A 56,802-nucleotide genomic window follows, 5' to 3' on the forward strand; every position below is an offset into this window, starting at 1 on the left:
TTCGACGTCGAGCCGGCTGCCGCCCCAGCGGCCGCAGCCCTGGGCGCGTCCGAGGAGCGTGTCACCGCCCAGACTGGCGACGCCCTCAGCGAGGCCGACATCTATATTGCCTACGGCCGTTTCAACCAGGCTGCCGAGCTTCTGCAGAACGCCATCAACGACGAGCCGCATCGCGCGGACCTGCGCCTGAAGCTGATGGAGGTCTACGCCGAACTCGGTGATCGCGACGGTTTCGCCCGTCAGGAAGGCGAGCTGCGTGAAATCGGCGGTGCCCAGGCTGACGTGGACCTGCTCAAGTCCCGCTACCCGGCCATGGCCGCCGTGGCGGCCGCGGGTGCAGGCTTTGCCGCTGCCTCGGTTGCAGACGACCTGGACAGCTTCAGCCTCGACGACCTGACCCTGGACGAGCCGGCTGCTCCGGCCCAGAAGCCGCAGGATCTGGACGATGCCTTCGACCTCAGCCTCGACGACGAACTGGATGCCACGCCGGCCGCCCGTGCCCCGGTCGAAGAGCCCCTGCCCAGCCTCGACGATCTGGATCTGGATGCCGATCTGAACCTCGACCTACCGGCTTCCAGCCCCGCCACCGCTGACGACGACCTCGGCTTCGACCTGGAACTCGACAGCAAGCCCCTTGCCGAGGACAACCTTTCTCTGGGTGACGACCTGGCCGATTTCAGCCTGGACCTGGACGAAGGCGCCAAGCCCTCGGCTGCTGCGGAAGACGACTTCCTGCTGAGCCTGGACGACGACTTGCCGGCCGCCGAGCCCGCCAAGCTCGAGACCAGTGACTTCGACCTGCCTTCCGACTTCGACCTGTCCATGCCCGAAGAGCCGGCGCACGCCGAGCCGCAGGCAGACAGCTTCGCCGCCAAGCTGGACGAAGTCACCGCCGAACTGGACCAGCTCGCCGAGAGCCTCGACCAGCCGGCCGAAGAGGCGCCCATCCCGGCTCCGGCTCCTGAAGTCGCGGCACCTGCTGCGGACCTGGAAGGGGACGACGACTTCGATTTCCTCTCGGGCACAGACGAAACCTCCACCAAGCTCGACCTGGCACGTGCCTACATCGACATGGGCGACACCGAAGGTGCTCGCGACATCCTCGACGAGGTGCTGACCGAAGGCAGCGAAACCCAGCAACAGGAAGCGCGCGACCTGATCGCCCGTATCAGCTGATCCATGACACAAGCAGTACCCGCAACGGCAGCCGAAAAGGCTGCCGTTGGCATTTCCAGAATCGCCCTTGGCGTTGAGTACAAGGGTTCCCGCTACCGTGGCTTCCAGCGCCAGATCGCCGGTGTGCCGTCCATCCAGGAAGCCCTAGAGAAGGCGCTGACCAAAGTAGCTGGCGGGCATCCCGTCACCCTCAGTTGCGCGGGCCGGACAGACGCGCTGGTTCACGCCAGCGGCCAGGTCGTGCATTTCGACACGCCGGTCCCGCGCTCCATGCACGCCTGGACCATGGGCGCGAACATGAACCTGCCCGGCGATATCAGCGTCACCTGGGCCCAGGCCATGCCCGCGCATTTCGATGCGCGCTTCAGTGCCATGGCGCGGCGCTATCGGTACGTCATCTACAGCGACCCGATCCGCCCGGCCCACATGGCCGAAGAGGTGACCTGGAACCACCGGCCCCTGGACGTCGAGCGCATGCGCGAGGCGGCTGCCTACCTGGTGGGCACCCACGATTTCACCTCGTTCCGTGCCAAACAGTGCCAGGCCAAGTCGCCGGTGAAGACGGTCCATCACCTGCAGATCCACGAGCATGGCCGTTTCATCGTGCTGGACGTGCGAGCCAATGCCTTCCTCCACCACATGGTGCGCAACTTCGCAGGCGTGCTCATGGCCATTGGTGCCGGCGAGCGCCCGCCGGAGTGGGCGAAGGAAATCCTCGAAAGCCGTTGCCGGCGTACCGGCGGTGTCACTGCGCACCCCTACGGGCTGTACCTGGTGAAGGTGGAATACCCGAAGGAATTCGAGCTTCCCAGGCGTTACCTGGGGCCGCATTTCCTCTCCTGGATGCCTGAAGACGCAAGCTGACGCTGTAGCGGACCTTTGCTACCATCCAGCAACTTTTTGCCCAGCAGGTGTCTGCACGTTGTCTACCGTTCGCGTCAAAATCTGTGGCATCACCCGTGTCGAGGACGCCCTGGCGGCTGTAGCCGCCGGTGCCGATGCCATCGGGCTGGTGTTCTACGCGCCCAGTCCCCGGGCCGTGACCGCCGAGCAGGCGAGGGCGATCATCTCCGCTCTGCCGCCCTTCGTGACCACGGTCGGATTGTTCGTCGACATGCCGGGGGAGGAACTGGACAGCGTGCTGGCGACGGTGCCGCTCGACCTGCTGCAGTTCCACGGCGACGAATCGCCGGAGGCATGCCGGTGCCATGGGCGCCCCTATCTCAAGGCCCTGCGTATCCGTCCCGGTGACGATGTCCCGGCGCTGATCGACCGCTACCCGGATGCATCCGGCGTTCTGCTGGACACCTACGTGCCTGGCACGCCCGGCGGCACGGGCGAGGCCTTCGACTGGAGTCTGGTGCCCAGCGCGCCTTCCCGCCCGGTGGTGCTCGCCGGTGGCCTGACCCCCGACAACGTCGCCGAGGCCATCCGTCGTGTGCGCCCCTATGCCGTCGATGTCAGCGGCGGGGTCGAGGCGTCCAAGGGCATCAAGGACCCTGCGCTGATCCGGGCCTTCATCGATGCCGTGCGTTCTGCCGAGTGATCGTCTTTCCCGCCATCGTGTCGAGCGGCAGCGCTCGACTGGATGTGACGACGGCGAGCGGGCTGCCGTCCATAACCCAGTTGTCCGCTCGGACGCTCCCCGGGAGCGCCGCGAGCCGGGCCGGAACCAGGTGCTGCCGGCACGTTCTATTGGCGTGGATGGCGGCGGCGGTCGGGGCGAACCCGGCCATGAATTTGATTTCGCTCAGGAACAGGCGCAGCGCTTCGAGCCGCTAGCGCGTGTTCGGGCCTGAAGCTATGGAGAACGAGAGCATGAGCAACTGGCTGGTAGACAAGCTGATCCCTTCGATCATGCGTTCCGAAGTTAAGAAGAGCTCGGTACCCGAAGGCCTCTGGCACAAGTGCCCGTCCTGCGATGCCGTGCTGTACAAGCCCGAGCTCGAGAAGACCCTGAATGTCTGCCCCAAGTGCGACCACCACATGCGCATCGATGCGCGCACTCGCCTGGACATCTTCCTCGATGCCGAAGGCCGGGAAGAACTGGGCGCCGACCTCGAGCCGGTGGATCGCCTGAAGTTCCGCGACAGCAAGAAGTACAAGGACCGCCTGGCCGCCGCGCAGAAGGACACCGGTGAAAAGGATGCCCTGATCGCCATGAGCGGCAGCCTCGAAGGCAACCCCATCGTGGCCTGCGCCTTCGAGTTCTCCTTCATGGGCGGCTCCATGGGCGCCATCGTCGGTGAGCGCTTCGTGCGTGCCGCCAACGTTGCGCTGGAGAAGCGCTGCCCGCTGGTGTGCTTCTCCGCCTCCGGTGGCGCGCGCATGCAGGAGGCGCTGATCTCCCTGATGCAGATGGCCAAGACCTCCGCCGTCCTGGCGCGTCTGCGCGAAGAGGGCATTCCCTTCATCTCCGTGCTGACCGACCCGGTCTACGGCGGCGTGTCGGCCAGCCTGGCCATGCTGGGCGATGTGATCGTCGGTGAGCCCAAGGCCCTGATCGGCTTCGCCGGCCCGCGCGTGATCGAGCAGACCGTGCGCGAGAAGCTGCCTGAAGGCTTCCAGCGCAGCGAGTTCCTGCTGGAACACGGCGCCATCGACATGATCATCCCCCGCCAGGAACTGCGCAGCCGCCTGTCGCGCCTGCTCGCCCAGTTCCAGAACCTGCCGTCTCCCGAACCCACCCCCGTACCGGCCACTGCATGACCCAGAGAACCCTCGCCGACTGGCTCGATTACCTCGAACACCTCCACCCCAGCGCCATCGACATGGGGCTGGAGCGCAGCCGGCAGGTGGCCGAGCGCCTGGGTATCGGGCAGCTTGCCCCCAAGGTGATCACCGTCACCGGCACCAACGGCAAGGGTTCCACCTGTGCATTCCTGGCTGCGCTGCTGCGCAGCCAGGGTTTGCGCGTCGGGGTCTACAGCTCGCCGCACCTGCTGCGCTACAACGAGCGCGTCCAGCTCGACGACGGCCTCGCCAGTGATGAGGCCCTCTGTGAGGCCTTCGCCGCAGTCGAAGCGGCGCGTGGCGATATCACCCTGACCTATTTCGAGATGGGCACCCTGGCGGCCTTCTGGCTTTTCCAGCGCCGAGCCCTGGATGCCGTGGTGCTGGAAGTCGGCCTGGGTGGACGGCTCGACGCCGTGAACCTGGCCGATGCCGACCTGGCTCTGGTCACCAGCATTGGTATCGACCATGCCGACTGGCTCGGCGACACCCGTGAAAGCGTGGCCTTCGAGAAGGCCGGCATCTTCCGCCCAGGCAAGCCAGCCGTGTGTGGTGATCTCGACCCGCCTGCCCCCCTGCTGGGCCGGGCTGCCGAGATCGGTGCGCCGACGCTGGTGCGGGGGCGCGACTTCGACCTGGCCGAGGCCGAGCAGAGCTGGCACTGGCGTGGCCGCTCGCCGTCCGGCGAGTTGCTGCAATTGCACGACCTGCCGCTGCTGGATCTGCCCCAGGAGAATGCGTCCCTCGCCCTGCAGGCCTATGCGCTGCTTGGCCTGCCCTGGCAGCCCGAGCGCCTGGCGCAGGCCCTGGCCGCTACCCAGGTCAGTGGGCGTCTCGAGCGTCGCAACATCCTGTGGCAAGGCAAACGCATCTCCCTGGTGCTGGATGTCGGGCACAACCCCCATGCCGCCGAGTTCCTTGCCGGCCGCCTGGTTGCGCGGCCTGTCGCGGGGCGCCGCCTGGCTGTGTTCGGCCTGCTGGCGGACAAGGACCTCGACGGCGTGCTCCGCCCGCTGCACACGCATCTGGCGGACTGGGCGGTGACTGCGTTACCGTCGCCCCGTTCCCGGCCGGCCGGCGAACTGCAGGCTGCCCTCGATGCCCTGGGGGCGCGGGTGCATGGCCATGAGTCCGTCGCCGCCGCCCTGCAGGCGCAGTGCGAACAGGCCGGGGAGGGGGATGAAATCCTGGTGTTCGGATCGTTCTATTGCGTGGCCGAGGCCCTGGCCTGGCTCGCGCAGCAGGTTTGATAGTGGGGGTAGCCGTGCTGGACAAGGGACTCAAGCAACGTATCGTCGGCGCCGTGGTGCTGCTGGCATTGGCCGTGATCTTCCTGCCGATGCTGTTCACCCGCGAGGACGAGTTGCGCCAGGTGCACGTCGAAGCACCGCCGATGCCCCAGGCGCCGGCCATGCCCTCGACCGAGCTGGAGGACGTCCAGGTCCCCGAGCCCCAGGCCCTGCCGGACGAGCCCGTGCCCCCGCTGGACGCCAACGGTGGCGTGGCCCAGGTGCCGGCCACTCCCCCTGCCGCTCCGACGCCCAGCCAGGCGCCGCGCCAGCAGCCGGCCCCGGCACCTGCACAGCCCGTTGCGGCCCCGCCCGTCGCCCAGGCTCAACCCCAGGCTGCTCCGGCGCAGTCGGTGGCCAAGGTCGAGGAAAAGCGCCTGGACCCCAACGGCCTGCCCGTCAGCTGGTCCATCCAGCTGGCCAGCCTGTCCAACCGGGCCAGTGCCGAGAACCTGCAGAAGTCCCTGCGCAACCAGGGCTACAACGCCTACATCCGCAGCGCGGACGGCATGAACCGGGTGTTCGTCGGGCCGGTCATCGAGCGTGCCGAAGCCGAGCGCCTGCGCGATTCCCTCAGCCGCCAGCAGAAGCTCAACGGTTTCGTGGTGCGGTTCCAGCCGGAGAAGGGCTGAGTCAGCACCGCCGTCGGACCTTTCTGATTCGCGGGTTACCGGAGTCCAAGGCCTCTGTTAAAATGCCCGCCTTTTCCGTTCGTGGGCTGCATACGTGGCATTCACCTGGGTCGATTGGGCGATCATCGCCATCATCGCCATTTCCAGCTTGATCAGTCTGAGACGCGGCTTCGTCAAGGAAGCCCTCTCGTTGCTCACCTGGATCATTGCCGGTGCAGTCGCCTGGATGTTCGGGGGCGCGCTGTCGCAGCACCTCACCCAATTCATCGAAATGCCCTCGGCCCGCGTCATCGCGGCCTGCGCCATTCTCTTCATCGCCACCCTGCTGGTGGGGGCGTTGGTCAACTTCCTGATCGGCGAGCTGATCAGGGTCACCGGCATGGACGGCACCGACCGCTTCCTCGGCATGGTCTTCGGCGCGGCGCGCGGGGCCTTGCTGGTGGTGGTACTGGTCGGCCTGCTCAGCCTGGCGCCGGTGCAACAGGATCCTTGGTGGCAGCAGTCCACGCTGCTGCCGCACTTTCTCATGGTCGCCGACTGGTCCAAGAACCTGATCCTGGGTCTGACCGGTCAGTGGCTCAACGGCAGCGTCAGCCCACCCGGCTGAGCTGCCAGACGAAGGGCGCCACCCCGGGGTAAACCCCGTGCGGCGCCCAGTATTGGCTCGAACTACTAGCAGGGGTTGCGTCACATGTGTGGCATCGTCGGTATCGTCGGCAAGTCGAACGTCAATCAGGCGCTGTATGACGCGCTCACCGTTCTCCAACATCGCGGCCAGGATGCGGCCGGGATCGTGACCAGCCATGACGGCCGCCTGTTCCTGCGCAAGGACAATGGCCTGGTGCGCGATGTGTTCCAGCAGCGCCATATGCAGCGCCTGGTCGGCCACATGGGCATCGGCCATGTGCGCTACCCCACCGCCGGCTCCTCCAGCTCCGCCGAGGCGCAGCCGTTCTACGTCAACTCGCCCTACGGCATCACCCTGGCCCACAACGGCAACCTGACCAACGTCGAGCAGCTGGCCAAGGAGATCTACGAGTCCGACCTGCGCCACGTGAACACCAACTCCGACTCGGAAGTGCTGCTCAACGTGTTCGCCCACGAGCTGGCCCATCGCGGCAAGCTGCAGCCCACCGAGGAAGACGTGTTCGCCGCCGTCTCCGGCGTGCATGACCGCTGCCTGGGCGGCTACGCCGTGGTGGCGATGATCACCGGCTACGGCATCGTCGGCTTCCGCGATCCCAACGCCATCCGCCCGATCGTGTTCGGCCAGCGCCACACCGACGAAGGCGTCGAGTACATGATCGCCTCCGAGAGCGTGGCCCTGGACGTGCTCGGCTTCACCCTGATCCGTGACCTCGCCCCGGGTGAGGCGGTGTACATCACCGAGGAAGGCAAGCTTTACACCCGCCAGTGCGCCAAGGCGCCGAAGCTCTCCCCGTGCATCTTCGAGCACGTCTACCTGGCGCGTCCGGACTCCATCATGGATGGCGTCTCCGTCTACAAGGCGCGCCTGCGCATGGGCGAGAAGCTGGCCGAGAAGATCCAGCGCGAGCGTCCCGACCACGACATCGACGTGGTCATCCCGATCCCGGACACCAGCCGCACCGCGGCACTGGAGCTGGCCAACCACCTGGGCGTGAAGTTCCGCGAAGGCTTCGTGAAGAACCGCTACATCGGCCGGACCTTCATCATGCCGGGCCAGGCGGCGCGCAAGAAATCCGTGCGCCAGAAGCTCAACGCCATCGAACTGGAATTCCGCGGCAAGAACGTGATGCTGGTGGACGACTCCATCGTCCGTGGCACCACCTGCAAGCAGATCATCCAGATGGCCCGCGAAGCGGGCGCCAAGAACGTCTACTTCTGCTCCGCCGCTCCGGCGGTGCGCTACCCCAACGTCTACGGCATCGACATGCCGAGTGCCCATGAACTGATCGCCCACAACCGGACAACCGAGGACGTGGCCGAGCTGATCGGTGCCGACTGGCTGGTCTACCAGGACCTGCCGGACCTGATCGAAGCGGTCGGCGGTGGCAAGGTGAAGATCGAGCACTTCGACTGCGCCGTGTTCGACGGCCAGTACATCACCGGTGACGTCGACGAGCATTACCTGGACAAGATCGAGCAGGCCCGTAACGACCTCGCCAAGGTCAAGGCCAGTGCGGTCAGCGCCATCATCGACCTGTACAACAACTGAGCCAGGCGCGGCCCAGGCCGCGCCCTCCGTGACACCCCGCAGCCCGGACCCGATCCGGGCTTCGTTTCTGGAGAGATAGGGTTATGACGCAAGAATGGGAAGCCGGAAGGCTGGACAGTGACCTCGAAGGCGCCTCCTTCGACACCCTCGCCGTGCGTGCCGGCCAGCGCCGCTCGCCCGAGGGCGAGCACGGCGAGGCCATGTTCCTCACCTCCAGCTACGTGTTCCGCACCGCCGCCGATGCCGCCGCGCGCTTCGCCGGCGAGGTGCCGGGCAACGTCTACTCGCGCTACACCAACCCCACCGTGCGCACCTTCGAGGAGCGCATCGCCGCGCTGGAAGGCGCCGAGCAGGCCGTGGCCACCGCTTCCGGCATGTCCGCCATCCTCGCCATCGCCATGAGCCTGTGCAGTGCCGGCGACCATGTGCTGGTCTCGCGCAGCGTGTTCGGTTCCACCATCAGCCTGTTCGAGAAGTACCTCAAGCGCTTCGGCGTGCAGGTGGACTACCCGGCGCTGTCGGACCTGGCCGGCTGGGAAGCGGCGATCAAGCCCAACACCCGCCTGCTGTTCGTCGAGTCGCCGTCCAACCCCCTGGCCGAGCTGGTGGACATCACCGCCCTGGCCGAAATCGCCCACGCCAAGGGCGCCCTGCTGGTAGTGGACAACTGCTTCTGCACCCCGGCGCTGCAGCAGCCGCTGAAGCTGGGGGCCGACATCGTCATGCACTCGGCCACCAAGTACATCGACGGCCAGGGCCGTGCCATGGGCGGCGTGGTAGCCGGCCGTGCCGAGCACATGAAGGAGGTGGTGGGCTTCCTGCGGACCGCCGGCCCGACCCTCAGCCCCTTCAACGCCTGGTTGATGCTCAAGGGCCTGGAAACCCTGCGCGTACGCATGCAGGCCCACAGCGCCAGTGCGCTGGAGCTGGCGCGCTGGCTGGAAACCCAGCCGGGCATCGAGCGGGTGCACTACGCCGGCCTGGAAAGCCACCCCCAGCATGAGCTCGCCAAGCGCCAGCAGAAGGCCTTCGGCGCCGTGGTCAGCTTCGAGGTGAAGGGCGGCAAGGAGGCGGCGTGGCGCTTCATCGATGCCACCCGGATGATCTCCATCACCACCAACCTGGGGGACACCAAGACCACCATCGCCCACCCGGCCACCACCTCCCACGGGCGGCTGTCGCCCCAGGAGCGGGCCAATGCCGGCATCGCCGACAACCTGATCCGCGTGGCGGTCGGTCTCGAAGACGTGGCCGACATCCAGGCGGACCTGGCGCGAGGCCTGGCGGTTCTGTGATGGAGTGGAGTGTCGAAACCTGCCTCGCCAACAATGGCAAGGTTGCGCTGGTCACCGGCGCGGCCCGGGGCATCGGGCTGGGCGTCGCCGCCTGGCTGCTGGCCGAAGGCTGGCAGGTGGTATTGTCCGACATCGATCGGGCTCGGGGTTCCAAGGTCGCCAAGGCGCTGGGCCCCAACGCCTGGTTCGTCGGCATGGACGTGGCCCACGAAAGCCAGGTGGCTGTGGGCATTGCCGAAGTCCTCGGCCAGTTCGGCCGGCTGGATGCCCTGGTGTGCAACGCCGCCGTTGCCGATCCCCATGGCGCACCGCTGGAAAGCCTCGAGCTGTCGGCCTGGAACCGCACCCTGGCGGTCAACCTCACCGGCCCCATGCTGCTGGCCAAGCACTGCGCCCCGTACCTGCGGGCGCACAAGGGCGCGATCGTCAACATCGCCTCCACCCGCGCCCACCAGTCCGAGCCGGATACCGAGGCCTATGCCGCGAGCAAGGGTGGCCTGGTGGCGCTGACCCATGCCCTGGCCATCAGCCTGGGGCCGGATGTCCGGGTGAATGCGGTCAGCCCCGGCTGGATCGACAGCCGTGACCGTGCCGAACGCGAGGCCGTGCCGCTCACCGAACTGGATCATGACCAGCACCCGGTGGGGCGGGTCGGGCTGGTGGAGGATGTGGCGCCGTTGGTGGCCTGGCTGCTGTCCGACCAGGCGGCGTTCGTCACCGGCCAGGACTACCGCGTCGACGGCGGGATGACCCGCAAGATGATCTACCTCGACTGAGGGGGGCTCTAAAAACGTAGGCGAGGCGGTCAGCGCAAGGCGAAAGCAGGCGAAAAAGCGCAGTTTACGTGCGGTAAATGAGCATTTTGATCGGACTCGCGCACGAGCCTGCTTTTAACGCCGCGATGACAACGCAGGTAGTTTTTAGAGGTGCCCTGAGGTCGGGGAGGGGCCTGAACGGGCGGTGGCGCTGGCGCGTCACCGCCCGTTTGCGTTTCAGGGGCGCAGGTCGATGGCCGGGGTGCCCTGGCCGTCGAACAGCTGGGCCGGTTCGGACGGCAGGATGCTCGGGCGGCTGCGTTGCGGGCCCGGATCGCCAAGTACGCGGATGTCGCTGTACTTCTTGCCTGACAACGCCGCCAGGCCGGCGCGGTCGCGCACCACGGTGGGCCGCAGGAACACCATCAGGTTGCGTTTCACATGGCTGTCCTTGGTGGAGCGGAACAGCCGGCCGAGCAGGGGGATGTCGCCCAGCAGCGGCACCTTGGAATCGGTGGTGGTGATGTCGTCCTGGATCAGGCCGCCGAGCACGATCACCTGGCCGTCCTCGGCGAGGATGGTGCTCTTGATCGAGCGCTTGTTGGTGATCAGGTCGACGGCCTGTGCGCTGACGCTGGCCGTCGGGGCGATGGAGGAGATTTCCTGCTCGATCTCCAGGCGCAGGGTGGCGCCTTCGTTGATGTGCGGGGTGACCTTGAGGGTCACGCCGATGTCCTTGCGCTCGATGGTGGTGAAGGGGTTGCTGGCGCCGGTCGAGCCCGTGGTGTAGGAGCCGGTCTGGAAGGGCACGTTCTGGCCCACCAGGATCTCCGCCTTCTGGTTGTCCAGGGTCAGCAGGCTCGGCGTGGAGAGCAGGTTGCTCTTGCTGTTGGCTGACAATGCCGTGACCAGGGCGCCGAAGTGGTCGGTGCCGACGCCGATGATGGCGCCGTCCGGCAGCGAGTCCGGCACCTTCTTGTCCTGGATGGCCTTGAGCACGGTGCCCACCGACAGGCCGGTGTTGGCGAAATTGGCGCCGCCCAGGCCACCGGTGCGGCCACGGGCGTCCACGGCCCACTGCACGCCGAGGGCGTCGCTGATATCGCCGGAGATTTCCACGATGGCGGCTTCCACCATCACCTGGGCGCGGGGCACGTCCAGCTGGCGGACGATGTCTTCCAGTGCATTCACCGTGTCCGGTTCGGCCAGTAGCACCAGGGCATTGAGGCTCTCGTCGGCGCGGATGAGGATGTTCTGCGGTTTGCCCTTCTGCTCGGTGCCTTCAGGGGATTTGAGGCCTTCGGAAATCTCGCCGAGGGTGGTCGCCAGGGCCTTGGCATCGTTGTGGCGCAGGCGGATCACCCGGGTATTGGCTGAGCGCGCGGTGGGTGTGTCCAGGGACTGCGCCAGGGACACCAGCTTGGCCCGGGCCGAAGGCGGGCCGACGATGATCAGGCGGTTGGTGCGGGAGTCGGCGATCACCTGGGCGGCGTTGGTGCCCTTGGCCTGGCCCCGGGTGACGGCGTTGTTGAGCACCTCGGCGGCGTCCATCACCCAGGCGTTCTGCAGGTTGAGCACGGTGTAGTCGCGGTCGCCCTTCTGGTCCAGCTGGCGCATCAGGTCTTCGATGCGGGCGATGTTGGCGGCGCGGTCGCTGATGATCAGTGCGTTGGCCGAGGTCACCGCCGCCAGGTGGCCGTACTGCGGCACCAGCGGGCGGATCAGCGGGATCAGCTCGGTGACCGGAGCGTGCTGGACCTGGATCACCCGGGTCTCCAGCGTGTCCGGCGCTTCCGGGCCGCTACCGGCTTCGGCCTTGGCCTCGGCGTTGGGGATGATCCGCGCCTGGTCACCCTGGGTGATCACGGTGAAGCCGTGGGTGGCCATCACCGAGAGGAACAGCTGGTAGACCTCCGACAGGCTCAGCGGCGCCTTGGAGACCACGCTGACCTGACCCTTCACCCGCGGATCGACGATGAAGGTCTGCCCGGTGATGTCGGCCACCTGGTCGACGAATTCGCGAATGTCCGCATCCTTGAGGTTGATCGTCCAGCTGTCCTGCTGGCTGCTGCTGGAGGCGGAAACGGGCTCGGCGGCGAAAACGGGGAGCGGGGCGGTCGCAAGTCCGGCGACCAGTACGGCAATACTCAGGCGCGAGAGGGCTGTGGGCATTGATTCATTCGCTTTCCATGGGCTGTTCGGGCGGTGAGTCCGGGGGCAGGCCGCCGGATTCTTCCATCTGTTTTCTGAGGGCTTCCATGCGCTCACGCAGCTCGGCGGCATTCTCGTCCTGAAGGCCTTCGAGTGCCTCGATCGCTCCGTCGGCGGGCGCTGCGTCCATCACCGGCGAAACGGTTGCACTGGGGCGGGTATGGGGAAAGGTCAGGGTCTCCAGGCGGCCACCCCGTTCGATCTCCACCCGGTCGCGGTAGACAGCGTGCAAGCGTACGCCGTCGCTGATCGACTCGCCTGCCAGTATCCGCCTCGGCTTGTTGTCGTCCGCGCGGATGATGGCGCTGGAACGTGCCGGGTCGGCGTTGATGAAACTGCCCAGCAGCACCAGGCGCAGGTTGGTCGCCGGTGGCGGTCCCTCCTGCTGGATGCGGGCCGGGCCGAACAGGCGATCCAGGCGGTCGAGGCTGGGCGGAACCGCCGCCGATTGCGGGCTGTCGCCACTGGTGGGGGCGGGGGCGCGCAGCAGGCGGATCCAGTCGGCGGTCTGCCAGGCGAGGCTCAGGCTCATCGCTGCGACCAGCGCCACCCCGACGACGACGGGGGCCTTTTCCTGCAAGCGATATCGGGCACCTGGAACGGGCAAAAGAGGGTCTCCGCGAGGCGAGTCAGTGGTGATTGTGGGGGTACGTCGGGGAAAAAGTGCGTTGATCATAGCAGCACGAATGGATCACGCTGCAAGCGTCCGGAAGATGTACGACCGGCGACGATGTGCTAAAGATAGCGCCGTTTTTTTACGACTTGCCGTGCATCCGGCAGCACAACGAAAAGAATTCGGCAGGGATTCGCCGAACAACCGTCAGACCCCGTGCTAGACGTTTCCGGGGTGATTTCATTAAGGCATGACACGGATGAATTCCTCTTCGCTGGACGCGCCGCTGCGGCGCCTGCCATTCGGTTTCGCCAAACGCCACGGTGTCTTCCTCCAGGATGGCGCCGAACCCTGCCTGGCCCATCGCCAGGGCGCCGAGCTGGTGGCCCTGGCCGAGGCCCGCCGCTTCGTCGGGCGCAGCCTGCCGTTCCGGGCGCTTGCCCCCGAGGCCTTCGACCAGGCCCTGGCCCAGGCCTATCAACACGATTCGTCCGCCACCATGCAGTTGGCCGAGGACCTGGGCGGCAGCCTGGACCTCGCCGCGCTGGCCGAGCAGATGCCCGAGACCACCGACCTGATGGAGCAGGAGGACGACGCACCGATCATCCGCCTGATCAACGCCATCCTCGGTGAGGCGATCCGCGAGAACGCCTCGGACATCCACCTGGAAACCTTCGAGAAGCGTCTCGTGGTGCGCTTCCGCGTCGACGGCATCCTGCGCGAAGTGCTGGAGCCCAAGCGCGAGCTGGCGGCGCTGCTGGTGTCGCGGATCAAGGTCATGGCCAAGCTCGACATCGCCGAGAAGCGCATCCCCCAGGACGGCCGCATTTCCCTGCGGGTGGCCGGCCGCGAGGTGGACATCCGCGTCTCCACGCTGCCCTCGGCCAATGGCGAGCGCGTGGTGCTGCGTTTGCTCGACAAACAGGCCGGGCGCCTGACCCTGCAACACCTGGGCATGAGTGCGCGGGACCGCGCGCTGATGGAAGAGACCGTGCGCAAGCCCCACGGCATCCTGCTGGTCACCGGCCCCACCGGCTCGGGCAAGACCACCACCCTCTACGCCAGCCTCACCACCCTGAACGACCGCACCCGCAACATCCTCACGGTCGAGGACCCCATCGAGTACCACCTGGAAGGCATCGGCCAGACCCAGGTCAATCCCAAGGTGGACATGACCTTCGCCCGGGGCCTGCGGGCCATCCTTCGCCAGGACCCGGACGTGGTGATGGTGGGCGAGATCCGCGACCACGAGACCGCCGAGATCGCCGTGCAGGCGTCGCTCACCGGTCACCTGGTGCTCTCCACCCTGCACACCAACAGCGCCATCGGGGCCATCACCCGTCTGGTTGACATGGGCGTCGAGCCCTTCCTGTTGTCGTCTTCCCTGCTGGGCGTGCTGGCCCAGCGCCTGGTGCGGGTGCTCTGCCCGCACTGCAAGGAGGCCTACCAGGCCGACGCTGCCGAATGCCAGCTGCTGGGCGTCGACCCGACGCAGCCGGTCACCCTCTATCACGCACGTGGCTGCAGCGAATGCCACCAGCAGGGCTATCGCGGGCGAACCGGCATCTACGAGCTGGTGGTGTTCGACGACCACATGCGCAGCCTGATCCACAACGCCGCCTCCGAGCAGGAGATGACCCGCCACGCCCGCCGCTCCGGCCCGAGCATCCGTGACGACGGCAAGCGCAAGGTGCTGGAAGGCGTGACGACCGTGGAAGAAGTCCTCCGCGTAACCCGGGAAGAATAAATGGCCGCCTTCGAATACATCGCCCTGGACGCCCGCGGACGCCAGCAGAAGGGCGTGCTGGAGGCCGACAGTGCCCGTCAGGTCCGCCAGTTGCTGCGGGAGCGGCAGCTAGCGCCGCTGGAGGTCAAGGCCACCCGCACCCGCGAGCAGGCCGTCGGCGGCCAGCGTTTCGGCTTCGCCCGGGGGTTGTCCGCCCGCGACCTGGCCCTGGTGACGCGCCAACTGGCGACTCTTGTGCAGGCGGCGCTGCCCATCGAAGAGGCCTTGCGTGCTGCGGCGGCCCAGTCCACCTCATCGCGCATCCAGTCGATGCTGCTGGCGGTGCGCGCCAAGGTGCTGGAGGGTCACAGCCTGGCCGGCAGCCTGCGCGAGTTTCCCGCTGCCTTCCCCGAGCTCTACCGCGCCACCGTTTCGGCAGGGGAGCACGCCGGCCACCTCGGCCCGGTGCTGGAACAACTGGCGGACTACACCGAGCAACGCCAGCAGTCGCGGCAGAAGATCCAGCTGGCACTGCTCTACCCGGTGATCCTGATGTGCGCCTCCCTCGGCATCGTCGGCTTCCTGCTGGGCTTCGTGGTGCCGGATGTGGTGCGGGTGTTCATCGATTCCGGGCAGACCCTGCCGCTGCTCACCCGTGGTCTGATCGCCCTCAGCGACCTGGTCAAGCACTGGGGCTGGCTGGCCATCCTGCTGCTGGTGGCTGGCATCACCGCGACCCGCCTGGCGCTGCGCCAGGAGGCGGCACGCCAGCGCTGGCACGGCATCCTGCTGCGGGTGCCTTTGGTGGGGCGGCTGGTGCGTGCCACCGACACTGCGCGCTTCGCCTCCACCCTGGCGATCCTCACCCGGAGCGGCGTACCGCTGGTGGAGGCCCTCGGCATTGCCGCCGAGGTCATCGCCAACCGGGTGATCCGTGCCGAAGTGGTGCTGGCCGCACAGAAAGTGCGCGAAGGCGGCAGTCTGACCCGCGCCCTGGAGCAAACCGGTCAGTTCCCGCCGATGATGCTGCACATGGTGGCCAGCGGCGAACGTTCCGGCGAGCTGGACCAGATGCTGGCCCGCACCGCCCGCAACCAGGAAAGCGACCTGGCCGCGCAGATCGCGCTGCTGGTGGGGCTGTTCGAGCCCTTCATGCTGGTGTTCATGGGCGCCGTGGTATTGGTCATCGTCCTGGCTATTCTCCTGCCCATCCTTTCTCTCAACCAACTCGTGGGGTAAACGCGTGAAATCGAGCCGTCTACAGAGGGGCTTCACCCTCATCGAAATCATGGTGGTGGTGGTCATCCTCGGCATCCTCGCCGCGCTGGTGGTGCCCCAGGTGATGAACCGCCCGGACCAGGCCAAGATCACCGTCGCCAAGGGCGACATCAAGGCCGTCGGCGCCGCCCTGGACATGTACAAGCTGGACAACTTCGCCTACCCCAGCACCCAGCAGGGCCTGGAGGCGCTGGTGAAGAAGCCCAGCGGCAACCCGCAGCCGAAGAACTGGAACAAGGACGGCTACCTCAAGCGCCTGCCGGTCGACCCGTGGGGCAACCCCTACCAGTACCTGGCTCCGGGCACCAAGGGCCCGTACGACCTGTATTCCTTCGGCGCCGACGGCAAGGAAGGCGGTACCGACGCCGATGCCGACATCGGTAACTGGGACAACTGATGGGCGCGCGCGGGGCCCTGGGCTTCACCCTGATCGAGCTGCTGGTGGTCCTGGTGATCATCGGCTGCCTGGTCGGGCTGGCAGTCTTCAGCACCGGCATTGCCGGGCCCTCGCGTGAACTGAACAACGAAGCCGAGCGCCTGGCCGGCCTGATCGGCGTGCTGGTGGACGAGGCCGTGCTGGACAACCGCGAGTACGGCCTGCGCTTGGAAAACGACCGCTACCAGGTGCTGCGCTTCGACGAGGCCAAGGCCCGCTGGGAGCCGGTGGGCAAGCAGCCCCACGTGCTGCCCGCCTGGGCGGAGATGAAGCTCGAACTGGAAGGCGATGCCCTGGTGCTGCCGGGCAGCGTTACCGATGGGGATGAGAAGAAGGGCAGCCCGAACGCCCGGGCGCCGCAATTGCTGATTCTCTCCAGCGGTGAACTCAGCCCGTTCCGCCTGGAGATGGGCGAGCGCAGCAAGGACGGTATTCGCCTGCAACTGAGCAGCGACGGCTTCCGCCTGCCGCGAATCGAACCGGTCGTGCGGGGGCGCGCCGGATGAAAGCGCTGCGCGGCTTCACCCTGCTGGAAGTGCTGGTGGCCCTGGCGATCTTCGCCGTGGTCGCCGCCTCGGTGCTCACCGCCAGCGGCCGCAGCCTGCGCAACGCCGCCCGCCTGGAAGACAAGACCTTGGCCATGTGGGTGGCCGACAACCGCCTCACCGAGATGCAGCTGAGCCGCACGCCCCCTGCTGAAGGCCGCGACCAGGGCGAGGTGCAGATGGCCGGTCGGCGCTGGGAATGGCAGAGCCAGGTAGAAGCCACCTCCGACCCCGCCCTGCGCCGGGTCACCCTGTGGGTGGCGCAGCGGCCCGAGCGCAGCGAGCGCGGCAAGCTGGAAGAGCGCGCTGCGGCTCGCCTGGTCGGCTTCATCGAGACCGCACCATGACCCGCCAGCGTGGCTTCACCCTGCTGGAACTGCTGATCGCCATCGCCATCTTCGCGCTGCTGGCCCTGGGCACCTACCGCATGCTCGACAGCGTGCTGGCCACCGACCGCGCCACCCGCGTGCAGGAGCAACAGCTTCGCGAGCTGGTGCGTGCCATGGCCGCACTGGAGCGTGATCTGCAACAGGTGGTGGTGCGCCCAGTGCGCGACCCCAACGGCGAATGGCGTAGCGCCTTGCTGGGCGAGCGCGCCGACAACGACAGCGTCGAATTCACCCGCAGCGGCTGGCGCAACCCCATGGGCGCGCTGCGCTCGGGCCTGCAGCGGGTGCGCTGGCAGCTCTCCGGGGAAAAGCTCGAACGCCGCTACTGGACGGTGCTCGACCAGGCCCAGGACAGCCAGCCCCGGGTCCAGGAGGCGCTGGATGGCGTCACACGGCTGCGCCTGCGCTACCTGGACAAGGACGACAACTGGCTGGAGACCTGGCCGCCGGATGGCGAAAGCGACAGCAAGCGCCTGGAGAAAGTACCGAAGGCCGTCGAAGTGGCCCTGGAGCACCGCCGCTACGGTGAGCTGCGCCGTGTCCTGCGGCTGGTGGACGAGCCGCCGGAGCGCAAGCCGGTACCCAACAGCACCGACCCCGACTCGGACACACCGCTTCCCGAGGAGGGCGCCCAGTGAGAGCGCAACGGGGCGTGGCCCTGATCACCGTGCTGCTGGTGGTGGCCGTGGTGACGGTCGTCTGTGCCGGGCTCATCGCCCGCCAGGAACTGGCCATTCGCTCCAGTGCCAACCAGTTGCACACCCGCCAGGCGTTGCAGTACGCCCTCGGGGGCGAGGCGCTGGCCCGGGCGATCCTGGTGCGTGATCTGCGCGCCGGCGACCCGCGCACCCCGGTGGACCACCTGGGTGAAGCCTGGGCGCGGCCCCTGACCAGCTTCCCGCTGGACGACGGCGGTGAACTGGTTGTGCGCATCGAGGACGCCACCGCACGCTTCAACCTCAATGGCGTGGTGCGCCAGGGCCGGGTGAACGAGCAGGGGCTCAAGCAGTTCCGTCGCCTGTTGCTGCGCCTGGGTATCGAGGCGCCCTATGGCGAACGCCTGGTGGACTGGCTGGACAAGGACCAGGAGCCCACCGGTGCCAATGGCGCCGAGGACAACCAGTACCTGCTGAACCAGCCGCCTTATCGCGCGGCCAACCGCGTGATGGCGGACGTATCCGAGCTGCGCCTGCTGGCCGGCATGACGGAGGCCGACTACCGTCGCCTGCTGCCCTTCGTCACCGCCCTGCCCAGCGACGCCACCCTCAATGTCAACACCGCCGGGGCCCTGGTGCTCTCCAGCCTGGGCGACACCCTCAGCCCCTCGGTGGCCGAATCCCTGGTGGCGGCCCGCGGCCGTGAAGGGTTCAAGACGGTGGATGCCTTCCTCGGCCAGCCGGCTCTGGCGGGCCTCGGCCTCGAAGCCCAGGGCCTGGCGGTGGGCAGTGAATATTTCCGCGTGACCAGCGAAGTCCGTCTGGGCGACCGCCGGCAGGTGCTGGTAAGTACCCTGCAGCGCAGCAATGACGGTCGGGTACGGGTGCTGGCGCGCGATCTGGGACAGGGCGGATTGCCGCTCACCCTCAACAAGGAGCAGGACAAACAATGATTCAGGCGAGCGTGTTCCTCCCGCCCCAGGCCCTGCAGTGGGTCATGGGTGACCTGGAGGTACGACTGGTCAGTGGGAGCGAGGTGAGGCGACTGCCGTTCGCCGACGCCGTGGCAGCCGCAGGCAACAACTGGCGGCTGGTGCTGCCCGTGGAGGCGGTGACCGCCTGCGCCGTGCGCCTGCCGACGCAAAAGGCGCGCTGGCTGCGCCAGGCCCTGCCGTTCGCGGTGGAGGAGCTGCTGGCCGAGGACGTGGACGGCTTGCACCTGGCCGTGGGGGAGCCCCTGGAGGACGGTCGCCACCGGGTCCTGGCCGTGCGCCGGGCCTGGCTGGCGTCGTGGATCGACCTGGCGACGGCGAGCGGCGCCTCGCCGGCCAGCCTGCAGGTGGACGCGGACCTGCTGCCGCTGGAAGGCACCCGGCTGTTCTGGCTGGACGGCCGCTGGCTGTTGGGCGGGGAGGGCGTCTCCCGCCTGAGCGTGCAGGACGAGGACTGGTCGATGCTGCGCGAGGCCTGTCCGCACCCGTGGATCGGCCAGGCGAGCGCCGACCGCCGCAGCCTGGAGGGCATCGAACGCTGGGAGGGCGTGCAGGACAGCCACGCCGACCTGGCCCGCTGGCAGGGCACCGAACTGGCCCAGGGCGACTTCGAGGTCCGCCAGCCCAACCGTCAGTGGGCGCTGTGGCGGCCGGCACTGGGGCTTGTGGGGCTGTGGGCGGTCCTGCAGTGCGGCTTCTACCTGGCCCAGGGCTGGCACCTGCGGCACCAGGGGGATGCCTATGCCCAGGCCAACGAGGCGCTGTACCGCGAGCTGTTTCCCCAGGACACCCGGCTGGTGAACCTGCGGGCGCAGTTCGACCAGCACCTGGCCGACGGCAACCGGCCCGGGCAGGGCAAGCTGCTGGAAACCCTCGGGCAGGCCTCCGGAGCCTTGCTGGAAGACGGCGCCGTGGTGCGCATCCAGCAACTGGATTTCAGCGAAACCCGTGGCGACCTGGCCCTGCAGGTGCAGGCCCCCGGGTTCGACGCACTGGAGCGGCTGCGCGAGCGCCTGATTGGCGCCGGGCTGGCCGTGCAGATGGGCTCTGCCAGCCGGGAAGGTGACAGCGTGAGCGCGCGACTGGTGATCGGAGGATGAGCATGGTCACTCTCAGGGATCGTTTGCAGACCCACTGGCAGGCCTCCAGCGCCGCGACCCGCTGGCAAGCCCTGCCACCCCGCGACCGGCTGGCACTGGCGGCGCTGGGTGGTTTCCTGGCGCTGGTGCTGCTGTACCTGGCCCTCTGGCGTCCTGCCCACAACGGGATGCTTGAGGCGCGCCGGTATTTCGAGCAGCAGCGCGCGCTGAACCTCTACATGCAGGCCCAGGCGCCCCAGGCGCGGGCCGGCGTCGAGCGGCCCCAGGCCAGTGTCGAGCCCGAGCGCCTGCAGGGGCTGGTCACCGCCAGTGCCGCAGAGCAGGGCCTTTCGGTGGAGCGCATGGACAGCGATGCACCCGGCCAGGTGCAGGTCAGCCTGCAGCCCACCGCCTTCCCCCAGCTGCTGCGCTGGTTCGTGGCGCTGGAGGCCCAGGGCGTGCGCATCGAGGAAGCCGGGCTCGATCGTGCGGAAGAAGGACGCGTTGCCGCCCGGCTGACCCTGCGGGTCGGCGGCTGAGTCATCGGTCGAGCGGGAAAAGGGACGCGGCGAAGGCGTCCCCTCAGCCTCTCGAAAAATCCCCTCGATGAAAAAAACTTCAAGCAGGGTGTTGACTTAGGTGAGCCCTCTGCGTAAATTGCGCGCCTCGCAAGGCGATGGGTGATTAGCTCAGCCGGGAGAGCATCTGCCTTACAAGCAGAGGGTCGGCGGTTCGATCCCGTCATCACCCACCACTCCTTGTGATACTTCGGACGAAAGTCCGGCCGACGCGCAGCGGTAGTTCAGTCGGTTAGAATACCGGCCTGTCACGCCGGGGGTCGCGGGTTCGAGTCCCGTCCGCTGCGCCACTTATCTTCCTTCCAGGGTTCTGCCCGGGATGAGGCGAAGGCCGAAAGGCAAGCGCCAGACGCTCCAAAGCAAAGCTCCACCGGACGCAAGTCCAAACCGACGCGCAGCGGTAGTTCAGTCGGTTAGAATACCGGCCTGTCACGCCGGGGGTCGCGGGTTCGAGTCCCGTCCGCTGCGCCATATACGAAAGCCCTCAGGTAGCGATACCTGGGGGCTTTTTCTTTGCCTGCCTTTTTATAGGCCTGCCGAGGTCCTGGTCGGTTGGCCTGGGCTTCCTTCCTTCCAGAACCGCTGCACGGCCCTAGGGCCATGGTGCACGCTGCATGGGGGATTCCTGGATTTCGCTTCAGCCGGTTCGTTACTTCCCAGAGGGGCCTGGACAAGGCCGCCCAGGGAGGGAACTGAGATGGATGATTACCAGGAAGAACTGCTTGACCTGCATGCCCGTGAGCGCGACATGCCCGAGCCCGCCGACGACGCCACCGAACTGTGATCAGCCGACCTGGCGCTGGGCGCGGCGGAATTCGCCGGGGGTGCTGCCGCTCCAGCGCTTGAACGCGCGCTGGAAGGCCTCGGCCGAGGCGAAGCCCAGCAGGTAGGCGATCTCGCCGAAGGCCAGCTCGGTGTCGCGGATGTAGGCCATGGCCAGGTCGCGGCGGGTGTCGTTGAGGATGCTGCGGAACTGCGTGCCTTCCTCGGCGAGCTTGCGGCGCAGGGTCCAGGTCGGCAGTTGCAGGCGCGCCGCGACCTCTTCCAGGTCGGGCTCGCGGCCGTGGAGCAGGGGGCCGAGCAGCTGCGCGATGCGCTCGCGCAGGCTGCGGGTGCGGGTCATGTGCTCCAGCTCGCGCTCGCACAGTTCCAGCAACTGGCGCCAGGTGCTGGGGCAGTGGGCCGGGTTGCGCAGGGCCAGGGTGGCCCGTGACAGGCGCAGCTGGTTGGTGGCGGCGCCGAACTCCACCGGGCAGCCGAACAGCTCGCCGTAGCGCTCGGCGTAGGTCGGGGCGGGGAACTCGATCTCGACCCGTTCCGGCTGCAGCGCCTGGCCGGCGAGATGGCCGAGCTGGCAGGCCCAGCTGGCCAGCACCGAGTCCACCACGAAGCGGTTGTAGGCGTTGTACGGGCTGATGGAATAGAAGCGCAGCCAGGCCCCGCTGGCGTCCTCGTGGAAGCTCGACTGGCCCCGGTAGTTCTGGGCGTAGAGCGGCTCGAAGCGGGTCAGTGCGCGCGCTGCCTCACGCACGTTCGGCGCCTGTTCGGCGGTGACGCCCGCCAGGCCCAGCTGGCTGAAGCGTCCCAGGCGGCCCATGGCCAGGCCCAGGGCGGGTTCGTCCAGCAACTGGCTGGCGGCGTGGCCCAGGCGCATGTAGCGGGGGATGGACAGCCGGCCCCGGGGTTCGGCCAGGCGCGCGGCGTCCAGGCCGTACTGGTCCAGCAGCGGCACCGGGTCATGGCCGTGGGCACGCAGGGTTTCCGCCAGGTTCTGCACGAAGCCGACGGACAGGTCCCCCAGCTTGACCCGGGGCGCCTTCATAGCCAGATGTTCACCAGCTTGGCGCCGCGCCCGGCATCGGCCACCGCCGTGTCCGTGGCGCCGCCTGCCAGGCTGCGGCCATCGCTGCCCAGGTCCCACAGCTGGCCACGCAGGAATACCGCCAGCGCCGCGCGGGCTTGGGGGGCGTGCAGCTGTTCACGCCAGAGATCCAGGGCGTGCGCGCCGTCGGCCAGTGGACGCTCCCAGCTGCCGTTGCCGGGGGCGAAGGCCGGATAGACCAGCAGCTCCGCACCCTGTTCCGCGAGGGCTTGCCGGCCTTCGGGGCTGCGGCCGTCTTCACCGAGGAGGACGCCCAGGCGGCCGGCGGGAGTGTCCAGAGCGCTCAGCCCGGTGATCGTGCCGGCCTGGGTGTAGGCGCGCTCGTGGTGGTCCGGATGCAGCTTGGGCTGCGGCTGGCCGATGGGCAGGCCGTGGGCGTCGAAGACCAGGCTGACGTTGTACAGCGGGCCGTCGCTGGCCAGCAGGGTGCCGCCTTCGACCCGGGGGGCGGGCAGCAGGATGGAGCCGGCCACCAGGGTCACGCCGAAATCCCTGGCCAGGCCGCCGAACAGCGCCTGGTAGTCGTCGGCCATGCGCCGGGCCTTCATGCGGAAGACCGCATCGGTGAAGCGATCATCGCCGTGGCCGCTGGCCAGGGCGCGGGCCAGGCGCAGGGGGTTGGCGGCGGCCAGCCAGAGCATCGCCTCGTCGAGGTGGTGGGCCTCGTAGACCTGGGGTTTCTCGCCGGCGGCCACCAGCCAGGTGCCGACGTGTTCGGGCAGCACGACGATGGTACGCGCATTGAGCAGGCCCTGGTCACGGGCCTTGTCCAGGTAGGCGGCCAGCTTCAGGCGCAGGCGCTCCACGCTCTGGTAGTCGGCGGCGAAGAGTTCGGGCTGGATGCCCAGCAGGTTGCCGCGCTCGCCGGGCTGGCCCTGGTTGACCGCCACTTCGCTGCGCAGGTCCGACAGGTAGTAGCCGACCGGGCGCTGGTCGGTCCACAGCGAGTAGGCCACCAGCAGGCCGGCCAGCAGGGCACAGGCAAGGGTGTAGAGCAGTTTGCGCATGTCGGCTCGGTCATCGTGAAGGTGCCGGCCAGGGTAGGGGAGCGGGCCCGGCTTGCCAAGGGCAGCTGTGCGTTTGGATCAGTAAGTTGTCACTTTCGATCATTGAGCGGCCTCGTATCGCTGACTATCGTCTGGCCCATAACCGACCATGGCCCGCGAGGCCGTGGCACCCGTGAGAGAAAAAGCCTGCTGGAGATACCACCCCATGGCCGCTTACCCGCACCTGCTCGCGCCCCTCGACCTGGGCTTCACCACCCTGCGCAACCGCACCCTGATGGGGTCGATGCACACTGGCCTGGAGGAGAAGCCCAACGGCTTCGAGCGCATGGCCGCCTATTTCGCCGAGCGCGCCCGTGGCGGCGTCGGCCTGATGGTGACCGGCGGCATCGGCCCGAACGAGGAGGGCGGCGTGTATTCCGGTGCGGCCAAGCTGACCACCGAGGAAGAGGCCGAGAAGCACCGCATCGTCACCCGCGCCGTGCACGAGGCGGGCGGCAAGATCTGCATGCAGATCCTCCACGCCGGCCGCTACGCCTACAGCCCCAAGTCGGTCGCGCCGTCTGCCATCCAGGCGCCGATCAACCCCTTCAAGCCCCACGAGCTGGATGAGGCGGGCATCGAGAAGCAGATCCAGGACTTCGTGAACTGTTCCGTGCTGGCGCAGAAGGCCGAGTACGACGGCGTCGAGGTCATGGGCTCCGAAGGCTATTTCATCAACCAGTTCCTCGCCGCCCACACCAACCAGCGCACCGACCGCTGGGGTGGCAGCTACGAGAACCGCATGCGCCTGCCGGTGGAGATCGTCCGCCGCGTGCGCGAGGCCGTGGGCCCGAACTTCATCATCATCTACCGCCTGTCCATGCTGGACCTGGTGGAAGGCGGCAGCACCTGGGACGAGATCGTCACCCTGGCCAAGGCCATCGAGGCCGCCGGTGCCACCCTCATCAACACCGGCATCGGCTGGCACGAGGCGCGCATCCCCACCATCGCCACCAAGGTGCCGCGCGCGGCCTTCACCAAGGTCACCGCCAAGCTCCGGGGCGAGGTGAAGATCCCGCTGATCACCACCAACCGCATCAACACCCCGGAAGTGGCCGAGCAGGTGCTGGCCGAAGGCGACGCCGACATGGTGTCCATGGCCCGCCCGTTCCTCGCCGACCCGGACTTCGTCAACAAGGCCGCCGAAGGCCGCAGCGACGAGATCAACACCTGCATCGGCTGCAACCAGGCCTGCCTGGACCACACCTTCGGTGGCAAGCTGACCAGCTGCCTGGTGAACCCGCGTGCCTGCCACGAAACCGAGCTGAACTACATCCCCACCACCCAGGTGAAGAAGATCGCCGTGGTCGGCGCCGGCCCGGCGGGCCTGGCCAGTGCCACCGTCGCCGCCGAGCGCGGCCACAGCGTGACCCTGTTCGACGCGGCCGCCGAGATCGGTGGCCAGTTCAACGTGGCCAAGCGCGTGCCGGGCAAGGAGGAGTTCTACGAGACCCTGCGTTACTTCAAGCGCAAGCTGGAAACCACCGGCGTCGACCTGCGCCTGAACACCCGCGTCAGTGTCGAGGACCTGGTCAAGGGCGGCTTCGACGAGATCATCCTGGCCACCGGCATCGCCCCGCGCACCCCGGCTATTCCGGGCATCGACCATCCGAAGGTGATCGGCTACCTGGACGCCATCCTCGAGCGCAAGCCGGTGGGGCAGACCGTGGCGGTGATCGGCGCCGGCGGCATCGGCTTCGACGTCTCCGAGTTCATCACCCACCAGGGCACCTCCACCAGCCTGGACCGCGAGGCGTTCTGGAAGGAGTGGGGCATCGACGGCGCGCTGGAAGCCCGTGGCGGCATCGCCGGCGTCAAGCCGCAGCCCCACGCGGCGGCCCGCCAGGTGTTCCTGCTGCAGCGCAAGAAATCCAAGGTGGGCGACGGCCTCGGCAAGACCACCGGCTGGATCCACCGCACCGGCCTGAAGAACAAGCAGGTGCAGATGCTCAACTCGGTGGAGTACCTCAAGGTCGACGACGCCGGCCTGCACATCCGCGTGGCCGAGGGCGAACCCCAGGTGCTGCCGGTGGACACCGTCATCGTCTGCGCCGGCCAGGACCCGCTGCGCGAGCTGCACGAGGGCCTGGTGGCTGCCGGGCAGTCCGTGCACCTGGTGGGCGGTGCCGACGTGGCCGCCGAGCTGGATGCCAAGCGTGCGATCAACCAGGGTTCGCGCCTCGCCGCCGAACTCTGATGGAAAGACGCCCCGCCTCGTGCGGGGCGTTCTCTTTACAGGCTCATAAGAACAAGGAGAAGCCGATGTCCCTCGACGCCCGACTCAACCCTGCCGCGGCCGCCAGCCTGCAGCGCTGGCACCAGTTCATCGCCAGCCAGGACCTCAGCCGCCTGCCCGAGCTGCTGCACCCCGAGGCGGTGTTCCGTTCGCCCATGGCCCACACGCCCTACCCGGGCGCCCAGGCGGTCAATCTCATCCTCAATACCGTGCTGCAGGTGTTCCAGGACTTCGCCTACCACCGCGAACTGGCCAGTGACGATGGCCTCAACGTGGTGCTGGAGTTCAGTGCGCGGGTGGGCGGGCGCGACCTCAAGGGCATCGACATGATCCGCTTCGACGAGCAGGGGCTGATCCGCGAATTCGAGGTGATGGTGCGCCCGATGAGCGGCCTGGCGGCCCTCGGCGAGGAGATGGGGCGGCGCCTGGCACCCTATCTCGCCGCCATGAAAGGCTGAAACTCTCCAACCCCATCACAAAACGGCCGTGCACTTCGTCCGCCTCCCGCCAGGGGCCGGGCGAGTGCCAACCCAGTCACATTGCCCGCCTCGGCTTTTACCCTAGACTCCGACAATCAGCCGGTGCGCCTGTCATAAAGGCCCCGTTTTACCGACAAGGAAGTCGCCCGTCCCCTCCGGGACTCACCGCGTTGGCCAGAGGTAAACCCGATGAGCATGCAGAACAAGCCGCAGATGGTTGAGGCCGTGCTGTTCTTCAATGAACGGGGCATCTGCAAGGAAATGCTCTTCCCCGAATTCGAAGCGATGCTCGACGGCGTGGTGAACATGCCCGAGTTCGCCGACCAGCAGATGCGCCTGGTCTACGTCCTGATCAACCCGCGCCTGATGGTCCGCTCGCTGGTCTTCTTCTACCTCGACTTCGACGAGAAGGGGCAGGCTGACACCGGCTGGAACATGCCCCTGCGCCACCTGGCCGAACGCGCCGGGCGCGGCCCCGACCTGGGCGCCGGCCCCATCCGCCTCGCCTGCCGCAGCCAGTGCCCGGTCTCCTGGCACCAGATGCACATGTGGGACCCGAACCTCGCTCCCGGCCAGAACGACCTGGCCCTGGTGCGCGACACCGTGCGCCGCAATGCCCTGGGCCTGATGGTGGAGGAGGACGCGCCCCAGGTGGTCGAGCCCCAGCGCCTGCAGATGGCGCCGGAGGACAAGTGGTACGCACCGCCGGATGCCGCCGCCGAAATGGCCGAGAAGCTGGCGCAGCAGCTGGAGCAGGAACACCGCCTGAAGACGGCCCAACTGATCAAGCAGCAGCGCCTGCGCATCGCCAGCCTCGGCCAGCAGAACGAAGAGGCCCTGGCCAAGTACCGCCTGGCCGCCGAAGAGAAAGCGCGCGAGCTGCAGCAGACCATCGACTCCCTGCAGCTGGAACTGCGCCAGCAGCAGGACATGAACGCCGACCTCAAGCGCCAGCTGCAGGTCCAGGCCGAGGGCTTCCAGAAATCCCGCGAGGAGATGAGCCAGCAACTGCGCGCCTTGGAGCGCCATGGGCGCACTGAGGTGGACATCCTCCGTTCCCAGTTCGAGGGCGAACTGCAGGCCAAGGTGGCCGCCGCCGTCATGGACTACAAGGAGCAGCTGGCCATCCGTGACGTCGAGCTGGCCTACCGCAACGAGCTGGACACCCAGCTGCAGCAGGAGATCGACCGCCTCAAGCAGGAGCGCGAGCAACTGGTGAACCAGGGCGGTGACCAGATCCTCGAGCGCCTGGCCCGCCTGGGTGTGGTGTTCGTGGTCTACCACCCGGGCGCCGGCCACCTGACCATCCCGCTGCAGGACATCGCCCGCTACCAGGACAACCCCTACGCCTACGCGGCGGCCAAGTGCTTCGTCTCCGAGGCGCAGTACCGCCAGTGGCTGGCCCACTACCAGCAGCCCACCTGCGAGGCGACCCTGCCGGGCGGCGAGCGCTGCGGCATGCCCATCGACCGGGTGGATACGCCCAGCCGCTTCGTGGCCGGGGACTCCAACTGCTGCGCCCGCCACAAGGCCACTGCTCGCCTGCGCACGGTGGGCTGATCGCCATGGTGCGGCGCTTGCCGTAAGCTCCGCGCCTTTTCCGAGCGAGCCCATCCGTGCCATTGCCGCCTCCCGACTGGAATCCGCAAGCCCTTCTCGAACCCTTGTGCCTGGGGTGGCTGGAGCGTGCGGGCGTCGAGGTGGCGATGCTGCGCCTCGACCGCATCGACCCGCTGGTGAGCGGCAACAAATGGTTCAAGCTGGCCCCCCATCTTCAACGGGCGGCTGCCAAGGGTTTCGCCGGGGTGATGACCCTGGGCGGGGCCCATTCCAACCACCTGCATGCGGTGGCCGCCGCCGGCCAGCGCTTCGGCTTCGACACCGTGGGCCTGCTGCGTGGCGACCCCCAGGACACCCCGACCGTCGCGGACCTGCGCCGCTTCGGCATGACCCTGCACTGGCTGGGCTATGGCGGCTATCGGGCCCGCCACGCGCCGGGCTTCTGGGATGACTGGCAGGCCCGCTACCCCGCGTTGATGCCGGTGCCCGAGGGCGGTGGCGGAGTGTCGGGTGCCCTCGGCTGCGCGCCGCTGGTGGCGATGATCCAACGGCAACTGCCGGTGCTGGGCTGGGCCGACTACGACGCGCTGTGGACCGCTGCCGGCACCGGTACCACCCTGGCGGGGCTGGTGCTCGGCGAGGCTGGCCGCCATCCGGTGGTGGGTGCCCTGGCGGTGCCGGCGGACCACGGCGTGGCGGAGCAGGTCCGCGCGCTGCTGGTTGAAACCGGCGCGGTCGATGCCGGCTACCGCCTGCTGGACGCCAGCCGAGGCGGTTTCGGCCGGGTCGACGCCGAGCTGGCCTGCGCCATGCTCGCCTGGGAGGCGGAGGGCGGCATCGAGCTGGACCCGCTCTACACCGTCAAGGCATTGCTGGCGTTGCGCCAGCAGATCGAGGCCGGTTACCTTGCTGCCGGCAGTCGGATCGTCCTGCTGCACACCGGTGGGCTGCAGGGGCGCCGCGCCCTTTCAACGCGCCTGCACCACCTGGCTGGCTACACTTCCACCTCAGCCGATGCCCTGGAAATCAACCGATGACCGAACCGCTCAATCCGGATCAGCTGCGCAGCCTGACACCGCTCAATGCGCTTTCCGAGCAGCAGTGGCGGGAGCTGCGTGGGCAACTGGTGCCCCAGCCCCTGCTGGCGGGCCAGGTGCTGTTCCGGCGCGGCGACCAGGCCCGGCTGACCTATTACCTGCTGGCCGGCGAGCTGCTGCTGCGGGACGCCTCGGGGGCGGAAATCCGCCTGGTGGCCAGCAGCGAAGCCAGCTGCCACCCGCTCTCGCCCAGCCTGCCGCGCCTGCAGGAGGCGGTGGCGCTCACCGAGGTCAGCGTGCTGGCCATCGACAGCGCCACCCTCGCGCGCCTCATCACCTGGCGTTCCGCCTACCAGGACCTGTTGCTGCAGATGGATAGCGACGACGTCGAATGGCTGGAGCGCCTGCTGGAGAACCCGCTGTTCAGCAAGGTGCCGCCGGCCAACGTCCAGCAGATGGTCGGGCGGCTGCAGCGCATCGAACTGCCGGCGGGCAGCGAGGTGCTGCGCGAAGGCGAGGCGGGGGATTGCTGCTACTTCCTCCGCGAGGGCCGTGCGGAGGTGATCCGTGGGGCCGGCAGCGATCATCAGGTGCTGGCGGAGCTGGAGGTAGGGGCCTGCTTCGGTGAGGAGGCGCTGCTGTCCGACCGGCCGCGCAACGCCAGCGTCACCCTGCTGGAGGACGGCGTGGTGATGCGCCTGGACCGCCAGGATTTCTTCGCCCTCCTGCGTGCCCCCGTGGTGGACGAGGTGTCCCTCGGTGAGGCGTCGCGGCTGCTGGCGGCAGGCGGCCAATGGCTGGATGTGCGCCTGCAGGACGAATACGAGCGGGCCCATGCCCCCGAAGCGCTGAACATGCCGCTGCACCTGTTGCGGCTGAAGACGCGCCTGCTCGATCCGGCGCGGGACTACCTCTGCTATTGCGACAGCGGCAAGCGCAGCGCCAGTGCGGTGTTCCTGCTGTCCCAGCTGGGGTTCCGCGCCTATGCGCTGCGCGATGGCCTGGATGCGCTGCCGGCGGTGCAACGCGATGCGCTGTTGTGCGAAAGCGGTGCCGGTTACCTGGCCCGTTCCGGTGGGCGCACCGAGCGCAGCCGCTGACCGGTCGCTGCGGCGGGCTCAGCCCGTCGCGGGCCAGGCGTCGTTCACCACCAACCCCCGTTCCACTTCCCGCCAGTGGGTGCCTTCCGGCGCCAGCCTTGCCAGCATCCAGGCCGGCCCGCCGGGTGGCTGCGCGGCCAGCCACTCCATCACCTGCGTCCGTGGCCAGGCCTGCTCGGCCGGCACCTGCGCGTGGCCCAGCCAGTCCGGGCGGGGCAGGGGGTACCAGCGGGCGTCGGGGTGCTGGTCGATGAGGGCCTGGCAGTGGCGGCGATGCAGCCACAGGCCCCGGTTGTGGCCGGGGTTGGCGATGGTCGGCGCTTCGCACCCTCCCGGCCAGGGATAGAACAGGTAGCCGCCCAGCCAGGCCGATGCCTGGGCCGGCCAGGCGCCGACGCTCTCCAGGGCGGAGCGGCTGACGGCGAGGCTGGAAAGGGGCAGCTGACGCTCGCGCAGGTGGGCGAGCTTGAGGTCGAGGCGGTCGCTGACATCGGTGCCACACCAGTGCTCCGCGTCATGCCCGCCACCCGCCTGGGGGCCGAGGTAGAGCTTGATGGCCAGCTCCACATGGTGGATGCCGTGGTCGTCCTGCAGCAACAGGTCCATTTCCCCCAGCGTCTTGCCTTGCTGGCGCACCGGCAGGTTGCTGGCCAGCAGGCGCACGCCCGGTGCCTGCGCCAGGGCGTACTGCCAAAGCCGCTCGAAGCGAAGCCCCAGGCGGCTGGAGGCCAGGCCGGCGAGCCATGCCTCCAGCGGTTGCGGTGCCTGCTCCTGGCTCTGCAGCCAGGCTTCCAGCCGGTGGGGCGCGGCGGCCCACTCGGAGGCACTCAGCGGGTGCCGCTGGGCCAGCCCCGGACGCGCCAGCAACGGTGGGGCGAGCAGTGCCCAGGCGAGGTCGCGCACGGCAGGGTGATGCAGGTTACGGGGCAGGTCGGCGAGGGTGGGGAAGGGCGTCATGCACGCAGCATAGCCGAGCAGCGGTTTGCCGCTGCTACGGGCTTTCGCCCATAATCGCCGGCATTTCCTCCCGTCGTAGAGCCTTGCTGGAGCCCCATGGAGCAATTCCGCAATATCGGCATCATCGGACGCCTGGGGAGCCCCCACGTGCTCGATACCATCCGCCGCCTGAAGCGATTCCTGCTGGATCGCCACCTCCACGTGATCCTCGAGGACACCATTGCCGAAGTGCTGCCCGGGCACGGCCTGCAGACGTCGTCGCGGAAGATCCTCGGCGAGGTCTGCGACCTGGTGATCGTGGTCGGCGGTGACGGCAGCATGCTCGGCGCCGCCCGTGCGCTGGCCCGCCACAACATCCCGGTGCTGGGCATCAACCGTGGCAGCCTGGGCTTCCTCACCGACATCAAGCCCGATGAGCTGGAGGTGAAGGTGGCCGAGGTGCTGGACGGCCACTACAGCGTCGAGACGCGCTTCCTGCTGGAGGCCGAGGTGCGCCGCCAGCACGGCGAGGCCATCGGCCAGGGCGACGCGCTGAACGACGTGGTGCTGCACCCGGGCAAGTCGACCCGGATGATCGAGTTCGAGCTGCATATCGACGGCCAGTTCGTCTGCACCCAGAAGGCCGACGGCCTGATCATCGCCACGCCCACCGGCTCCACGGCCTACGCGCTGTCCGCCGGGGGGCCGATCATGCACCCGAAGCTCGACGCCATCGTCGTGGTGCCCATGTACCCGCACACCCTGTCCAGCCGGCCCATCGTGGTGGACAGCACCAGCGAGCTGAAGATCGTGGTCTCGCCCAACCTGCAGATCTACCCGCTGGTGTCCTGCGATGGCCAGAACCACTTCACTTGCGCCCCCGGCGACACCATCACGGTGCGCAAGAAGCCGCAGAAGCTGCGCCTGATCCACCCGCTGGACCACAACTACTACGAGGTGTGCCGCACCAAGCTCGGCTGGGGAAGCCGCCTGGGTGGTGGCGACTGATGGAACTGGACGCCGGGCGTGGCTACGACCTGATCGGCGACATCCACGGGTGTGCGCACACCCTGGAGCGCCTGCTGGATCGGCTGGGCTATCGCAAGCAGGGCGATGTCTGGCGCCACCCGTGGCGCATGGCCCTGTTCCTCGGTGACCTCATCGACCGTGGGCCGCGCATCCGCGAGGCGCTGCACCTGGTCCACGCCATGGTCGAGGCGGGCCAGGCCCGCTGCATCATGGGCAACCATGAGTACAACGCCCTTGGCTGGGTGACGCCGGCACCGGCCGGCAGTGGCCGGACCTTCGTCCACGACCACACGCCGCGCCACACCCGCCTGTTGAAGGAGACCCTCGAACAGTTCGAGGGCCACCCCGGCGACTGGCATGACTTCCTCCGCTGGTTCCAGGACCTGCCGCTGTTCATCGACGGCGGTCGCTTCCGCCTGGTGCATGCCTGCTGGGACCACGACCTGATCGAGGCGGTGCGCCGCGACTACCCGGACGGGCGGATCGACGCCGCCTTCATCCAGGCCTCGGCCGAGCGCGGCGGCTTCGCCGAGCGGGTGTTCAAGCGCCTGCTGCGGGGAACCGACCTGCCGCTGCCCGGCGGCATGACCCTGACCGGCAGCGACGGCTTCACCCGCTCGGTGTTCCGCACCAAGTTCTGGGAGGACAACCCGCGTACCTACGGCGACGTGGTCTTCCAGCCCGATGCGCTGCCGGAAGACGTGGCGCGGCAGCCGCTCTCCGACGCCCACCGCTCGGCGCTGCTCAGCTACGGCGTCAACGAGCCGCTGCTGTTCGTCGGGCACTACTGGCGCCGCGGACGCCCGGCGCCGTTGCGCCCCAACCTGGCCTGCCTGGACTACAGCGCCGTGATGTACGGCAAGCTGGTGGCCTACCGGCTGGACGATGAATTGCGCCTGGACCCCGCGAAGTTCGTTTGGGTCGAGGTGGAGCGCCCGGAGGAGCCCCGATGACGGTGGTGGCCGCGATGCGTCTGCCGGCCTCGGTGGACTTAAGTGGATTCGTCAGCCTGCTGCGACGCCTGGAGGTGCCGCACCGGGTCAGCGAGGAACGCGAGGAGCAGGTGCTCTGGGTGCCCGGCGAGGACTGGGCGGAGCAGGTGCGTGGCCTGTATGCGCGCTTCCCCCAGGGTGATCCGCAGTTCGTGCTGGAACACGCGCCGACCGAGCCGGTACGCGAGTCCTGGGGTGCGCGGCTCAAGGCTACGCCCTTCACCGTGGCCCTGCTGTTGGTGACCCTGGTCTGTGCCGGTGTGACGGCGCTGGGTGACAACCTCCAGGCCGTCAGCTGGCTGACCTTCCTCGACTTCCGTGTGGAAGGCGACTACGTGCTCTTCACCCCGCTGGCCGACAGCCTGCAAGCCGGCCAGTGGTGGCGCCTGGTGACGCCCATGCTGGTGCACTTCGGCATCCTGCACCTGGCCATGAACGGCATGTGGGTGTGGGAGCTGGGGCGGCGCATCGAATACCGCCAGGGCGGCTGGATGCTGCTGGGGCTCACCTTGCTGCTGAGCCTGATGTCCAACCTGGTGCAGTACGAGGTGAGCGGGCCGAGTTTGTTCGGTGGCCTGTCGGGTGTGCTTTATGGCCTGCTCGGCCACTGCTGGCTGTTCCAGCGCCTGGCGCCGTGCCCGGCCTACCGGCTGCCGCCGGGGGTGATGGTGATGATGCTGGTGTGGCTGGTGGTGTGCCTGTCTGGCGTGGTCAGCCTGCTGGGCTTCGGCGCCATCGCCAACGGTGCCCATGTGGGCGGCCTGCTGGCGGGCTGCGCCACCGGCCTGATCGGTGGCCTGCTGGCCCGTCTGCGCCGCTAGGTCGGGGCGCGGGCGGCCTCGCCTGGCGCCCGCTGCGACCTGCTAGAATGCCGCTCCTTGTTCCCCCGAACGAATGCAGCGAGTCATGCCATGTCCTCTTTCGCCCAACTGATCAGCAACATCACCGAGGATGTCTACCAGAGCCTCAAGCTCGCCGTGGAAATCGGCAAGTGGGCCGATGGTCGCAAACTCACCGAGGAGCAGAAGGAGCTGAGCCTGCAGGCCATCATCGCCTGGGAGGCCAAGAACCTGCCGGAAGACCAGCGCACCGGGTACATGGGCCCGCAGGTCTGCAGCTCCAAGTCCGAGCCCGTGCCGAACATCCTCTTCAAATCCGACTCCATCCACTGATGGGGGCTGAAACCATGCTGGAGCTGGGGCGCGGTGCGCTGAGCAAGATGTCGGCGCAACTGGGTGACCCGGTGGTGCAGTACGCCTTCCGCCTGGGCGATGAGCAGGTGTCGGTGAACCCCCTGCTGGGCAAGCGCATCCGCCTGGAATACCTCGGCGGCATCCATTGCAGCCATTGCGGGCGAAAGACCAGCAAGAGCTTCAGCCAGGGCTACTGCTACCCCTGCTTCACCTCGCTGGCCCAGTGCGACACCTGCATCATGAGCCCGGAACGCTGCCACTACGACGCCGGTACCTGCCGCGAGCCGAGCTGGGGCGAGTCGTTCTGCATGACCGACCACATCGTCTACCTGGCCAACTCCTCGGGCATCAAGGTCGGCATCACCCGCGCCAGCCAGGTGCCCACCCGCTGGATCGACCAGGGCGCCCGCCAGGCGCTGCCCATCCTGCGGGTCGCCACGCGCCAGCAGTCCGGCCTGGTGGAGGACCTGCTGCGAACACAGGTGGCGGACCGCACCAACTGGCGCGCACTGCTCAAGGGCGAGGCCGAGGCACTCGACCTGCTCGCGGTGCGCGAGGCGCTGTTCGATGCCTGTGGCGAGGGCATCCAGGCCCTGCAGTCGCGTTTCGGCCTCCAGGCCATCCAGCCGCTCGATGACGTCGAGCCGCTGGAAATCCGTTACCCCGTCGAGGCTTACCCGACCAAGGTGGTGAGCCTCGACCTGGACAAGACACCGGTGGTGGAAGGGACCCTGCGCGGCATCAAGGGGCAGTACCTGATCCTCGACACCGGCGTCATCAACATCCGCAAGTTCACGTCCTACCAGGTCGCGGCCAGCTGCGAAGGCTGAGCCACTGGCAGGCAGCAATCCAACCATGCGCAGGCGGGCCACGAGCCCGCGCTGAACCGGAGAGGCAAGCATGCGAACCGAGCAACCGAACGTCATCCACCTCAAGGACTACCAGGCACCGGACTACCTGATCGACGAGACCGCCCTGACCTTCGAGCTGCACGAGGACCACACCCTGGTCCATGCCCAACTGGTGATGCGCCGCAACCCCGAGCGTGCCGATGGCACCCTGCCGGCGCTGGTGCTGGACGGCCAGCAACTGGAGCTGCTGTCGCTGTCCATGGATGACCGCGAGCTGGGCGCCGCCGACTACCAGCTGACCGACTGCCACCTGACCCTGCAGCCGGTTGCCGAGCAGTTCACCCTGGACAGCACCGTGCGCATCCACCCGGAAAGCAACACCGCACTGGAAGGCCTGTACAAGTCCGGGAAGATGTTCTGCACCCAGTGCGAGGCAGAAGGTTTCCGCAAGATCACCTACTACCTCGACCGCCCCGATGTGATGAGCCGCTTCACCACCACAGTGAGTGCCGAGCAGCATCGCTACCCGGTGCTGCTGTCCAACGGCAACCCGGTAGCCAGCGGGGCCGGGGAGGGCGGGCGCCACTGGGCGACCTGGGAGGACCCGTTCAAGAAGCCGGCCTACCTGTTCGCCCTGGTGGCGGGCGACCTGTGGTGCGTGGAAGACGTGTTCACCACCATGAGCCAGCGCAACGTGACCCTGCGCATCTATGTCGAGCCGGAAAACATCGACAAGGTGCAGCACGCCATGGACAGCCTGAAGAAGTCCATGCGCTGGGACGAGGAGGTCTACGGCCGTGAATACGACCTGGACATCTTCATGATCGTCGCGGTCAACGACTTCAACATGGGCGCCATGGAGAACAAGGGGCTCAACATCTTCAACTCCAGCTGCGTGCTGGCCCGTGCCGAAACCGCCACCGACGCCGCCCACCAGCGCGTCGAGGCGGTGGTGGCCCACGAGTACTTCCACAACTGGTCGGGTAACCGCGTGACCTGTCGCGACTGGTTCCAGCTGTCGCTGAAGGAAGGCTTCACCGTGTTCCGCGATGCGGAATTCTCCGCCGACATGAATTCGCGCACGGTCAAGCGCATCGAGGACGTGGCCTTCCTGCGTACCAACCAGTTCGCCGAGGATGCCGGCCCCATGGCTCACCCGGTGCGCCCGGATTCGTTCATCGAGATCTCCAACTTCTACACCCTGACCGTCTACGAGAAGGGCTCGGAAGTGGTGCGCATGATCCACACCCTGCTGGGCGCCGAGGGCTTCCGCAAGGGCACCGACCTGTACTTCGAGCGCCATGACGGCCAGGCCGTGACCTGTGACGATTTCGTCAAGGCCATGGAGGACGCCAACGGCGTCGACCTGACCCAGTTCAAGCGCTGGTACAGCCAGGCCGGCACCCCGCGCCTGGTGGTCGAGGACGCCTACGATGCCGCTGCCAGGACCTACAGCCTGACCTTCCGCCAGAGCTGCCCGGCCACCCCCGGCCAGACCGAAAAGCTGCCCTTCGTCATCCCCGTCGAGCTGGGGCTGCTGGACGCCGCCGGCAACGACCTGCCGTTGCGCCTGGCAGGCGAGGCGAAGGCCGAGGGGGGCAACCGGGTGATCGCCGTCACCGAGGCCGAGCAGACCTTCACTTTCGTCGATGTGGCGGAAAAGCCGTTGCCGTCCCTGCTCCGCGGTTTTTCCGCACCGGTGAAGCTGAGCTTCCCGTACAGCCGCGATCAGCTGATGTTCCTCATGCAACACGACAGCGACGGCTTCAACCGCTGGGATGCCGGCCAGCAGCTTTCCGTGCAGGTGCTGCAGGAGCTGATCGGGCAGCACCAGCGTGGCGAACAACTGGCACTGGACAGCCGCCTGCTGGATGCCTTCCGCACCTTGCTGGAGGATGAGTCGCTGGACCAGGCGATGGTGGCCGAGATGCTGTCGCTGCCCAGCGAGGCCTACCTGACCGAGATCAGCGAGGTGGCGGATGTGGACGCGATCCACGCGGCCCGCGAGTTCGCCCGTCGTTCGATCAGTGATGCCCTGTTCCCGCAGCTGCTGGCGCGTTACCAGGCCAATCGCGCCCTCTCGCGCGAGACGCCCTATGTCGCCTCCGCTGAGCACTTTGCCCGTCGCACCCTGCAGAACATCGCGCTGTCCTACCTGATGCTCAGTGGCAAGGCCGAGGTTCTCCAGGCCTGCCTGGAGCAGTTCGAGGCGTGCGACAACATGACCGAACGCCTGACGGCGCTCTCGGTGCTGGTCAACTCCAGCTTCGAGGACGAGAAGGCCAAGGCGCTGGCGAGCTTCGCCGATTACTTCAAGGACAATCCGCTGGTAATGGACCAGTGGTTCAGCGTCCAGGCCGGCTGCACCCTGCCGGGCGGGCTGGAGCGGGTGCAGGCGCTGATGGCCCACCCGGCCTTCACCCTGAAGAACCCCAACAAGGTGCGTGCGTTGATCGGGGCGTTCGCCAACCAGAACCTGGTGAACTTCCACCGGGCCGATGGTGCGGGTTATCGCTTCCTTGCCGACCACGTCATCACGCTCAACGCGCTCAACCCGCAGATCGCCTCGCGCCAGCTGGCGCCGCTGACCCGCTGGCGCAAGTACGATGCGGCCCGGCAGTCCCTGATGCGTGCAGAGCTGGAGCGCATCCTCGCCTCTGGCGAGCTGTCCAGCGACGTCTTCGAGGTGGTCAGCAAGAGCCTCGCCTGATCCGAGGAGGGCTTGCCCCTCCGTGTCGGATTCCTCCCTATGGAAAGTGTTACTGGCAAACTGCCGGTAACACTTTTTTGTTACCCATGGGAATAATCCGTCCCCTGCTTAGGCGTAAAAAGCGTGAAGGGCGTCGTCTTTTCCTTGACCGTACGGGGAAGGTGTGAATCGGCAATCGCTCAAGGTGTGGTTTTGAGTGACAAATCGAGCCAGCTTGTAGGACAAAATCGGCCGATTTTTCCGATTTGATCAGTGGATGATCAGTCACACGTTTGAATGATAGTTGCCCGGGTGATCAAGTCGGGTTTTCGACTTCAGTCGTACGGATTTGGCACCTTGGTTGCACGTGCGCAATCCGATCCAGGTTCGTCCGACCGGCAGTTGATAGCTGGAACGTGCGGGCCAGACGCGTTGGGGCCTCGAAGTGCCAACGCCGGAGCCGCCCCAGGTGGCCGAAACAGCTCCCATGACGGGAGCCATAACAAATGATCTGTCCACGGAGTAGACACCTCGATGGAACTCAAGTCCCGCAAGCCCCAATTGCGTTTCGCACCGGCCAAGGCCGGTTTCGCCCTCGCCGGCCTCCTGCCCCTGATGTGCGCCGTCCAGGCCCAGGCGGTTGAATTCAGCTTCGCCGACGACGAGATCAGCGGCTCCATCGACACCACCGTCTCCTACGGCCAACTGTGGCGCGTCCAGGGCCAGGACAAGACCAACAACGACATCAACACCAACGACGGCAACCGTAACTTCGACACCGGCCTGGTTTCCGAGGTGTACAAGATCACGTCCGACCTGGAGGCGACCTACAAGAACTACGGCGTGTTCGTCCGTGGCACCGCTTTCTATGACACCCAGATCATGGACAAGCGCAACGACTACCTGGACAACAACAGCCCGCGCCAGCCGAGCCAAAACTACCCGAACGACAGCAGCTTCACCCGCGAGACCCGCCACAAGGCCGGTCGCGATGCGCAGATCCTCGACGCCTACGTCTACGGCAACTGGGACGTGGCCGACATGCCGCTGACCGCGCGCTTCGGCAAGCAGGTGTTCAACTGGGGTGAGGGCATCTTCTATCGCGGTGGCATCAACACCACCAACCCGCTCAACGCCGCCCAGTTCCGCCTGCCGGGTTCCGAACTGAAGGAAGTGCTGGTCCCGGTTGAGGCGCTGAGCTTCAACATCGGTCTGACCGACAACCTGTCGATGGAAGCCTTCTACCAGTTCAACTGGAAAGAAAGCGCGATTGACCCTGCGGGCACCTACTTCTCTGAGACCGATCTGTTCGCGGATGGTGGTAATACTGCTTATAACCAGAGTGGTTCGTTGGCTGGACTCATGACCCCGAACCCTTTGCTTGGCGGCAACTCGCTCTATGGTCTGCTGGCCTCCAACCCGTTGAGTGGTATTCGTGGCAGTGAGTTTGCCAACAGAGATGCCTTCAAAGTTGCCTCCATCGGTCCTGACATCAATGCCAAGAACGACGGTCAGTTCGGTGTTAACTTCAAGTACATCGCTGAGGAACTGAATTCAACGGAGTTTGGCGCCTACTTCATCAACTATCACTCCAAAGAGCCCTATATCTACGCGGACGTGAACAGCGCCTACCGCGGTATTACGGGGGCACAATACGCTGCCCTGCTTGGTAACCCGGCCGTAGGTGGAGCTGCCGCTGCTGCTGGTACATCTGCTCAGCAAATTGTTGGTGGTCTGCTGGCTGTGGATCTGGGCAACCAAATCCAGGCACGGCGCGAATATGTCGAAGATATCCGTGTATACGGTTTCAGCTTCAACACCACGATCAATGAAACTTCGGTGTTTGGTGAGATCGCCTACCGTCCGAACATGCCAATCGGCATTGCCGCTACCAACGACGCGCTCCAGCAGTTCCTCGGCCAAGCCACCCAGTTCTCGCTCGGTCGAGGCATTAATGTCGCTGGGCAGGATGTTCGCTTGGGCGGTCAACTGCATAACTACGAACGTGTTGAGTCCTTCAATACCTCGTGGGGTGCGATTCAGAACTTCGGCCCGTCGCTTGGCTTCGATTCGCTGGTCGGTATTGCAGAGTTGGCGTCTGAACACCTTCGTGGCAGCGACCTGAAGTACACCGATTACCAAGGCAATGTTCGTTACTATGCCGGCCGTGCCAACGGCGCCTACGCCAGCGGCTATGACCGTGACGACCAGATCAACAAGAACGCCTACGGCTACACCCTCGTTCTGTCTGGTACGTGGAACGACGTCTATGCCGGCGTTAACGTTTCCCCGTTCGTCGTCTACAAGGATGACTTCGAGGGCAACTCCCACCAGACCGGTAACTTCATCGAAGGCCGCAAGGCGTATACCGTTGGTGTGAAGGCGACCTACCTGAACAGCCTGGAAGGCGAGATCCAGTACACCGAGTTCTACGGCGCCGGTCAGAACAACGCAGCTCGCGACCGCGACAACATCGGCGTCAACGTCAAGTACTCCTTCTAACTAGAAAAGAACGCGGGGGCCTTCAAGGGCTCCCGCCGCTGAACCCTCACGGAGATTCAACATGCTGAAAAAGCTTTCGCTGATTGGCGCGGCAGTTGCGTTCGCACTGTCCGCCGGTAGCGCGCTGGCGGCAGTGTCCGCCCAGGAAGCCGCCAAGCTGGGCACCAGCCTGACCCCCTTCGGTGCCGAGAAGGCCGGTAACGCGGCTGGCACCATTCCCGAGTGGACCGGTGGCATCACCCAGGCCCCAGCCGGCTACAAGCCGGGTCAGCACCATGTCGATCCGTTCCCGGGCGACAAGCCGCTGTTCACCATCACCAAGGCCAATCTGGACCAGTACAAGGCCAACCTGACCCCCGGTCAGATCGCCCTGTTCAATGCTTACCCGGACACCTTCCAGATGCCGGTCTACCCGACCCGTCGCTCCGGCTCCGCGCCGCAGTGGGTCTATGACAACACCGTGAAGAACGCCACCACCGCCAAGCTGCTGGATGGCGGCAACGGCTTTGCCGATGCCTATGGCGGCATTCCGTTCCCGATCCCGCAGAACGGCGTCGAGGCCCTGTGGAACCACATCGTTCGCTACCGCGGTTCCTACATCGTGCGTCGCGCTTCCGAAGTGGCCGTGCAGCGCAATGGCGACTACTCCCTGGTGACCTCGCAGCAGGAAGCCCTGTTCAAGTACTACAACCCGAAGGGTTCGTACGCTGACCTGAACAACATCCTGTTCTACTACCTGTCCTTCACCAAGAGCCCGGCTCGCCTGGCGGGTGGCGCCGTGCTGGTGCACGAGACCCTGGACCAGGTGAAGGAGCCGCGTCAGGCCTGGGGCTACAACGCCGGTCAGCGCCGCGTTCGCCGCGCGCCGAACCTGGCCTACGACACGCCGATCGCTGCCGCCGACGGCCTGCGTACCGCCGACGACACCGACATGTTCAACGGTGCGCCGGATCGCTACGACTGGAAGCTGGTGGGCAAGAAGGAAATCTACATCCCGTACAACAACTACAAGGTCTCCAGCCCTGAGGTTAAGTACAAGGAGCTGCTGAAGCCCGGCCACCTGAACCCGGCCGTCACCCGTAACGAACTGCACCGCGTGTGGGTCGTGGAAGGCACCCTGAAGTCGGGCGCCCGCCACATCTACTCCAAGCGCACCCTGTTCCTCGACGAGGACAGCTGGCAAGCCGCCGTGGTCGACCAGTACGACGGTCGCGGTGAGCTGTGGCGTGTCTCGGTGGCCTACCTGAAGAACTACTACGACCTGCCGACCACCTGGTCCGCGCTGGACGTGTTCCATGATCTGCAGGCCCGCCGCTACCACGTGCAGAACCTCGACAACGAGGAGTCGAGCACCATCGACTTCACCCAGCCGGTCCCGGATGACGGTTACTTCAAGCCGTCTGCCCTGCGTCGTCGCGGTACTCGCTGATCGATTCGCAGGACAGAAAAAGGCCGCTACTCTGGTAGCGGCCTTTTTCATTCATCAGAGGCCCTGATAAGGGCTCAATCACGCGGGTTTGGCTTAACAAAACATAACGTCCCGCCGATTGTCAGCGCTTTCCAAAGCTGGATAGCATAAGCCGCCTGCCCGTGGGGCAGGACCACCTATAACAATAAGGGGGAAAGGTGTATGAGTGAGCCCGTCATGCGGCGCACCCAGTCCGGTCGTGGCGCGCGTCATTCCGCCCAGCCGGCGTTCCGCTTCCACTCGCCGCTGGCCAAAGCGCTCTCGCTGTTCAGTGTGCTGTCCATCCTGACTTCCGCCATGGTGCCCACCGTGCATGCCGCCGAGGCAGCACCGGTCTACTCCATCGAATCACCCAAGGCCATCACCAGCCTGCTGCTGGACGTCGCCCACGCCGGCAAGCGCTTGGTTGCCGTGGGGGATCGTGGCCATATTCTCTATTCCGACGACGACGGCACGAGCTGGACCCAGGCCAAGGTGCCGACCCGGCAGATGCTGACCGCCGTCTACTTCGTCGATGACAAGAAGGGCTGGGCCGTCGGCCACGACGCGCAGATTCTCGCCAGTGAGGATGGCGGGGCGACCTGGACACTCCAGTTCGAAGACCTGCAGCGTGAAGCCCCGCTCCTGGACGTCTGGTTCAAGGACGCCAGCACCGGCTTCGCCGTTGGCTCCTACGGCGCCCTGCTGGCCACCGAGGACGGTGGCAAGAACTGGGAAGACGTCAGCGACCGCCTCGACAACGAAGACCAGTACCACATCAATGCCATCGCGGCGGTGAAGGACTCCGGCCTGTTCATCGTCGGCGAGATGGGCAGCATGTTCCGCTCCCCCGACTGGGGCCAGACCTGGGAACGCCTCGAAGGGCCCTACGAGGGCTCGCTGTTCGGCGTGTCCGGTACCGCAGAGCCCGGCGTCGTGATCGCCTACGGCCTGCGTGGCCACCTGTTCCGCTCCGCCGATTTCGGCACGACCTGGGAAACCATCCCGCTCAAGAACGCCCGTGGCGGCACCTTGGAGTTCGGCCTTTCCGGCGGCACTCTGCTCGACGACGGCACCCTGCTGGTGGTCGGCCATGGCGGCAGTGTGCTGAAGAGCACCGATGCCGGCCGCACCTTCAGCGTGGTCAACCGCGCCGATCGTCTGTCGCTGGCCAGTGCCACGGTCGACAGCAAGGGCAACCTGATCCTGGTGGGACAGGGTGGGGCGCGTGTCGCCTCGCCGACTGGCGCCGAGCTGGGCCAACAATAACAAGGTGGGGGAGTTTCGATGAGTAACCATCACCAGGACAAGGCGACCTTCCTGGAGCGCCTGATCTTCAACAACCGGCCGGCGGTGATCGTCATCTGCCTGCTGGTCAGCATCTTCCTCTTCTGGCAGGCCACCCAGGTGCGCCCGTCCACCAGCTTCGAGAAGATGATTCCGCTGCACCACCCCTTCATCCAGAAGATGATGGAGCACCGCAACGACCTGGCGAACCTGGGCAACACCGTGCGCATCTCGGTGGAAGCCAAGGACGGGGACATCTTCAGCAAGGACTACATGGAGACCCTGCGCCAGATCCACGACGAGGTCTTCTACATTCCCGGCGTTGACCGTTCCGGCCTGAAGTCCCTGTGGAGCCCCAGCGTTCGCTGGACCGAAGTGACCGAGGAAGGCTTCGCCGGTGGCGAAGTCATCCCTCAGACCTACGACGGTTCCGCCGACAGCCTGGAAGAGCTGCGCAACAACGTGCTCAAGTCCGGCCAGATCGGCCGCCTGGTGGCCAACAACTTCAAGTCCAGCATCATCGACGTGCCGCTGCTCGAGTCCTACCCGGACCCGAACGACCAGGGCAAGCTGCTGAAGCTCGACTACCGCCAGTTCTCCCATGAGCTGGAAGAGAAGATCCGCGACAAGTACCAGGCCCAGAACCCGAACGTCCAGGTGCACATCGTCGGCTTCGCCAAGAAGGTCGGCGACCTGATCGACGGCCTGATCATGGTCGTGGCCTTCTTCGGCATCGCCTTCCTCACCACCCTGGTGCTGCTCTACTGGTTCACCTGGTGTATCCGCAGCACCATCGCCGTGCTCTCCACCACCCTGGTGGCGGTGATCTGGCAACTGGGCCTGATGCACTCGGTGGGCTTCGGGCTCGACCCGTACTCCATGCTGGTGCCATTCCTGATCTTCGCCATCGGTATCTCCCACGGCGTGCAGAAGATCAACGGCATCGCCCTGCAGTCCAGCGACGCCGACAACGCCCTGACCGCCGCCCGGCGCACCTTCCGCCAGCTGTTCCTGCCGGGGATGATCGCCATCCTGGCCGACGCCGTGGGCTTCATCACCCTGCTGATCATCGACATCGGCGTGATCCGCGAGCTGGCCATCGGCGCTTCCATCGGCGTGGCGGTGATCGTCTTCACCAACCTGATCCTGCTGCCGGTCGCCATCTCCTATGTCGGCATCAGCAAGAAGGCCATCGACCGCAGCAAGAAGGACGCCACCCGCGAGCACCCGTTCTGGCGCCTGCTGTCCAACTTTGCGCACCCCACCGTGGCGCCCATCTCCGTGGTCATCGCCATCATGGCCTTCGGCGGCGGCCTCTGGTACGGCAAGCACCTGAAGATCGGCGACCTCGACCAGGGCGCGCCGGAGCTGCGTCCGGACTCGCGCTACAACAAGGACAACAACTTCATCATCAGCAACTACTCCACCAGCTCCGACGTGCTCGTGGTGATGGTCAAGACCAAGCCTGAAGGGTGCTCCACCCACGAGGCGCTGGCCCCCATCGACGAGCTGATGTGGACGATGGAGAACACCCAGGGCGTGCAGTCCGCCATCTCCATGGTCACCGTCTCCAAGCAGGTGATCAAAGGGATGAACGAAGGCAACCTGAAGTGGGAAACCCTCTCCCGCAACCAGGACGTGCTGAACAACTCCATCAGCCGCGCCGACGGCCTGTACAACACCGACTGCTCCCTCGCACCGGTGTTGGTGTTCCTCAACGACCACAAGGCTGAGACCCTGCAGCGCGCGGTCAAGGCGGTCCAGGGCTTCGCCCAGGAGCACAACAAGGACGGGCTGGAGTTCCTGCTCGCCGCCGGTAACGCCGGTATCGAAGCGGCCACCAACGAGGTGATCGCCCAGACCGAGCTGACCATTCTGATCCTGGTGTACATCTGCGTCGCGGCTATGTGCCTGATCACCTTCCGCTCGATCCCGGCGACTATCTGCATCGTCATCCCGCTGATCCTCACCTCGGTGCTGGGCAATGCCCTGATGGCCTTCCTCGGCATCGGCGTGAAAGTGGCGACGCTGCCGGTGGTGGCACTGGGCGTGGGTATCGGTGTCGACTACGGCATCTACATCTACAGCCGCCTGGAAAGCTTCCTGCGCGCCGGCCTCACGTTGCAGGAGGCCTACTACCAGACGCTGAAGTCCACCGGCAAAGCCGTGCTCTTCACCGGCCTGTGCCTGGCCATCGGCGTGGCAACCTGGATGTTCTCGGCGATCAAGTTCCAGGCCGACATGGGCCTGATGCTGACCTTCATGTTCATCGTCAACATGTTCGGCGCGCTCTGGCTGCTGCCGGCCTTGGCCCGCTTCCTGATCAAGCCCGAGAAGCTCGCCGGCAAGACCGGGGGCTCACTCCTCGCGCACTGATCGGTGCTCTTCGAAAACCGCGGCCTCGGCCGCGGTTTTTCGTTTCGGGGGGGGGGGGCTGATCTTGACGCCGGGAACAGTCTGACATCTAATGATATGCATTCTCATTTGTTGCTTCCCGTTATCTGTCAGCCTTGAGCAGGCGGGAAGCACCTGCAGTCGGGGGTGTCGTGAAGTCAGGTCTGGCCGGTGGGAAAGCCCGCCATGGATGAGCAGTTCCGTGGCACCGTCTCGGGCGCCTACCGGGCCTTCCATGCCGAACTGCTGAAGTTCCTCGGCAAGCGCCTGGGCAGCCAGGCCGATGCGGCCGATCTCGCCCAGGACGCCTTCGCCCAGTGGCTGGGCTCCCGCGATCGCGCCCGTGTGGCGCAGCCCCGCGCCTTCCTGTTCCAGATCGCTCGCAACCTCCTGCGCGACCACTGGCGACGCCAGCAGGTGAGGGGAGGGACGGAGCCGGCCCCGGTCGGGCACGATGAGGCGCTGTTCGAGCATGCCGCCCCAGGCCCCCAGGACAAGGCCGAGCAACACCAGCGCTTGCATCACCTGGCCCGGGCGCTGGATGATCTGCCGCCGCGCCGGCGGGAGGCCTTCGTCCTGCACAAGTTCGACGGGCTTTCCCAGGCCGAAGTCGCCGAGCGCATGGGGATTTCCCTCAGCATGGTGGAGAAGCACGTCGCCTGTGCCCTCCTGCATTGCAGGCAGCGCCTGCTCGATGCGGGACAGGAGGACGTGCCATGAATGAGAACACGTGGATGGAAGCACGCCCCTCGATCGACGAGCAGGCCGCGACCTGGCAGGCGCGGCGCTCCGGTAGCCAGTTCAGCACGCAGGACGAAGCCGAGTTGCAGGCCTGGCTGGCCGCCAGCCCTGCGCATGCCCGCGCCTTTTCCGAGATGCAGCAGATCTGGGCAGAACTCGATCGCGTACCGCGTCCGAGTCTGTCAGCACCGGTGGTGCCCCTGCGCCCACGGCGCTGGCGCCTGCCCCTGGCTGCCGCTGCGTCCTTGCTGGTGGCCTGCGCCCTGGTGTTGGTTTCCCGGGGTGGGCCCGAGGTTGACGAGACCTTCGCCAGCCCCCGTAGCGCCACGCAGCAGGTGACCCTGGCCGACGGCACCCGCATCGACCTCAACCGTTCCACGCGCCTGCGCGTTCGCCTGTATGACGACCACCGGGAGGTGGACCTGCTGGAGGGCGAAGCCTTCTTCGCCGTTGCCCGTGATGAAGCCCGTCCCTTTGATGTCACCGCCGGAGACGGGCGGGTGCGGGTACTGGGCACCCGCTTCAGCGTGAGACGCGGCGAGCAGCGGCTCGATGTGGCAGTGGAGAGTGGTCACGTGGCCGTCGAGCCGCATCCAGGAACGGCGCAGCCGTTGGAGCTGCTAGCAGGAGACAGCCTCGACTACGACTACCGCACCGCCACCCTCGAACAAGGCCACCGCCGGCCCGAGGAGATCGCCAGCTGGCGCAGAGGGCAGCTGGTCTTCCGGGATCGCCCCCTGGCGCAGCTGCTCGACGAGGTGTCGCGCTATCGCCCGGCCCCGGTGGGCCTGGCGGACCCGAGACTGGCCCAGCGGCGTGTCTCCGGCAGCCTCAACCTCGCCAACCCGGATGCCTTCCTCGCTGCCTTGCCGCAGCTGCTGCCGGTCCAGGTCGAGTACCTGGCGGATGGGCGGGCGTTGATCCATCCGCGCTGAAGGCCTAGCTCGCTACAAATAAAAATATTTTTCATTCGCATATGTGGGTTTTTCTCGTCTGTGCGTCTTCCTCCCGGTAACCGCCAGTTGCCGTGGCGGTCCTGCAGCACAAGGGGAGACCTGCATGAACACCCGTACCACCCGCTTCGTCCTGCGCCGGCTCGTTGCCGGCAGCGCCCTGGCGACCTGGCTGGCCAGCGCCTCGGCCCTGGCCCAGGACCACGACTTCGACCTGCCGGCCCAGCCTATGGCCAGCGCCCTGACCAGCCTTGCCCAGCAGGGGCAACTGCAGGTGCTGTTCGATGAAGCCCAGCTGCGCGATGTACGTGCGCCGGCGTTGAAGGGGCGCTACAGCCCGCGTCTGGCCCTGGAGCGGTTGCTCTCGGGGACGGGGCTGGAGCTGGTGGAAGCGGGGGATGGGTTCGTGGTGCGGCGTCGTGTGCAGCAGGCGAGTGCCGACAACGCCCTCCAACTGGATGCTCAGACCGTGGTGGGTAACGGCACCAGCGTCGACTCCAGCAGCGTCGGTCGTTCCACCCTGACCCGTAAGGAGATCGAGCGGCAGCAGGCGGACAACGTGCCGAGCCTGCTGCAGACCCTACCCGGCGTGACCATGGGCGGCTCGGCCAAGCCCGGCGGCCAGACCGTGAACATCTGGGGTCTGGGCGATGCCGAAGACGTGCCCTTCACCCTCGACGGGGCCTCCAAGAGCGGCTTCGAGCGCTACCAGCAGGGCACCGTGTTCATCGAGCCGGAGTTGATCAAGCGCATCGAGGTGGAGAAGGGGCCTTATTCGGTCTTCACCGGCAACGGCGGTTTCGGTGGCACCGTCCACATGGAGACCAAGGACGCCCCCGACCTGCTGGAGGACGGCCGTGACGTCGGCGCCATGCTCAAGTACGGCTACCACAGCAACGACCAGCAGAAGATCTACAGCGGCGCCGTCTACGGCCGCACCGAGGACGGTCGTGCAGACGGCCTGGCCTACCTCACCACCCGCGACGGCCGCGACATGAAACTGGCCGACCACATCCAGATCGAACCGGGCTACGAGTACCCAGAACGCTACCCGCATACCGACCAGAAGCTGGACGGCGCGCTGCTCAAGGGCAACTTCCGGCCCAACGAGGAGCACGGCTTCGGCCTGACCTACATGCGCTCGGTCACCGAGCAGTTCGGCCCCTTCAGCGCCGCGAGTTTCTACCTGCCCAGCAAGTACAGCGTCGACCTCTACGGCGGCCTGGAGAACGCCATGCGCCGCAACCTCGCCGATCGCGAGGTGGTGGATACCACCTGGGCCGGCAAGTACACCTACCAGCCGCTGGACAACCCCTGGATCGACCTGGAGCTGAAGGCCTCCTACTCGGAAACCGAGCAGACCGATGAACGCCGTGCTGGCGCGAACTACTCCCTGACCTCGGGTGGCAAGTGGATCCGCACCGACTACCAGGACAAGGTGGTGGAGCTGCGCAACATCAGCCGATTCTCCACGGCGGCCCTCGAGCACGAGCTCACCACCGGTCTCGCCTGGCACCACCATAACCGCGACGTGCTGATGTACCTGCCGGGCAGTACCTACAACGTCGCGCGCTACAACTACGGTTGGTTCCAGCCGTACTTCATGCCCCGTGGCGAGCAGACCACCCGCAGCGCCTACGTGCAGGACGCCATCACCCTCGGCGACGTGACCATCACCCCCTCCATGCGCTTCGATGCCGTGCGCAACCAGGGCAAGGAGAACCTCGCGTCGGTCTACAACAACGCCGCCCTCGGGCATGACTACAGCGCCCAGGAGTATTCCGGCTGGTCGCCTCGCCTGTCCGTGTTCTGGCGGGTGAGCGACAACGTCGGGTTGTTCGCCGACTACGCCAAGACCTGGCGTGCCCCGGTGATCGACGAGCAGTACGAGCTGCAGAACAGCACCACCATCGGTGGCACCAGCCGTGGCCTGGACCCCGAGCGCATCCGTGGCGTGCGGGTCGGCAGCGTCCTCAGCTTCGGTGACCTGATCGCCGCCAATGACGCTCTGCAGGTCCGTACTACGCTGTTCCACCACAAGATCGAGGACGAGATCTTCAAGCTGCGCAGCATCGCCTGCGAGCGCCAGGCCATCGAAGGCGGGAGCATCTCCGCGAAATGCGCGGCGCTACTGCCCTTGCCCAACTACCGCAACCTGGACGGCGTGACCCTCAAGGGCGCGGAGTTCGAGGCCTACTACGACAGCTCGCGGATGTTCGGCAGCCTGTCCTACTCCTGGGTCAGCGGTAAGCACCAAGGGGCCTACAGCAATCCCTGGGGGCCTGATGTCTGGGCCCGTGATGTACCAGCCCCCAAATGGGTGGCCATGGTCGGAGTGAAGATTCCCGAGATCGCCACCCAGGTCGGCTGGCAGGGCGAGTTCGTGCGCAAGACCGACCGTGTGCCCGGCGACCTCTACAACGTCTCCGGCGAAACCGTCTGGGACAACTTTGAAAACGACAGCTACGACGTCCATCGGCTGTTCGCCGAATGGGCACCCCAGAGTGGCGACCTGAAGGGCACCAAGGTGAATTTCACCGTGGACAACGTCTTCAACCGCTTCTACCGCGCCAACCTCAGCGGCGATGCTGCCTATAGCCAGGGGCGCAACGCCAAGATCAGCATCACCCGGTTCTTCTGACCCCTACAGCTCGCCCCTTCGCGCACTCCGTGGGAGCGAGCTCTGCTCGCGAAGCGCCTGGGATCCGCCTGGATGTGGTGGGCTGAAGCCCACCCTACGGCCTGTCCCTTCGTGCATTCCGCAGGAGATCCCATGTCAATTTTCTGTGGCGACGCGAGGTCAGATAGGGCTTCTGATTTCTCATGACGGCAAAGGTGATCCTTGCCAGGACGTAGGGTGGAGTGCGCTTCATCGGTCCACCATGTGGGTTCTCGGCGAACGTCATTGGTGGATGGAAAAAGCGCCATCCACCCGACGCCCCGACCGAAGACACGCTGGTCTGTGGGAGCGAACTCTGCTCGCGAGGTGTTTGAGATCCGCCCGGACGAGGTGGCTGAAGCCAGCTCACCGGGCGTGACTTCACTCCCCGAGCAGCTGCAACAACGCAGCGGCGGTGGGCTCCGAGGAGGCTGGGTTCTGCCCGGTGATCAGGTGGCCGTCGGCGACCACATGGGGTTGCCAGTCGGCCACCTTGGAGTAGTAGGCGCCGAGGTCGCGGAGCATGTCCTCCACCAGGAAGGGCACCACCTCGGTGAGGCCCACCGCCGCTTCTTCGGAGTTGGAGAAGCCAGTCACCGCGCAGCCCTGCACCAGCGGGTTGCCATCGGCGGCGCGGGCATTCTTCAGTACGGCAGGGGCGTGGCACACCGCCGCCACCGGCTTGCCGGCGCTGTGCAGGTCTTCGATCAGGCGGATGGAGAAGGGATCGTCCACCAGGTCCCAAAGCGGGCCATGGCCGCCGGGGTAGAAGAGGGCGTCGTAGTCGGCCGAGACCAGTCCCGCCAGCGGCAGGGTGTTGGCCAGCGCCTGCTGGGCCTGCGGGTCGCTGCGGAAGCGGTGGGTGGCTTCGGTCTGCGCGGCCGGGTCGTCGCTCTTCGGATCCAGCGGCGGTTGGCCGCCCCGGGGAGAGGCCAGCACCACCTCGGCCCCGGCATCACGGAAGGCGAAATAGGGCGCGGCGAACTCTTCCAGCCAGAAGCCGGTTGGCTGGCCGGTATCGCCCAGGCGGTCATGCGAGGTCAGCACCATGAGGATTTTCATCGGCTACTCCTTGAGGTCATCGAGGGGTGTGACTGGCGCCGTTACGGCAAGGTTCCGGTGGCCGGCCGATGAATTCTAGACGCGCCGATGAAGGTTCTCAGCCCTGTGTAGGCCGCTGTCGGGCGGTGAGGCCGCGGAGGAAGTTGCGCAGCACCTGGTCGCCGCAGGGGCGGTAGTTCTTGTGGTCCTTCTTGCGGAACAGCGCCCCCACCTCGGCACGGGTCATGGGCAGGTCGGCTTCGCGGAGGATGTCGAGGATGTCGTCCTCGCGCAGCTCCAGGGCCACGCGCAGCTTCTTCAGCACCTGGTTGTTGCTCATCGGCAGTTCGAGGGGGAAGGGCGGGCGGCTCTCGTCCTTGCCGCGCATGGCGTAGACCAGCCCGTCGAGAAAGCCGGCCAGGCGCCGGTCGCTGCAGGCGTGGTAGCCCTCCTCATCTTCGCGGGCCAGCCAGGCCGCCACTTCCTGCAGGCTCACTTCCTGGTCGGCCAGGCCGATGATCTCCATCACCCGGGCGTCGCTGATGTCCAGCAGGTAGCGCAGGCTGCGCAGTATGTCGTTGTTGGTCATGGGGCATTCCGTCGGAGTGGTCGGGCAGCCGTGAGCTGGCCGTTAGACTGGGGGCGTCGATGCCGAAAGGCAGGAGGTCCAGATGAAGCGCGCCATTGTGCTCGCATTTTCCGCGCTGGTCGCGATCAGTTGCGCCGCCCAGGCCCAGCAGCCGCCCTTGTTGCGCTCGCCCGGCACGCCGGCACCCGGTTCGCCCGGTACCGCCACGCCGCAGCCCTATTCCCAGCCCAGTCCGCCGAGCTTTCCGTCTGCCGCCCCGCCGGGCAGTCCGCCGTTGCTGGTGAACCCGCCGACCACGCGCCAGGCAGACCCGCGTGACGAACGCATTCCGCTGCTGCAGGAACAGCTCGACCGCAACAGCAAGGGGCTGTGCAACGGCGAGAAGAAGCCGGCGCCCTAGCGCAGCAGCGGCGGTACCCGGGCCTGGAGCAGCGCCACCAGGGCCGGGTCCATGTAGTCGTACTCGTCGGGGATATCCAGGCTGACCACGCGCTTGCCCTTGAGCGCGGCGGGGAAGCGTGCGGCCAGCTTGCGCCGATGGCTGCTCTCCATCACCAGGATCAGGTCCGCCCAGGCCAGGGCCTCGGGCGTTACCGGAGTCTCCGCTTCGGCCTTCAGGCCGGCCGAGTCGGTTTCCACGCCGGGCCAGCTGGCGAACAGCTGCTCGGCGGTGGGGCTGCGCAGCCGATTCTGGCCGCAGATGAACAGCAGGCGCTGGACCTTCACGCAGCAGCCAGCCCCAGCACCTTGAACAGGAAGGCGTATTCCAGGGCGACGTCGCGCAGCGCCTGGTAGCGCCCGCTCATACCGCCGTGACCCGCACCGAGATCGGTCTTGAGCAGCAGCAGGTGGTCGTCGGTGCGGGTCGCCCGCAGCTTCGCCACCCATTTGGCGGCTTCCCAGTACTGCACCCGCGAGTCGTTGTAGCCGGCCACCACCAGCAGCGCCGGGTAGGCCTGGGGCTTCACGTTCTCGTAGGGGGCATAGCTGCGGATGCGCTCGAACACCTCGGGATGGTTCGGGTCGCCCCACTCGTCGTACTCGGTGACGGTGAGCGGCAGGTCGGGGTTCTGCATGGTGTTGAGCACGTCGACGAAGGGCACTTCGGCGATGGCCGCTGCGAACAGCTCCGGACGTTGGTTGAGCACGGCGCCGATCAGCAGTCCGCCGGCGCTGCCACCGCTGATGACCAGCTGTTCGCGGGTTGTCAGGCCCTCCGCCAGCAGGTGCTCGGCGCAGGCGATGAAGTCGCCGAAGGTGTTGGCCTTGTGCTCCAGCTTGCCGGCGCGGTACCAGGCTTCGCCCAGCTCACCGCCGCCGCGTACGTGGGCGATGGCGAAGACGAAGCCACGGTCCAGCAAACTCAGACGGGCATGGGAGAACCAGGGGTCGAGGCTCGCGCCGTAGGCGCCGTAGCCATAGAGGTAGAGCGGCGCCGGGCGGCCCAGGGTTTCGCGGCGGGCGACCAGGCTGATGGGGATGCGCGTGCCATCCGCTGCCGTGGCCCAGAGGCGCTGGCTGACGTAGGCATCGGCGTCGAACGGACCTTCCACCGGCGTCTGCTTGAGCACCCGCTGCTCGCCGTCGGCCAGGCGCAGTTCGCGGACCTGGGCGGGGCGGTTGAGGGCTTCGTAGCGCAGGCGGATCACCGGGCTGTCGAACTCCAGGCTGTCCTGCACGTAGAGGCTGTAGGCCGCATCCGGCAGTTGCACGCGGTAGGCGGTGCCGCCGGCAGGGTGCACTTCGATCACCGGCAGGCCGCCTTCGCGCAGGCTGAGGGTGAGGGCACTGCTGTTGAGGCTGAGGTCCTCCAGCATGCGCTCCGGGTCGTGAGGGATACGCTCCTGCCAGTGCTCGCGGCTCGGGTCCGCCTCCTCCGCCAGGTAGAGGGCGAAGTTGATGCCGGCCTGGTTGCTGCGGATCAGCCAGCACCAGCGTCCGTCGACCTGGCCGTGGTCGACGTAGTACTCGTGACCTTCCTCGCGGGGGGCAATGCAGCGGAAGTCGGCATCGGGCGTCCCGGCGTCCAGCACCCAGGTTTCGCTGGTGGTCTTGCTGGACAGGTCCAGCAGCAACTGACGCTCGGAGCTGGCGCGGTGGCAGCCGAGGAAAAAGCGCCCGTCCGGTTCCTCGAAGACCTGTTCAGCATGGGCCTCGCCCAGGCGGTAACGGTGCAGGCGGAAGGGGCGGTGGGTCTCGTCCAGCTCGCCGAAGAACAGCGTGCGGCTGTCGTTGGCCCAGGTCATGCTGCCGTCGCAGTCCTCGAAGGGGAGGGCATGCAGGGTGCCGTCCACGAGGTCGCGGACGAACAGCTGATAGACCTCGTCGCCGCTGGTGTCGAGGCTGTAGGCCAGCAGGCGGTGGTCGGGGCTGACGCTGAAGGCGCCGACCGAGAGGAAGCCGCCGTCCGCCAGCGCGTTCGGGTCCAGCAGCAACTGCTCGGTGGCCGGGTCGATGTCCAGCGAGCCGTCCTGCGGGCGCGCGCAGCGGTAGTGGCGCGGGTACTCATCGCCGGCGGTGGTGCGCTGGTAATAAAGGTAGGGACCCCAGGGCGTGGCGAGGGACAGGTCGGTCTCGCGGATGCGGCTGCGGATTTCCTGGAACAGGCGCTCGCGCAGGTCGGCCTGGTCGGCCAGTTGCTCGTCCAGCCAGGCGTTCTCGGCCTTCAGGTAATCCAGCACCTCGGGGGCGTCGCGTTCTTCCAGCCAGCGGTAGGGATCGGCGCCATCCTGGGCTCGGGCGATGGGGGCGTGTGACATGAGGTCCTCTCGGGTGCGGCGGGCGACGGCGGGGGGACGCCGGAGCGGGGAAAAGTCGCTATCATAAGCGCCCCTTTGCCCGCCATGCCACGGAAGCCAATGAACGAACACGACTACCTACTTGCCTGGGGTGCCTACGCCGTGGCGGCCCTTGGCTGCCTGCTGGTGTGCTTCCGTGCGACCGGCTGGATGTGGCGCTGGCTGCGCGAGCCGGTGCGCCTGGTAGTGGCTGTGCTGCTGCTGACCCCGACGCCGGTGGACCCGGGTCGCGACCTGTACGCCCCCGCCGTGGCGGTGACGGCGCTGGACATGGTGTTCAAGGTGGGCAACAACGCCTGGAAGGCGGTTTCCGACCTGGCCATGTACGGCATGATCGGCTTCGTGCTGTACCTGGTCTTCGTGGCCATCCGCTGGCCCATCGAGCGGGCGATCAAGGCTCGCCGTGCTGCCCGCGAGCGGCCGGCCGAGGAGCCCGTGGACGACGAGGAGCCCACCCTGCGCCAGTTGATGGAGCGCGAAGGGGATGCCCGCTTCGACACCCGCACCGATGCCCGTGGCGACCGCCGCCTGCGGATCGAACCGCGCCTCTAGCCACGCAGCAGGACCCTTTCATTCGCCAGGGAGTGCCCGATGGATTGCGTGTTCTGCGCCATCGCCGGTGGCCATGCGCCGGCTCATGTGCTGCACGAGGAAGCGGATTTCCTGGTGCTGCTGGACATCTTCCCCCTGCGCCCGGCCCACGTCCTGGTGGTCGCCCGGCAGCATGCGCCGTATCTCCATGACCTGCCCGAGAGCGCCCGCGCGCGCCTGCTGCCCCTGGCCGATGAGCTGATGGCGGCGATGCGCCGGGCTGGCCTTGGCGAACAGGGCATCAACATGCTGGTGAATGACGGGCCGGATGCGAACCAGCACGTGCCCCACCTGCACCTCCACCTGATTCCAAGACGCCGGGGTGACCTGGCGGGCCTGTTGTGGCGAGCGCTGACCCGTTTCCTGCCCCTGGGGCGCACTGCGCTCCAGGCGCGCCTGGAACGGGAAGCCGACCTGTTGCGGCGGGCCATGAAACGAGAGCCTTGATCCATGTGCGAACTGCTCGGCATGAGTGCCAACGTCCCCACCGACATCGTGTTCAGCTTCACCGGCCTGATGCAGCGTGGCGGCGGCACGGGGCCCCACCGTGACGGTTGGGGCATCGGCTTCTACGAGGGACGGGGGCTGCGCCTGTTCCAGGACCCGTCGGCCAGCGTCGATTCCGAGGTGGCGCGCCTGGTGCAGCGCTACCCGATCAAGAGCGAGACCGTCATCGGCCATATCCGCCAGGCCAACGTCGGCAAGGTCTGCCTGGCCAACACCCACCCCTTCGTGCGGGAGCTCTGGGGGCGCAACTGGTGCTTTGCCCACAACGGCCAGTTGACCGACTTCCAGCCCGTTCCCAGCTTCTACCGCCCGGTGGGCGACACCGACAGCGAGGCGGCCTTCTGCGACCTGCTCAACCGGGTGCGCCAGGGCTTCCCGGAGCCGGTGCCGGTGGAGGTGTTGCTGCCGGTGCTGGTGCAGGCCTGTTCCGAGTACCGCACCCGGGGCGTGTTCAATGCCCTGGTCAGTGACGGCGACTGGCTGTTCTGCTTCTGCTCTACCAAGCTGGCCCACATCACCCGCCGTGCGCCCTTCGGCCCGGCGCGGTTGAAGGACGCCGACCTGACGGTGGACTTCCAGGCCGAGACCACCCCGGACGACGTGGTGACGGTGATCGCCACCGAGCCGCTCACCGACAACGAAACCTGGACGCGCTACCAGCCCGGGGCCTGGGCCCTGTGGCGACGCGGCGAATGCCTGGCCTCGGGCCAGACCTGAGAGGAGAGGGGCGATGCTGAGGAGCTACCTGAGGCTGGTGCTGTTCACCCTGGGGCTGCTGGTCGGCGTGCAGATTCCCGGCTTCGTCGATGACTACTCCAAGCGCGTGGAGGCCCACCGACTGGAAGCCGAACGTGCCCTGGCCGGATTCCGCGAGACGGCCAAGCGCTTCTTCGACGGCAACCTGGACGCCCTAGTGGCGCATTACCGCCAGAGCGACGACCCGGTGATGCGCAGCGACGCGGACAGCGTCGCCACCCTGGTCAACCGCGATGCCTTGCTGCAGCGGGAATGGCAGGCCATGCAGGGGGCCTGGTACGCACGCACCTGGCACGTGCTGAGCGGGGCCGACCGCGAGCTGCTGCTGGAGACCGCCAATGCCTACAGCTACCAGGTGCTGCTGGTGCCCGAGGCCATTGGCTGGGGCCTGGCCTGCGCCTTCCTCCTGGCCTGGCTGCTGGAGAGCCTGGCGCTGGGCCTGGGGCGCCTGGCCGGTGTCGGCCGCGCCCGCAAGGTTCAGCAGCGCCACTGGCGCTGATCAGGCTTCGAAACGTTCTGCCCCGTGGCGCAAGGTGCTGGCGAGGGCGAGGAAACCGTCGTACAGCAACTGGTCGCTAGTGGAGGCATTGCTGACGCTGGCGCGTACGTACTGGGGCACCGCCGCCCGGCCGACGGCAAAGGTCTCGGCGGCGGTGATCAGGTAGTTGCGCAGCTTCAGGTCGGCCTCCACGTCGGAGGCGCGCCAGGCCTCCGGCACCTCGATCCAGAAGTGCGGACTCTGCGGGTGGGTACGGTACTGCAGCCCATCCAGCAAGCCTTCCACGAGCGCCTTGCGCCGGCCGATCTCGGCGATCTGCTGGTGCAGCAACTTGCTCGCCGTGCCGTTTTCGATCCATTGGGTGGACAGCTCCAGCGCCAGGGGCGTGGCCATCCAGCAGGTGGCGCGCAACGCGGCGGCGATGCGGC

General features: G+C 67.0%; 52 protein-coding genes and 3 tRNA genes (1 of these 55 only partly in view). 45 read left to right on the forward strand and 10 right to left on the reverse strand.

What is annotated here, in order from left to right:
* The 10 genes from FBY21_RS00005 to FBY21_RS00050 all read left to right on the forward strand — a co-directional run.
* Positions 1-1,176, forward strand: a 1,176-nt coding sequence (locus FBY21_RS00005; RefSeq protein ID WP_142007869.1) for a FimV/HubP family polar landmark protein, incomplete at its 5' end; no start/stop codon positions are given.
* A 3-nt stretch (positions 1,177-1,179) separates the two neighbouring features.
* Positions 1,180-2,040 (forward strand): tRNA pseudouridine(38-40) synthase TruA, encoded by an 861-nt coding sequence (truA, locus tag FBY21_RS00010; protein ID WP_142007870.1) that lies wholly within the window; start codon positions 1,180-1,182, stop codon positions 2,038-2,040.
* Between the two features lie 58 nt (positions 2,041-2,098).
* Complete coding sequence (locus FBY21_RS00015; protein ID WP_142007871.1) at positions 2,099-2,722, forward strand: phosphoribosylanthranilate isomerase; 624 nt, start codon at positions 2,099-2,101, stop codon at positions 2,720-2,722.
* Between the two features lie 272 nt (positions 2,723-2,994).
* On the forward strand, positions 2,995-3,885 hold the full coding sequence (accD, locus tag FBY21_RS00020; protein WP_074968472.1) for an acetyl-CoA carboxylase, carboxyltransferase subunit beta: 891 nt from the start codon (positions 2,995-2,997) through the stop codon (positions 3,883-3,885).
* A complete protein-coding gene (gene folC / locus FBY21_RS00025) occupies positions 3,882-5,159 on the forward strand; it encodes a bifunctional tetrahydrofolate synthase/dihydrofolate synthase (protein ID WP_142007872.1) in 1,278 nt (425 codons plus the stop codon). Before accD ends, folC begins: the two co-directional genes overlap by 4 nt.
* 14 nt (positions 5,160-5,173) lie before the next feature.
* The gene (locus FBY21_RS00030; RefSeq protein WP_253543832.1) at positions 5,174-5,830 is read left to right on the forward strand and encodes an SPOR domain-containing protein; all 657 of its coding nucleotides are present in this window, start codon (positions 5,174-5,176) and stop codon (positions 5,828-5,830) included.
* Between the two features lie 94 nt (positions 5,831-5,924).
* Positions 5,925-6,437, forward strand: coding sequence for a CvpA family protein (locus tag FBY21_RS00035; protein WP_074968464.1), 513 nt, complete (start codon positions 5,925-5,927; stop codon positions 6,435-6,437).
* A gap of 84 nt (positions 6,438-6,521) precedes the next feature.
* On the forward strand, positions 6,522-8,027 hold the full coding sequence (gene purF / locus FBY21_RS00040) for an amidophosphoribosyltransferase (protein WP_142007874.1): 1,506 nt from the start codon (positions 6,522-6,524) through the stop codon (positions 8,025-8,027).
* 83 nt (positions 8,028-8,110) lie between these two features.
* On the forward strand, positions 8,111-9,322 hold the full coding sequence (locus FBY21_RS00045; protein ID WP_044408633.1) for an O-succinylhomoserine sulfhydrylase: 1,212 nt from the start codon (positions 8,111-8,113) through the stop codon (positions 9,320-9,322).
* Positions 9,322-10,098: an SDR family oxidoreductase gene (locus FBY21_RS00050; RefSeq protein WP_142007875.1), complete on the forward strand. Its 777-nt coding sequence runs from the start codon at positions 9,322-9,324 to the stop codon at positions 10,096-10,098. Before FBY21_RS00045 ends, FBY21_RS00050 begins: the two co-directional genes overlap by 1 nt.
* Positions 10,099-10,314: 216 nt before the next feature.
* On the opposite strand, the gene gspD is transcribed toward FBY21_RS00050, so the two are convergent.
* Together gspD and FBY21_RS00060 are read right to left on the reverse strand one after the other, a co-directional pair.
* On the reverse strand, positions 10,315-12,249 hold the full coding sequence (gene gspD / locus FBY21_RS00055; protein ID WP_044408626.1) for a type II secretion system secretin GspD: 1,935 nt from the start codon (positions 12,247-12,249) through the stop codon (positions 10,315-10,317).
* Positions 12,250-12,253: 4 nt separating this feature from the next.
* On the reverse strand, positions 12,254-12,820 hold the full coding sequence (locus FBY21_RS00060) for a type II secretion system protein N (protein ID WP_232060738.1): 567 nt from the start codon (positions 12,818-12,820) through the stop codon (positions 12,254-12,256).
* Between the two features lie 340 nt (positions 12,821-13,160).
* Between FBY21_RS00060 and gspE the strand changes: the two genes are divergently transcribed.
* The 12 genes from gspE (at position 13,161) to FBY21_RS00120 (ending at position 21,051) form a co-directional block, all read left to right on the forward strand.
* Positions 13,161-14,648: a type II secretion system ATPase GspE gene (gspE, locus tag FBY21_RS00065; RefSeq protein WP_083422335.1), complete on the forward strand. Its 1,488-nt coding sequence runs from the start codon at positions 13,161-13,163 to the stop codon at positions 14,646-14,648.
* Positions 14,649-15,866, forward strand: coding sequence for a GspF family T2SS innner membrane protein variant XcpS (gene xcpS, locus FBY21_RS00070; protein ID WP_142007877.1), 1,218 nt, complete (start codon positions 14,649-14,651; stop codon positions 15,864-15,866).
* A gap of 49 nt (positions 15,867-15,915) precedes the next feature.
* On the forward strand, positions 15,916-16,302 hold the full coding sequence (gspG, locus tag FBY21_RS00075; RefSeq protein WP_044408614.1) for a type II secretion system major pseudopilin GspG: 387 nt from the start codon (positions 15,916-15,918) through the stop codon (positions 16,300-16,302).
* Positions 16,302-16,847 (forward strand): type II secretion system minor pseudopilin GspH, encoded by a 546-nt coding sequence (gene gspH / locus FBY21_RS00080; protein WP_142007878.1) that lies wholly within the window; start codon positions 16,302-16,304, stop codon positions 16,845-16,847. The genes gspG and gspH overlap by 1 nt, the downstream gene beginning before the upstream one ends.
* Positions 16,844-17,233, forward strand: coding sequence for a type II secretion system minor pseudopilin GspI (gene gspI, locus FBY21_RS00085; protein WP_044408608.1), 390 nt, complete (start codon positions 16,844-16,846; stop codon positions 17,231-17,233). The genes gspH and gspI overlap by 4 nt, the downstream gene beginning before the upstream one ends.
* Positions 17,230-17,913, forward strand: coding sequence for a type II secretion system minor pseudopilin GspJ (gspJ, locus tag FBY21_RS00090; RefSeq protein WP_142007879.1), 684 nt, complete (start codon positions 17,230-17,232; stop codon positions 17,911-17,913). The genes gspI and gspJ overlap by 4 nt, the downstream gene beginning before the upstream one ends.
* Entirely contained in the window at positions 17,910-18,884 is a 975-nt protein-coding gene (gspK, locus tag FBY21_RS00095; protein ID WP_074968450.1) for a type II secretion system minor pseudopilin GspK, read from the forward strand. The genes gspJ and gspK overlap by 4 nt, the downstream gene beginning before the upstream one ends.
* Positions 18,881-20,023 (forward strand): type II secretion system protein GspL, encoded by a 1,143-nt coding sequence (gspL, locus tag FBY21_RS00100; protein WP_142007880.1) that lies wholly within the window; start codon positions 18,881-18,883, stop codon positions 20,021-20,023. Before gspK ends, gspL begins: the two co-directional genes overlap by 4 nt.
* The gene (locus tag FBY21_RS00105; RefSeq protein ID WP_107328347.1) at positions 20,020-20,541 is read left to right on the forward strand and encodes a type II secretion system protein M; all 522 of its coding nucleotides are present in this window, start codon (positions 20,020-20,022) and stop codon (positions 20,539-20,541) included. Before gspL ends, FBY21_RS00105 begins: the two co-directional genes overlap by 4 nt.
* Positions 20,542-20,680: 139 nt before the next feature.
* Positions 20,681-20,756: transfer RNA gene (locus tag FBY21_RS00110), tRNA-Val, on the forward strand.
* Positions 20,757-20,793: 37 nt separating this feature from the next.
* A tRNA-Asp gene (locus FBY21_RS00115) sits at positions 20,794-20,870 on the forward strand.
* 104 nt (positions 20,871-20,974) lie between these two features.
* Positions 20,975-21,051, forward strand: a tRNA-Asp gene (locus tag FBY21_RS00120).
* Between the two features lie 313 nt (positions 21,052-21,364).
* Here the strand turns inward: FBY21_RS00120 and FBY21_RS00125 are convergent.
* Both FBY21_RS00125 and FBY21_RS00130 read right to left on the reverse strand, forming a co-directional pair.
* Positions 21,365-22,402 (reverse strand): AraC family transcriptional regulator, encoded by a 1,038-nt coding sequence (locus tag FBY21_RS00125; RefSeq protein WP_044408597.1) that lies wholly within the window; start codon positions 22,400-22,402, stop codon positions 21,365-21,367.
* Positions 22,399-23,469, reverse strand: coding sequence for a carbon-nitrogen hydrolase family protein (locus FBY21_RS00130; protein WP_142007881.1), 1,071 nt, complete (start codon positions 23,467-23,469; stop codon positions 22,399-22,401). Before FBY21_RS00130 ends, FBY21_RS00125 begins: the two co-directional genes overlap by 4 nt.
* Before the next feature lie 205 nt (positions 23,470-23,674).
* Between FBY21_RS00130 and FBY21_RS00135 the strand changes: the two genes are divergently transcribed.
* The 5 genes from FBY21_RS00135 (at position 23,675) to FBY21_RS00155 (ending at position 29,920) form a co-directional block, all read left to right on the forward strand.
* Positions 23,675-25,705 (forward strand): NADPH-dependent 2,4-dienoyl-CoA reductase, encoded by a 2,031-nt coding sequence (locus FBY21_RS00135; protein ID WP_044408593.1) that lies wholly within the window; start codon positions 23,675-23,677, stop codon positions 25,703-25,705.
* Positions 25,706-25,770: 65 nt separating this feature from the next.
* Positions 25,771-26,202: a nuclear transport factor 2 family protein gene (locus FBY21_RS00140; RefSeq protein WP_044408590.1), complete on the forward strand. Its 432-nt coding sequence runs from the start codon at positions 25,771-25,773 to the stop codon at positions 26,200-26,202.
* A 210-nt stretch (positions 26,203-26,412) separates the two neighbouring features.
* Complete coding sequence (locus FBY21_RS00145; protein WP_074968440.1) at positions 26,413-27,783, forward strand: chromosome partitioning protein ParA; 1,371 nt, start codon at positions 26,413-26,415, stop codon at positions 27,781-27,783.
* Between the two features lie 62 nt (positions 27,784-27,845).
* Positions 27,846-28,820, forward strand: coding sequence for a 1-aminocyclopropane-1-carboxylate deaminase/D-cysteine desulfhydrase (locus tag FBY21_RS00150; RefSeq protein WP_301308550.1), 975 nt, complete (start codon positions 27,846-27,848; stop codon positions 28,818-28,820).
* Positions 28,817-29,920, forward strand: a complete 1,104-nt coding sequence (locus FBY21_RS00155) for a cyclic nucleotide-binding domain-containing protein (protein WP_142007883.1) — start codon at positions 28,817-28,819, stop codon at positions 29,918-29,920. The genes FBY21_RS00150 and FBY21_RS00155 overlap by 4 nt, the downstream gene beginning before the upstream one ends.
* An 18-nt stretch (positions 29,921-29,938) precedes the next feature.
* Here FBY21_RS00155 and FBY21_RS00160 read toward each other — a convergent pair whose 3' ends face one another.
* Positions 29,939-30,877, reverse strand: a complete 939-nt coding sequence (locus FBY21_RS00160; protein WP_142007884.1) for a DUF1853 family protein — start codon at positions 30,875-30,877, stop codon at positions 29,939-29,941.
* A gap of 96 nt (positions 30,878-30,973) precedes the next feature.
* Between FBY21_RS00160 and FBY21_RS00165 the strand changes: the two genes are divergently transcribed.
* From FBY21_RS00165 to FBY21_RS00225, 13 genes are all read left to right on the forward strand, one after another.
* Positions 30,974-31,864, forward strand: coding sequence for an NAD(+) kinase (locus FBY21_RS00165; RefSeq protein ID WP_044408577.1), 891 nt, complete (start codon positions 30,974-30,976; stop codon positions 31,862-31,864).
* Positions 31,864-32,838, forward strand: coding sequence for a metallophosphoesterase (locus FBY21_RS00170; RefSeq protein WP_044408574.1), 975 nt, complete (start codon positions 31,864-31,866; stop codon positions 32,836-32,838). The genes FBY21_RS00165 and FBY21_RS00170 overlap by 1 nt, the downstream gene beginning before the upstream one ends.
* On the forward strand, positions 32,835-33,698 hold the full coding sequence (locus FBY21_RS00175; protein ID WP_142007885.1) for a rhomboid family intramembrane serine protease: 864 nt from the start codon (positions 32,835-32,837) through the stop codon (positions 33,696-33,698). Before FBY21_RS00170 ends, FBY21_RS00175 begins: the two co-directional genes overlap by 4 nt.
* 90 nt (positions 33,699-33,788) lie before the next feature.
* Positions 33,789-34,049 carry a YeaC family protein gene (locus FBY21_RS00180; RefSeq protein WP_044408569.1) on the forward strand — a complete coding sequence of 87 codons (261 nt, stop codon included), beginning with the start codon at positions 33,789-33,791 and terminating at the stop codon, positions 34,047-34,049.
* Between the two features lie 14 nt (positions 34,050-34,063).
* On the forward strand, positions 34,064-34,900 hold the full coding sequence (locus tag FBY21_RS00185; RefSeq protein ID WP_142016177.1) for a DUF2797 domain-containing protein: 837 nt from the start codon (positions 34,064-34,066) through the stop codon (positions 34,898-34,900).
* 70 nt (positions 34,901-34,970) lie between these two features.
* Positions 34,971-37,631, forward strand: a complete 2,661-nt coding sequence (gene pepN, locus FBY21_RS00190; protein ID WP_142007886.1) for an aminopeptidase N — start codon at positions 34,971-34,973, stop codon at positions 37,629-37,631.
* Positions 37,632-38,144: 513 nt separating this feature from the next.
* Complete coding sequence (locus FBY21_RS00195) at positions 38,145-40,112, forward strand: DUF1302 domain-containing protein (RefSeq protein WP_074968426.1); 1,968 nt, start codon at positions 38,145-38,147, stop codon at positions 40,110-40,112.
* A gap of 61 nt (positions 40,113-40,173) precedes the next feature.
* Positions 40,174-41,541: a DUF1329 domain-containing protein gene (locus FBY21_RS00200; RefSeq protein ID WP_142007887.1), complete on the forward strand. Its 1,368-nt coding sequence runs from the start codon at positions 40,174-40,176 to the stop codon at positions 41,539-41,541.
* A 201-nt stretch (positions 41,542-41,742) separates the two neighbouring features.
* A complete protein-coding gene (locus FBY21_RS00205) occupies positions 41,743-42,828 on the forward strand; it encodes a WD40/YVTN/BNR-like repeat-containing protein (RefSeq protein ID WP_074968422.1) in 1,086 nt (361 codons plus the stop codon).
* An 18-nt stretch (positions 42,829-42,846) separates the two neighbouring features.
* Positions 42,847-45,222 (forward strand): efflux RND transporter permease subunit, encoded by a 2,376-nt coding sequence (locus FBY21_RS00210; RefSeq protein ID WP_044408553.1) that lies wholly within the window; start codon positions 42,847-42,849, stop codon positions 45,220-45,222.
* A 204-nt stretch (positions 45,223-45,426) separates the two neighbouring features.
* Entirely contained in the window at positions 45,427-45,960 is a 534-nt protein-coding gene (locus tag FBY21_RS00215; RefSeq protein ID WP_074968420.1) for a sigma-70 family RNA polymerase sigma factor, read from the forward strand.
* Positions 45,957-46,916: a FecR family protein gene (locus tag FBY21_RS00220; RefSeq protein WP_142007888.1), complete on the forward strand. Its 960-nt coding sequence runs from the start codon at positions 45,957-45,959 to the stop codon at positions 46,914-46,916. Before FBY21_RS00215 ends, FBY21_RS00220 begins: the two co-directional genes overlap by 4 nt.
* A 124-nt stretch (positions 46,917-47,040) precedes the next feature.
* Positions 47,041-49,575: a TonB-dependent receptor gene (locus tag FBY21_RS00225; RefSeq protein WP_142007889.1), complete on the forward strand. Its 2,535-nt coding sequence runs from the start codon at positions 47,041-47,043 to the stop codon at positions 49,573-49,575.
* A 399-nt stretch (positions 49,576-49,974) separates the two neighbouring features.
* Here FBY21_RS00225 and FBY21_RS00230 read toward each other — a convergent pair whose 3' ends face one another.
* Both FBY21_RS00230 and FBY21_RS00235 read right to left on the reverse strand, forming a co-directional pair.
* Entirely contained in the window at positions 49,975-50,655 is a 681-nt protein-coding gene (locus FBY21_RS00230; protein WP_074968414.1) for a type 1 glutamine amidotransferase domain-containing protein, read from the reverse strand.
* Between the two features lie 97 nt (positions 50,656-50,752).
* The gene (locus FBY21_RS00235) at positions 50,753-51,223 is read right to left on the reverse strand and encodes a DUF1456 family protein (RefSeq protein ID WP_074968412.1); all 471 of its coding nucleotides are present in this window, start codon (positions 51,221-51,223) and stop codon (positions 50,753-50,755) included.
* Between the two features lie 82 nt (positions 51,224-51,305).
* Here FBY21_RS00235 and FBY21_RS00240 point away from each other — a divergent pair, with 82 nt between their 5' ends.
* Positions 51,306-51,623, forward strand: a complete 318-nt coding sequence (locus tag FBY21_RS00240; protein ID WP_142007890.1) for a hypothetical protein — start codon at positions 51,306-51,308, stop codon at positions 51,621-51,623.
* On the opposite strand, the gene FBY21_RS00245 is transcribed toward FBY21_RS00240, so the two are convergent.
* Positions 51,620-51,949, reverse strand: coding sequence for a low molecular weight protein tyrosine phosphatase family protein (locus FBY21_RS00245; protein WP_074968410.1), 330 nt, complete (start codon positions 51,947-51,949; stop codon positions 51,620-51,622). The two genes, FBY21_RS00240 and FBY21_RS00245, sit on opposite strands and share 4 nt — an antisense overlap.
* Positions 51,946-53,982: a S9 family peptidase gene (locus FBY21_RS00250; protein ID WP_142007891.1), complete on the reverse strand. Its 2,037-nt coding sequence runs from the start codon at positions 53,980-53,982 to the stop codon at positions 51,946-51,948. Before FBY21_RS00250 ends, FBY21_RS00245 begins: the two co-directional genes overlap by 4 nt.
* Before the next feature lie 99 nt (positions 53,983-54,081).
* Between FBY21_RS00250 and FBY21_RS00255 the strand changes: the two genes are divergently transcribed.
* Genes FBY21_RS00255 through FBY21_RS00270 form a run of 4 tightly spaced genes read left to right on the forward strand, consistent with a single transcriptional unit; the run spans position 54,082 to position 56,374 of the window.
* Complete coding sequence (locus FBY21_RS00255) at positions 54,082-54,573, forward strand: hypothetical protein (protein ID WP_044408532.1); 492 nt, start codon at positions 54,082-54,084, stop codon at positions 54,571-54,573.
* Between the two features lie 39 nt (positions 54,574-54,612).
* A complete protein-coding gene (locus FBY21_RS00260; RefSeq protein ID WP_069561767.1) occupies positions 54,613-55,059 on the forward strand; it encodes an HIT family protein in 447 nt (148 codons plus the stop codon).
* Between the two features lie 3 nt (positions 55,060-55,062).
* On the forward strand, positions 55,063-55,836 hold the full coding sequence (locus FBY21_RS00265; RefSeq protein WP_142007892.1) for a class II glutamine amidotransferase: 774 nt from the start codon (positions 55,063-55,065) through the stop codon (positions 55,834-55,836).
* Positions 55,837-55,849: 13 nt separating this feature from the next.
* Positions 55,850-56,374, forward strand: coding sequence for a DUF2937 family protein (locus FBY21_RS00270; protein ID WP_142007893.1), 525 nt, complete (start codon positions 55,850-55,852; stop codon positions 56,372-56,374).
* On the opposite strand, the gene FBY21_RS00275 is transcribed toward FBY21_RS00270, so the two are convergent.
* On the reverse strand, positions 56,375-56,802 hold the 3' portion of the coding sequence (locus FBY21_RS00275) for a PLP-dependent aminotransferase family protein (protein WP_044408520.1). Its footprint extends 997 nt past the window's final position; 428 of the gene's 1,425 nt are visible here — the last part of the coding sequence; its start codon lies off the right edge, out of view; it ends in the stop codon at positions 56,375-56,377. It lies immediately after the preceding gene.

This window comes from Pseudomonas sp. SLBN-26 (assembly GCF_006715895.1).
GTDB classification, from domain to species: Bacteria; Pseudomonadota; Gammaproteobacteria; order Pseudomonadales; family Pseudomonadaceae; genus Metapseudomonas; species Metapseudomonas otitidis.

Bases quoted from the DNA above. Each gene is read 5' to 3' on its own strand.
- truA (WP_142007870.1), top strand. From the start codon at position 1,180: ATGACACAAGCAGTACCCGCAACGGCAGCCGAAAAGGCTGCCGTTGGC.
- accD (WP_074968472.1), top strand. From the start codon at position 2,995: ATGAGCAACTGGCTGGTAGACAAGCTGATCCCTTCGATCATGCGTTCC.
- folC (WP_142007872.1), top strand. From the start codon at position 3,882: ATGACCCAGAGAACCCTCGCCGACTGGCTCGATTACCTCGAACACCTC.
- purF (WP_142007874.1), top strand. From the start codon at position 6,522: ATGTGTGGCATCGTCGGTATCGTCGGCAAGTCGAACGTCAATCAGGCG.
- FBY21_RS00045 (WP_044408633.1), top strand. From the start codon at position 8,111: ATGACGCAAGAATGGGAAGCCGGAAGGCTGGACAGTGACCTCGAAGGC.
- FBY21_RS00050 (WP_142007875.1), top strand. From the start codon at position 9,322: ATGGAGTGGAGTGTCGAAACCTGCCTCGCCAACAATGGCAAGGTTGCG.
- gspD (WP_044408626.1), bottom strand. From the start codon at position 12,249: ATGCCCACAGCCCTCTCGCGCCTGAGTATTGCCGTACTGGTCGCCGGA.
- FBY21_RS00060 (WP_232060738.1), bottom strand. From the start codon at position 12,820: ATGAGCCTGAGCCTCGCCTGGCAGACCGCCGACTGGATCCGCCTGCTG.
- gspE (WP_083422335.1), top strand. From the start codon at position 13,161: ATGAATTCCTCTTCGCTGGACGCGCCGCTGCGGCGCCTGCCATTCGGT.
- xcpS (WP_142007877.1), top strand. From the start codon at position 14,649: ATGGCCGCCTTCGAATACATCGCCCTGGACGCCCGCGGACGCCAGCAG.
- gspG (WP_044408614.1), top strand. From the start codon at position 15,916: ATGGTGGTGGTGGTCATCCTCGGCATCCTCGCCGCGCTGGTGGTGCCC.
- gspH (WP_142007878.1), top strand. From the start codon at position 16,302: ATGGGCGCGCGCGGGGCCCTGGGCTTCACCCTGATCGAGCTGCTGGTG.
- gspI (WP_044408608.1), top strand. From the start codon at position 16,844: ATGAAAGCGCTGCGCGGCTTCACCCTGCTGGAAGTGCTGGTGGCCCTG.
- gspJ (WP_142007879.1), top strand. From the start codon at position 17,230: ATGACCCGCCAGCGTGGCTTCACCCTGCTGGAACTGCTGATCGCCATC.
- gspL (WP_142007880.1), top strand. From the start codon at position 18,881: ATGATTCAGGCGAGCGTGTTCCTCCCGCCCCAGGCCCTGCAGTGGGTC.
- FBY21_RS00105 (WP_107328347.1), top strand. From the start codon at position 20,020: ATGAGCATGGTCACTCTCAGGGATCGTTTGCAGACCCACTGGCAGGCC.
- FBY21_RS00125 (WP_044408597.1), bottom strand. From the start codon at position 22,402: ATGAAGGCGCCCCGGGTCAAGCTGGGGGACCTGTCCGTCGGCTTCGTG.
- FBY21_RS00130 (WP_142007881.1), bottom strand. From the start codon at position 23,469: ATGCGCAAACTGCTCTACACCCTTGCCTGTGCCCTGCTGGCCGGCCTG.
- FBY21_RS00135 (WP_044408593.1), top strand. From the start codon at position 23,675: ATGGCCGCTTACCCGCACCTGCTCGCGCCCCTCGACCTGGGCTTCACC.
- FBY21_RS00140 (WP_044408590.1), top strand. From the start codon at position 25,771: ATGTCCCTCGACGCCCGACTCAACCCTGCCGCGGCCGCCAGCCTGCAG.
- FBY21_RS00145 (WP_074968440.1), top strand. From the start codon at position 26,413: ATGAGCATGCAGAACAAGCCGCAGATGGTTGAGGCCGTGCTGTTCTTC.
- FBY21_RS00155 (WP_142007883.1), top strand. From the start codon at position 28,817: ATGACCGAACCGCTCAATCCGGATCAGCTGCGCAGCCTGACACCGCTC.
- FBY21_RS00160 (WP_142007884.1), bottom strand. From the start codon at position 30,877: ATGACGCCCTTCCCCACCCTCGCCGACCTGCCCCGTAACCTGCATCAC.
- FBY21_RS00165 (WP_044408577.1), top strand. From the start codon at position 30,974: ATGGAGCAATTCCGCAATATCGGCATCATCGGACGCCTGGGGAGCCCC.
- FBY21_RS00170 (WP_044408574.1), top strand. From the start codon at position 31,864: ATGGAACTGGACGCCGGGCGTGGCTACGACCTGATCGGCGACATCCAC.
- FBY21_RS00175 (WP_142007885.1), top strand. From the start codon at position 32,835: ATGACGGTGGTGGCCGCGATGCGTCTGCCGGCCTCGGTGGACTTAAGT.
- FBY21_RS00180 (WP_044408569.1), top strand. From the start codon at position 33,789: ATGTCCTCTTTCGCCCAACTGATCAGCAACATCACCGAGGATGTCTAC.
- FBY21_RS00185 (WP_142016177.1), top strand. From the start codon at position 34,064: ATGCTGGAGCTGGGGCGCGGTGCGCTGAGCAAGATGTCGGCGCAACTG.
- pepN (WP_142007886.1), top strand. From the start codon at position 34,971: ATGCGAACCGAGCAACCGAACGTCATCCACCTCAAGGACTACCAGGCA.
- FBY21_RS00195 (WP_074968426.1), top strand. From the start codon at position 38,145: ATGGAACTCAAGTCCCGCAAGCCCCAATTGCGTTTCGCACCGGCCAAG.
- FBY21_RS00200 (WP_142007887.1), top strand. From the start codon at position 40,174: ATGCTGAAAAAGCTTTCGCTGATTGGCGCGGCAGTTGCGTTCGCACTG.
- FBY21_RS00205 (WP_074968422.1), top strand. From the start codon at position 41,743: ATGAGTGAGCCCGTCATGCGGCGCACCCAGTCCGGTCGTGGCGCGCGT.
- FBY21_RS00210 (WP_044408553.1), top strand. From the start codon at position 42,847: ATGAGTAACCATCACCAGGACAAGGCGACCTTCCTGGAGCGCCTGATC.
- FBY21_RS00215 (WP_074968420.1), top strand. From the start codon at position 45,427: ATGGATGAGCAGTTCCGTGGCACCGTCTCGGGCGCCTACCGGGCCTTC.
- FBY21_RS00220 (WP_142007888.1), top strand. From the start codon at position 45,957: ATGAATGAGAACACGTGGATGGAAGCACGCCCCTCGATCGACGAGCAG.
- FBY21_RS00225 (WP_142007889.1), top strand. From the start codon at position 47,041: ATGAACACCCGTACCACCCGCTTCGTCCTGCGCCGGCTCGTTGCCGGC.
- FBY21_RS00230 (WP_074968414.1), bottom strand. From the start codon at position 50,655: ATGAAAATCCTCATGGTGCTGACCTCGCATGACCGCCTGGGCGATACC.
- FBY21_RS00235 (WP_074968412.1), bottom strand. From the start codon at position 51,223: ATGACCAACAACGACATACTGCGCAGCCTGCGCTACCTGCTGGACATC.
- FBY21_RS00240 (WP_142007890.1), top strand. From the start codon at position 51,306: ATGAAGCGCGCCATTGTGCTCGCATTTTCCGCGCTGGTCGCGATCAGT.
- FBY21_RS00250 (WP_142007891.1), bottom strand. From the start codon at position 53,982: ATGTCACACGCCCCCATCGCCCGAGCCCAGGATGGCGCCGATCCCTAC.
- FBY21_RS00255 (WP_044408532.1), top strand. From the start codon at position 54,082: ATGAACGAACACGACTACCTACTTGCCTGGGGTGCCTACGCCGTGGCG.
- FBY21_RS00260 (WP_069561767.1), top strand. From the start codon at position 54,613: ATGGATTGCGTGTTCTGCGCCATCGCCGGTGGCCATGCGCCGGCTCAT.
- FBY21_RS00265 (WP_142007892.1), top strand. From the start codon at position 55,063: ATGTGCGAACTGCTCGGCATGAGTGCCAACGTCCCCACCGACATCGTG.
- FBY21_RS00270 (WP_142007893.1), top strand. From the start codon at position 55,850: ATGCTGAGGAGCTACCTGAGGCTGGTGCTGTTCACCCTGGGGCTGCTG.